54 protein-coding genes and 1 pseudogene (2 of these 55 running past the window's edge) are annotated in these 55,906 nt (G+C 64.3%); 35 read left to right on the top strand and 20 right to left on the bottom strand.

The window, feature by feature from the left end:
• From BGP02_RS06845 to groL, 4 genes are all read left to right on the top strand, one after another.
• On the top strand, window positions 1-1,229 hold the 3' portion of the coding sequence (locus BGP02_RS06845; protein ID WP_286798244.1) for an efflux RND transporter permease subunit. The gene continues 1,903 nt to the left of window position 1, outside the view; 1,229 of the gene's 3,132 nt are visible here — the last part of the coding sequence; its start codon lies off the left edge, out of view; the stop codon is at window positions 1,227-1,229.
• Between the two features lie 35 nt (window positions 1,230-1,264).
• Window positions 1,265-2,071, top strand: a complete 807-nt coding sequence (locus BGP02_RS06840) for an oxidoreductase (RefSeq protein ID WP_261938135.1) — start codon at window positions 1,265-1,267, stop codon at window positions 2,069-2,071.
• 649 nt (window positions 2,072-2,720) lie between these two features.
• Complete coding sequence (gene groES / locus BGP02_RS06835; RefSeq protein WP_017231613.1) at window positions 2,721-3,011, top strand: co-chaperone GroES; 291 nt, start codon at window positions 2,721-2,723, stop codon at window positions 3,009-3,011.
• 49 nt (window positions 3,012-3,060) lie between these two features.
• On the top strand, window positions 3,061-4,707 hold the full coding sequence (gene groL / locus BGP02_RS06830) for a chaperonin GroEL (protein ID WP_017231612.1): 1,647 nt from the start codon (window positions 3,061-3,063) through the stop codon (window positions 4,705-4,707).
• A 142-nt stretch (window positions 4,708-4,849) separates the two neighbouring features.
• On the opposite strand, the gene BGP02_RS06825 is transcribed toward groL, so the two are convergent.
• Window positions 4,850-5,815, bottom strand: coding sequence for a LysR substrate-binding domain-containing protein (locus tag BGP02_RS06825; RefSeq protein WP_286798243.1), 966 nt, complete (start codon window positions 5,813-5,815; stop codon window positions 4,850-4,852).
• Window positions 5,816-5,918: 103 nt separating this feature from the next.
• On the opposite strand from BGP02_RS06825, the gene BGP02_RS06820 reads away from it, so the two are divergent.
• Window positions 5,919-7,130, top strand: coding sequence for an MFS transporter (locus tag BGP02_RS06820; protein ID WP_286798242.1), 1,212 nt, complete (start codon window positions 5,919-5,921; stop codon window positions 7,128-7,130).
• Window positions 7,131-7,214: 84 nt separating this feature from the next.
• On the opposite strand, the gene moaC is transcribed toward BGP02_RS06820, so the two are convergent.
• A complete protein-coding gene (gene moaC / locus BGP02_RS06815) occupies window positions 7,215-7,694 on the bottom strand; it encodes a cyclic pyranopterin monophosphate synthase MoaC (protein WP_286798241.1) in 480 nt (159 codons plus the stop codon).
• A 470-nt stretch (window positions 7,695-8,164) separates the two neighbouring features.
• Between moaC and BGP02_RS06810 the strand changes: the two are divergent.
• From BGP02_RS06810 to BGP02_RS06800, 3 genes and pseudogenes are all read left to right on the top strand, one after another.
• A pseudogene (locus BGP02_RS06810) lies at window positions 8,165-9,595 on the top strand (M48 family metalloprotease); the annotation flags it as partial.
• A 321-nt stretch (window positions 9,596-9,916) separates the two neighbouring features.
• Window positions 9,917-10,279 carry a hypothetical protein gene (locus BGP02_RS06805; RefSeq protein WP_261938139.1) on the top strand — a complete coding sequence of 121 codons (363 nt, stop codon included), beginning with the start codon at window positions 9,917-9,919 and terminating at the stop codon, window positions 10,277-10,279.
• A 129-nt stretch (window positions 10,280-10,408) separates the two neighbouring features.
• The gene (locus BGP02_RS06800; protein ID WP_261938140.1) at window positions 10,409-11,632 is read left to right on the top strand and encodes an MFS transporter; all 1,224 of its coding nucleotides are present in this window, start codon (window positions 10,409-10,411) and stop codon (window positions 11,630-11,632) included.
• Between the two features lie 12 nt (window positions 11,633-11,644).
• Here the strand turns inward: BGP02_RS06800 and BGP02_RS06795 are convergent, their stop codons facing one another.
• The 5 genes from BGP02_RS06795 to BGP02_RS06775 form a co-directional block, all read right to left on the bottom strand.
• Window positions 11,645-12,310, bottom strand: coding sequence for a DUF2946 family protein (locus BGP02_RS06795; protein WP_261938141.1), 666 nt, complete (start codon window positions 12,308-12,310; stop codon window positions 11,645-11,647).
• Window positions 12,311-12,319: 9 nt separating this feature from the next.
• Window positions 12,320-13,351: a YheT family hydrolase gene (locus tag BGP02_RS06790; protein WP_261938142.1), complete on the bottom strand. Its 1,032-nt coding sequence runs from the start codon at window positions 13,349-13,351 to the stop codon at window positions 12,320-12,322.
• Window positions 13,352-13,367: 16 nt separating this feature from the next.
• Complete coding sequence (locus BGP02_RS06785) at window positions 13,368-13,823, bottom strand: nuclear transport factor 2 family protein (RefSeq protein WP_286798240.1); 456 nt, start codon at window positions 13,821-13,823, stop codon at window positions 13,368-13,370.
• A gap of 60 nt (window positions 13,824-13,883) precedes the next feature.
• Window positions 13,884-14,909: a lipopolysaccharide heptosyltransferase II gene (gene waaF / locus BGP02_RS06780; RefSeq protein WP_017231602.1), complete on the bottom strand. Its 1,026-nt coding sequence runs from the start codon at window positions 14,907-14,909 to the stop codon at window positions 13,884-13,886.
• Between the two features lie 107 nt (window positions 14,910-15,016).
• The gene (locus BGP02_RS06775) at window positions 15,017-15,214 is read right to left on the bottom strand and encodes a zinc-finger domain-containing protein (RefSeq protein ID WP_010808463.1); all 198 of its coding nucleotides are present in this window, start codon (window positions 15,212-15,214) and stop codon (window positions 15,017-15,019) included.
• 455 nt (window positions 15,215-15,669) lie between these two features.
• Here BGP02_RS06775 and BGP02_RS06770 point away from each other — a divergent pair, with 455 nt between their 5' ends.
• The 5 genes from BGP02_RS06770 (at window position 15,670) to fba (ending at window position 20,921) form a co-directional block, all read left to right on the top strand.
• Window positions 15,670-16,455, top strand: coding sequence for an AzlC family ABC transporter permease (locus BGP02_RS06770; protein ID WP_017231601.1), 786 nt, complete (start codon window positions 15,670-15,672; stop codon window positions 16,453-16,455).
• Window positions 16,452-16,775, top strand: coding sequence for an AzlD domain-containing protein (locus tag BGP02_RS06765; protein ID WP_017231600.1), 324 nt, complete (start codon window positions 16,452-16,454; stop codon window positions 16,773-16,775). Before BGP02_RS06770 ends, BGP02_RS06765 begins: the two co-directional genes overlap by 4 nt.
• A gap of 86 nt (window positions 16,776-16,861) precedes the next feature.
• Window positions 16,862-18,067 (top strand): phosphoglycerate kinase, encoded by a 1,206-nt coding sequence (locus BGP02_RS06760; RefSeq protein WP_017231599.1) that lies wholly within the window; start codon window positions 16,862-16,864, stop codon window positions 18,065-18,067.
• A gap of 233 nt (window positions 18,068-18,300) precedes the next feature.
• The gene (gene pyk, locus BGP02_RS06755; RefSeq protein ID WP_150563483.1) at window positions 18,301-19,734 is read left to right on the top strand and encodes a pyruvate kinase; all 1,434 of its coding nucleotides are present in this window, start codon (window positions 18,301-18,303) and stop codon (window positions 19,732-19,734) included.
• A gap of 122 nt (window positions 19,735-19,856) precedes the next feature.
• Window positions 19,857-20,921, top strand: a complete 1,065-nt coding sequence (fba, locus tag BGP02_RS06750; RefSeq protein WP_026131529.1) for a class II fructose-bisphosphate aldolase — start codon at window positions 19,857-19,859, stop codon at window positions 20,919-20,921.
• A gap of 101 nt (window positions 20,922-21,022) precedes the next feature.
• On the opposite strand, the gene BGP02_RS06745 is transcribed toward fba, so the two are convergent.
• Window positions 21,023-21,628, bottom strand: a complete 606-nt coding sequence (locus BGP02_RS06745; protein WP_286798239.1) for a hypothetical protein — start codon at window positions 21,626-21,628, stop codon at window positions 21,023-21,025.
• 304 nt (window positions 21,629-21,932) lie between these two features.
• Here BGP02_RS06745 and BGP02_RS06740 point away from each other — a divergent pair, with 304 nt between their 5' ends.
• The 5 genes from BGP02_RS06740 to BGP02_RS06720 all read left to right on the top strand — a co-directional run bounded on the left by BGP02_RS06740 (window position 21,933) and on the right by BGP02_RS06720 (window position 27,275).
• Window positions 21,933-23,402 carry a hypothetical protein gene (locus tag BGP02_RS06740; protein ID WP_286798238.1) on the top strand — a complete coding sequence of 490 codons (1,470 nt, stop codon included), beginning with the start codon at window positions 21,933-21,935 and terminating at the stop codon, window positions 23,400-23,402.
• A 144-nt stretch (window positions 23,403-23,546) separates the two neighbouring features.
• Window positions 23,547-24,452, top strand: coding sequence for a phosphoribosylaminoimidazolesuccinocarboxamide synthase (locus BGP02_RS06735; RefSeq protein ID WP_017231847.1), 906 nt, complete (start codon window positions 23,547-23,549; stop codon window positions 24,450-24,452).
• Between the two features lie 16 nt (window positions 24,453-24,468).
• Window positions 24,469-24,975, top strand: a complete 507-nt coding sequence (purE, locus tag BGP02_RS06730) for a 5-(carboxyamino)imidazole ribonucleotide mutase (RefSeq protein WP_026131577.1) — start codon at window positions 24,469-24,471, stop codon at window positions 24,973-24,975.
• 41 nt (window positions 24,976-25,016) lie between these two features.
• Window positions 25,017-26,210 (top strand): 5-(carboxyamino)imidazole ribonucleotide synthase, encoded by a 1,194-nt coding sequence (locus BGP02_RS06725; RefSeq protein WP_026131576.1) that lies wholly within the window; start codon window positions 25,017-25,019, stop codon window positions 26,208-26,210.
• Between the two features lie 3 nt (window positions 26,211-26,213).
• Window positions 26,214-27,275, top strand: coding sequence for an L-threonylcarbamoyladenylate synthase (locus tag BGP02_RS06720; protein ID WP_017231844.1), 1,062 nt, complete (start codon window positions 26,214-26,216; stop codon window positions 27,273-27,275).
• Between the two features lie 43 nt (window positions 27,276-27,318).
• On the opposite strand, the gene BGP02_RS06715 is transcribed toward BGP02_RS06720, so the two are convergent.
• Window positions 27,319-28,257, bottom strand: a complete 939-nt coding sequence (locus tag BGP02_RS06715) for a sterol desaturase family protein (RefSeq protein WP_268566743.1) — start codon at window positions 28,255-28,257, stop codon at window positions 27,319-27,321.
• 176 nt (window positions 28,258-28,433) lie between these two features.
• Entirely contained in the window at window positions 28,434-29,951 is a 1,518-nt protein-coding gene (gene dacB, locus BGP02_RS06710; RefSeq protein ID WP_261938146.1) for a D-alanyl-D-alanine carboxypeptidase/D-alanyl-D-alanine endopeptidase, read from the bottom strand.
• A gap of 394 nt (window positions 29,952-30,345) precedes the next feature.
• On the opposite strand from dacB, the gene BGP02_RS06705 reads away from it, so the two are divergent.
• Both BGP02_RS06705 and BGP02_RS06700 read left to right on the top strand, forming a co-directional pair.
• Complete coding sequence (locus BGP02_RS06705; RefSeq protein ID WP_017231841.1) at window positions 30,346-31,053, top strand: response regulator; 708 nt, start codon at window positions 30,346-30,348, stop codon at window positions 31,051-31,053.
• The gene (locus tag BGP02_RS06700) at window positions 31,053-32,462 is read left to right on the top strand and encodes an ATP-binding protein (RefSeq protein WP_017231840.1); all 1,410 of its coding nucleotides are present in this window, start codon (window positions 31,053-31,055) and stop codon (window positions 32,460-32,462) included. Before BGP02_RS06705 ends, BGP02_RS06700 begins: the two co-directional genes overlap by 1 nt.
• Before the next feature lie 30 nt (window positions 32,463-32,492).
• Here BGP02_RS06700 and BGP02_RS06695 read toward each other — a convergent pair whose 3' ends face one another.
• Window positions 32,493-32,894 carry a hypothetical protein gene (locus BGP02_RS06695; RefSeq protein ID WP_157211327.1) on the bottom strand — a complete coding sequence of 134 codons (402 nt, stop codon included), beginning with the start codon at window positions 32,892-32,894 and terminating at the stop codon, window positions 32,493-32,495.
• A gap of 250 nt (window positions 32,895-33,144) precedes the next feature.
• Here BGP02_RS06695 and BGP02_RS06690 point away from each other — a divergent pair, with 250 nt between their 5' ends.
• Both BGP02_RS06690 and BGP02_RS06685 read left to right on the top strand, forming a co-directional pair.
• Window positions 33,145-34,680, top strand: coding sequence for a DegQ family serine endoprotease (locus tag BGP02_RS06690; protein ID WP_017231838.1), 1,536 nt, complete (start codon window positions 33,145-33,147; stop codon window positions 34,678-34,680).
• Between the two features lie 128 nt (window positions 34,681-34,808).
• Window positions 34,809-35,252: a carboxypeptidase regulatory-like domain-containing protein gene (locus tag BGP02_RS06685; RefSeq protein ID WP_017231837.1), complete on the top strand. Its 444-nt coding sequence runs from the start codon at window positions 34,809-34,811 to the stop codon at window positions 35,250-35,252.
• Window positions 35,253-35,411: 159 nt separating this feature from the next.
• Here BGP02_RS06685 and BGP02_RS06680 read toward each other — a convergent pair whose 3' ends face one another.
• The gene (locus tag BGP02_RS06680; protein ID WP_150563473.1) at window positions 35,412-36,431 is read right to left on the bottom strand and encodes an XdhC family protein; all 1,020 of its coding nucleotides are present in this window, start codon (window positions 36,429-36,431) and stop codon (window positions 35,412-35,414) included.
• A gap of 302 nt (window positions 36,432-36,733) precedes the next feature.
• Here BGP02_RS06680 and BGP02_RS06675 point away from each other — a divergent pair, with 302 nt between their 5' ends.
• The 5 genes from BGP02_RS06675 (at window position 36,734) to BGP02_RS06655 (ending at window position 39,833) form a co-directional block, all read left to right on the top strand.
• Window positions 36,734-37,351, top strand: a complete 618-nt coding sequence (locus BGP02_RS06675; RefSeq protein ID WP_150563472.1) for an SRPBCC family protein — start codon at window positions 36,734-36,736, stop codon at window positions 37,349-37,351.
• A complete protein-coding gene (locus BGP02_RS22330) occupies window positions 37,341-37,865 on the top strand; it encodes a winged helix-turn-helix domain-containing protein (protein ID WP_353744094.1) in 525 nt (174 codons plus the stop codon). The genes BGP02_RS06675 and BGP02_RS22330 overlap by 11 nt, the downstream gene beginning before the upstream one ends.
• A gap of 109 nt (window positions 37,866-37,974) precedes the next feature.
• Complete coding sequence (locus BGP02_RS06665; protein WP_286798237.1) at window positions 37,975-38,610, top strand: cytochrome b/b6 domain-containing protein; 636 nt, start codon at window positions 37,975-37,977, stop codon at window positions 38,608-38,610.
• A gap of 29 nt (window positions 38,611-38,639) precedes the next feature.
• Complete coding sequence (locus BGP02_RS06660; RefSeq protein ID WP_017231647.1) at window positions 38,640-39,458, top strand: molybdopterin-dependent oxidoreductase; 819 nt, start codon at window positions 38,640-38,642, stop codon at window positions 39,456-39,458.
• 81 nt (window positions 39,459-39,539) lie between these two features.
• A complete protein-coding gene (locus BGP02_RS06655) occupies window positions 39,540-39,833 on the top strand; it encodes a hypothetical protein (protein WP_017231648.1) in 294 nt (97 codons plus the stop codon).
• A 113-nt stretch (window positions 39,834-39,946) separates the two neighbouring features.
• Here BGP02_RS06655 and modC read toward each other — a convergent pair whose 3' ends face one another.
• From modC to BGP02_RS06635, 4 genes are all read right to left on the bottom strand, one after another.
• The gene (gene modC, locus BGP02_RS06650; RefSeq protein WP_017231649.1) at window positions 39,947-41,053 is read right to left on the bottom strand and encodes a molybdenum ABC transporter ATP-binding protein; all 1,107 of its coding nucleotides are present in this window, start codon (window positions 41,051-41,053) and stop codon (window positions 39,947-39,949) included.
• Complete coding sequence (gene modB / locus BGP02_RS06645; RefSeq protein WP_017231650.1) at window positions 41,043-41,741, bottom strand: molybdate ABC transporter permease subunit; 699 nt, start codon at window positions 41,739-41,741, stop codon at window positions 41,043-41,045. The genes modC and modB overlap by 11 nt, the downstream gene beginning before the upstream one ends.
• A 19-nt stretch (window positions 41,742-41,760) precedes the next feature.
• Window positions 41,761-42,585 (bottom strand): molybdate ABC transporter substrate-binding protein, encoded by an 825-nt coding sequence (gene modA / locus BGP02_RS06640; RefSeq protein ID WP_232424484.1) that lies wholly within the window; start codon window positions 42,583-42,585, stop codon window positions 41,761-41,763.
• A gap of 318 nt (window positions 42,586-42,903) precedes the next feature.
• A complete protein-coding gene (locus tag BGP02_RS06635; protein ID WP_026131538.1) occupies window positions 42,904-43,566 on the bottom strand; it encodes a TetR family transcriptional regulator in 663 nt (220 codons plus the stop codon).
• Between the two features lie 484 nt (window positions 43,567-44,050).
• On the opposite strand from BGP02_RS06635, the gene BGP02_RS06630 reads away from it, so the two are divergent.
• The 7 genes from BGP02_RS06630 to BGP02_RS06600 all read left to right on the top strand — a co-directional run bounded on the left by BGP02_RS06630 (window position 44,051) and on the right by BGP02_RS06600 (window position 53,309).
• A complete protein-coding gene (locus tag BGP02_RS06630) occupies window positions 44,051-45,262 on the top strand; it encodes an efflux RND transporter periplasmic adaptor subunit (protein WP_026131539.1) in 1,212 nt (403 codons plus the stop codon).
• Between the two features lie 15 nt (window positions 45,263-45,277).
• Window positions 45,278-48,457, top strand: coding sequence for an efflux RND transporter permease subunit (locus BGP02_RS06625; RefSeq protein ID WP_017231654.1), 3,180 nt, complete (start codon window positions 45,278-45,280; stop codon window positions 48,455-48,457).
• A 3-nt stretch (window positions 48,458-48,460) separates the two neighbouring features.
• The gene (adeC, locus tag BGP02_RS06620; protein ID WP_017231655.1) at window positions 48,461-49,951 is read left to right on the top strand and encodes an AdeC/AdeK/OprM family multidrug efflux complex outer membrane factor; all 1,491 of its coding nucleotides are present in this window, start codon (window positions 48,461-48,463) and stop codon (window positions 49,949-49,951) included.
• Between the two features lie 315 nt (window positions 49,952-50,266).
• The gene (locus BGP02_RS06615; protein WP_017231656.1) at window positions 50,267-50,524 is read left to right on the top strand and encodes an acyl-CoA-binding protein; all 258 of its coding nucleotides are present in this window, start codon (window positions 50,267-50,269) and stop codon (window positions 50,522-50,524) included.
• Between the two features lie 682 nt (window positions 50,525-51,206).
• Window positions 51,207-52,160 (top strand): PilW family protein, encoded by a 954-nt coding sequence (locus tag BGP02_RS06610; RefSeq protein ID WP_286798236.1) that lies wholly within the window; start codon window positions 51,207-51,209, stop codon window positions 52,158-52,160.
• Window positions 52,139-52,792 carry a hypothetical protein gene (locus BGP02_RS06605; protein ID WP_286798235.1) on the top strand — a complete coding sequence of 218 codons (654 nt, stop codon included), beginning with the start codon at window positions 52,139-52,141 and terminating at the stop codon, window positions 52,790-52,792. The genes BGP02_RS06610 and BGP02_RS06605 overlap by 22 nt, the downstream gene beginning before the upstream one ends.
• A complete protein-coding gene (locus tag BGP02_RS06600; RefSeq protein WP_286798234.1) occupies window positions 52,782-53,309 on the top strand; it encodes a GspH/FimT family protein in 528 nt (175 codons plus the stop codon). The genes BGP02_RS06605 and BGP02_RS06600 overlap by 11 nt, the downstream gene beginning before the upstream one ends.
• Window positions 53,310-53,409: 100 nt before the next feature.
• Here the strand turns inward: BGP02_RS06600 and BGP02_RS06595 are convergent, their stop codons facing one another.
• The 3 genes from BGP02_RS06595 to BGP02_RS06585 form a co-directional block, all read right to left on the bottom strand.
• Window positions 53,410-53,928: a DUF3318 domain-containing protein gene (locus BGP02_RS06595; RefSeq protein ID WP_286798233.1), complete on the bottom strand. Its 519-nt coding sequence runs from the start codon at window positions 53,926-53,928 to the stop codon at window positions 53,410-53,412.
• A gap of 13 nt (window positions 53,929-53,941) precedes the next feature.
• On the bottom strand, window positions 53,942-54,325 hold the full coding sequence (locus BGP02_RS06590; RefSeq protein WP_017231662.1) for a phage holin family protein: 384 nt from the start codon (window positions 54,323-54,325) through the stop codon (window positions 53,942-53,944).
• Window positions 54,326-54,420: 95 nt separating this feature from the next.
• Window positions 54,421-54,729 carry an ElaB/YgaM/YqjD family protein gene (locus BGP02_RS06585; RefSeq protein ID WP_026131540.1) on the bottom strand — a complete coding sequence of 103 codons (309 nt, stop codon included), beginning with the start codon at window positions 54,727-54,729 and terminating at the stop codon, window positions 54,421-54,423.
• Between the two features lie 205 nt (window positions 54,730-54,934).
• Between BGP02_RS06585 and BGP02_RS06580 the strand changes: the two genes are divergently transcribed.
• A complete protein-coding gene (locus BGP02_RS06580) occupies window positions 54,935-55,573 on the top strand; it encodes a peroxiredoxin (RefSeq protein ID WP_017231664.1) in 639 nt (212 codons plus the stop codon).
• Between the two features lie 258 nt (window positions 55,574-55,831).
• On the opposite strand, the gene BGP02_RS06575 is transcribed toward BGP02_RS06580, so the two are convergent.
• A protein-coding gene (locus BGP02_RS06575) for an acyl-CoA dehydrogenase (RefSeq protein ID WP_268566736.1) crosses the window boundary here: on the bottom strand, window positions 55,832-55,906 show its end. Its footprint extends 1,119 nt past the window's final position; only the last 75 of its 1,194 coding nucleotides appear in the window; the start codon falls outside the window, past its right edge — the gene reads right to left on this strand; its stop codon occupies window positions 55,832-55,834.

The raw sequence follows: 55,906 nt of genomic DNA, 5'->3' as shown, positions 1-55,906 counted from the left end.
CATTGAAGCAGCGAATGCGTCAGGCCATCGCAGACGGTCTCGCCCCGGAAGCGCGCGTGCGGGTCACGCAACTTGTGTTCGGGCCCTATTCGCCGTTCCCAGTCGCCTACCGCGTCACCGGTCCGAATCCGGACAGGCTGCGCGGTATCGCAGCCGAGGTTCAGCGCGTGATGGAGGGTAGTCCGATGATGCGTACGGTCAATGCTGACTGGGGTACGCGCTCTCCGACTCTGCACTTCACGTTACAGCAGGACCGTCTGCAGGCAGTGGGGTTGACGTCCAGCGCTGTTGCTCAACAGTTGCAGTTCCTGCTTACCGGAGTGCCTGTCACCGCTGTGCGCGAGGATATCCGGACTGTGCCGATCATCGCGCGCTCGGCCGGCGATGTGCGGTTCGACCCCGCGCGGCTTGGTGACTTCACGCTAGCCGGAGCGAACGGGCAGCGCATCCCGCTGTCGCAGGTCGGCAAGGTCGAGGTGCGCATGGAGGAGCCAATCATGCGCTGGCGCGATCGCGTGCCGACGATCACGGTGCGCGGCGATTTCGCCGATGGCTTGCAACCGCCGGACGTCTCGAACGCGATCACGAAGCAGCTTCAGCCGATCATGGCGAAGCTTCCCAGCGGCTATCGAATCGAGGAAGCGGGCTCCATCGAAGAGTCGGGCAAGGCGACGACCGCAATGCTGCCGCTGTTCCCGATCATGCTGGCGATCACGCTGATCATCATCATCTTTCAGGTACGTTCGATCTCCGCGATGGTGATGGTGTTCATGACCAGTCCGTTGGGCCTGATCGGCGTGGTGCCGACGTTGATCCTGTTCCGGCAGCCGTTCGGCATCAACGCGCTGGTCGGCCTCATTGCACTGTCCGGGATTCTGATGCGTAACACACTGATCCTGATCGGGCAGATCCACCAGAACGAGCGGGCGGGACTTGAGCCGTTCCATGCGGTCGTCGAAGCCACAGTGCAGCGCGCACGTCCGGTGATCCTGACTGCGATGGCTGCGATCCTCGCGTTCATCCCGCTGACCCACTCGGTGTTCTGGGGCACGCTCGCCTACACGCTGATCGGTGGAACGTTCGCCGGGACGGTGCTGACGCTGGTGTTCCTGCCAGCGATGTATTCGATCTGGTTCAAGATTCGGCCCGGCAACCCGGCCGCTTCCCCCAAGGGCCGCCACGAGCACGCTTCTGCGCCCGAACCGACGTTGCACGACGCGCGCAGCTAATACGCAATCAATCTACTGTATGGAAGGAAATTGCTATGCCTAATTCCGAAGTGGTCGTTGTCACCGGCGTGTCGTCTGGTATCGGACGCGCGACCGCCGAGAAGTTCGCGAAGCGCGGGTGCCGCGTATTTGGCACCGTGCGCAGCATCGCGAAAGCGGTGCCATTGGCCGGCGTTGAGCTGGTGGAGATGGATGTGCGCGACGATGCTTCCGTTCGAACCGGGATTCATGCGATCGTCGATCGTGCCGGGCGTATCGACGTACTCGTCAACAATGCCGGCACGACGCTGATCGGCGCGGTTGAGGAAACGTCGGTTGCCGAAGCTGCGGCGCTGCTCGATACCAACGTATTCAGCATTCTGCGTACGACCCAGGCGGTGCTTCCCTATATGCGGGCGCAACGACGCGGACGGATTGTCAATATCAGTTCGGTACTTGGCTTTTTGCCGGCACCTTACATGGGACTCTATGCGGCGTCCAAGCATGCCGTCGAGGGGTTGACCGAGACACTGGATCACGAGGTGCGCCAGTTCGGCATCCGCGCAACGCTGATCGAGCCGTCCTTTACCCGAACCAATCTCGATGTCAACGCGCCTCAAGCGAGTTCGAATATCGCCGCCTATGACCGCGAGCGTGCGCTTGCATCGGGCGCCGTCGTCGACAGCGTCAAAGGTGCTCCCGCACCCGATGGCGTGGCAAACACAATCGTTGAAGCCGCGCTCGGCAGCTGGCGTATGCGTCGTACGCCCGCGGGTCAGGCGTCGCTCCTGAGAAAATTGCGGCGCTTCATGCCCTCCGGGCCGGTCGATGCCAGCTTGAGGAAAACTTTCGGGCTCGCGTGAACCCTTCCGTCGCCGCGAAGATGTTGTGCGTCGCATCAGCACGCCATGCGACCCTAACACCCGGTTCTCTTAGTGCCGAGTGCTACCGAAGTCGGGGGGACGTCGGGCCTCCGGCGTTACACAAGTCTTCACTCGAGCGGGTCTCGTACGCCCACCGGTGGGCGGGGCACACATGGCGGCTCAACTGGATGCGTATAGGCGCGTCTTTCGCCGCTTCCGTACGGCTTACCGTTGTTCGCGAGAGCCAGCAAAAGTCCACCCGACGTTAGGTTTCTTGTGGGAACACCGCCTGACGCCCATAGCGACCCACCGTACGAACCTCGTAGCGGTTCGTCGCATCGTCAGTAGCAAACGTTTACGCCCGGCAAGGGGGTGGGCTGCGATTGTCCCGTATGTCATTGATTTCATAGGGGTTGTCTCGGCTGTCGATCTGGCGAGTTCAACGTTGAGTGAACAACGTTCAAAATTCAGTGAATCTCGACAACAGACAATTCACCTCCGGGAAAACCCCGCGTCTTGAAATCGTCAAACCCCGTCCCTATAATTAGCACTCGTTGGCGCAGAGTGCTAACGCCATGAATTCACCAAATATGCAAATGTTTGCATATTTAGGTTTTGTCGATCTCACAGAGAGAAAGAGGAGCTTGTAATGAACCTTCGTCCCTTGCATGACCGCGTGATTGTCAAGCGCCTGGACAACGAAACGAAGACCGCATCGGGCATCGTGATCCCTGAAGCCGCCGCTGAAAAGCCGGATCAGGGCGAGATCCTGGCCGTCGGCCCGGGCAAGAAAGACGATCAAGGTAAGTCGATCGCACTCGATGTGAAGGTGGGCGACCGTGTTTTGTTCGGCAAGTACGCCGGCCAAAGCGTGAAGGTCGATGGCCAGGAACTGCTGGTCATGCGCGAAGAAGACATCATGGCCGTCGTGGCCGCCTAAGACTGTCTCCCCCCAGACATCTACGTAAAGTATTCAAGGAGTTAATGCAATGGCAGCTAAAGAAGTCGTTTTCGGCGATGCCGCTCGTGCCAAGATGGTCGAGGGCGTCAACATTCTCGCCAACGCCGTCAAGGTGACCCTGGGCCCGAAGGGCCGCAACGTCGTGCTCGAGCGCAGCTTCGGCGGCCCGACCGTGACCAAGGACGGTGTGTCGGTCGCCAAGGAAATCGAACTCAAGGACAAGCTCCAGAACATGGGCGCGCAAATGGTCAAGGAAGTGGCTTCCAAGACCAGCGACAACGCCGGTGACGGTACCACCACCGCCACGGTGCTGGCCCAGTCGATCGTGCGCGAAGGCATGAAGTACGTTGCCTCGGGCATGAACCCGATGGACCTGAAGCGCGGTATCGACAAGGCCGTTGCCGCCGCCATCGAAGAACTGCGCAAGATCAGCAAGCCCTGCACGACGAACAAGGAAATCGCTCAAGTCGGCTCGATCTCGGCCAACAGCGATACCTCGATCGGTGACTATATCGCCAAGGCGATGGACAAGGTCGGCAAGGAAGGCGTGATCACCGTCGAAGACGGCAAGTCGCTGCAAGACGAGCTGGACGTCGTCGAAGGTATGCAATTCGACCGCGGCTACCTCTCGCCGTACTTCATCAACACCCCGGAAAAGCAAGTCGCGATCCTGGAAAACCCGTTCGTCCTGCTGTTCGACAAGAAGGTCTCGAACATCCGTGACCTGCTGCCGGTGCTCGAGCAAGTCGCCAAGGCTGGCCGTCCGCTGCTGATCATCGCCGAAGACGTTGAGGGCGAAGCCCTGGCAACGCTGGTGGTCAACAACATCCGTGGCATCCTGAAGACCTGCGCCGTCAAGGCTCCGGGCTTCGGCGACCGCCGCAAGGCCATGCTGGAAGACATCGCCATCCTGACGGGCGGCCAGGTCATCGCCGAAGAAATCGGCCTGACGCTGGAAAAGGCCACGCTCAACGAACTGGGCCAAGCCAAGCGCATCGAAATCGGCAAGGAAAACACCATCATCATCGATGGTGCCGGCGAAGGCGTGAACATCGAAGCCCGCGTCAAGCAAATCCGTGCCCAGATCGAAGAAGCCACGAGCGACTACGACCGTGAAAAGCTGCAAGAGCGCGTGGCCAAGCTGGCCGGCGGTGTTGCCGTGATCAAGGTCGGCGCTGCGACCGAAGTCGAAATGAAGGAAAAGAAGGCACGCGTCGAAGACGCGCTGCACGCTACCCGCGCTGCCGTGGAAGAAGGCATCGTCCCGGGCGGTGGTGTTGCGCTGCTGCGTGCTCGCGTGGCCGTGGCCGACATCAAGGGTGCCAACCCTGACCAGGACGCCGGTATCAAGATCGTTCTGCGCGCCATGGAAGAACCGCTGCGCCAGATCGTCGCCAACGGCGGCGAAGAAGCCAGCGTCGTTGTGGCCAACGTGATTGCCGGCAAGGGCAACTACGGCTACAACGCTTCGAGCGGCGAGTACGGCGACCTGGTGGAAATGGGCGTTGTGGATCCGACGAAGGTCACCCGCACCGCACTGCAAAACGCCGCTTCGGTGTCGGGCCTGCTGCTCACGACCGATTGCGCTGTTGCCGAACTGCCGAAGGAAGATGCTCCGATGGCTGGCGGCATGGGTGACATGGGCGGTATGGGCGGCATGGGCATGGGCATGTAAGTCTCGAAAGAGACGGCATGACGGGGGCCGCAAGGCACCCCACCTGCCTCGGTCGCCGGACTTCGTCACGGAATCTTCGATTCGGTGGCGCAAGTCCGCACCGGAAACGGCAACGAATTCTTCGGAATTCGTTGCCGTTTTTTTATGCCTGGGCGATCGGCACGTCGCTGTTGCCGTCGCCGCGTCGCAGACTGGGTACGGCGAGCGGAGTCGTGGCCGCAATCTCATCCTGCATCCACTGCCAGAAGGCGTGAATCGCGCGCTCGCGCGGATGATTTTCCCGCCAGCTCACGTGATATTCGAGGCTCGGTGCAATGCGGACATCGCCAATCTGCACCAGCTCGCAGGATGCGAGCGCATCTCGCACGAGCAAGCTGCGTGTAGTGGCGACGCCTTGTCCGGCCATAGCGGCACGCAGGAGCAACCCGGAGTCGTCGAAAATCGGCCCGCGCGTCGGCTCATGTGGCGTCAGTCCGGCGGCGACCTGCCAATCGCGCCATGATCGATAGGCGAAGCGCAGCATCGGCAGTTTGTGCGTATCGGCCACCGTGAACCCGGGCACACGCGCGATCAGATCGGGGTGGCACACGGCGATCACATAGTCATCGAGCAGCTTGCGCGTGACGAACCCGGTCGCCTCGACCCGTTGATGCCAGATGCCGACGTCGACCGAATACGGATCGGGCGCGGCAATATCCGCGTGAATTCGCACCACCAGATCGATATGGGGCTGCTGTTCGCTAAAGCGGCCCAGCCGAGGAATCAGCCATTGGGCCGCCAAATCGGTCATGACGCTGATTTCCAGACGAACGACGGCGGGCGACACGCCCGACGCCGTGCCCGCCCGGGCTTCAGTCATCGCCTCAATGAGTTCCGACATCCCAACGCGTACTCGCTCGGCCAGACGCGCCCCGACACTGGTCGGGATCATGCGGGCCCCCACGCGACGAAACAGCGCCGTGCCGAGTTGCTGTTCGAGCGAGCGCATGTGATGACTCACGGCGCTGTGCGTCAAATTCAATTCGTCGGCCGCCCGCGTAAAACTACGGTGGCGGGCAGCAGCTTCAAGTGCACGCAGCGATTGGAGGGGAGGGAGGTGAGGAATCATGATGTCAAATTCTACTCACAATACGGGCGCAAAGGTTTCGTTGGCTTCAGGGCGCCGTTCCGCCGACAATCGATACCCGAGCAAATGACTAAGGTATGGCTTCATGTCGAAGGCACTTCGCATCTTCGTCCTGTTCGCCTGCGGATACTTCGTTTCCTACGTGTACCGCGGCGTGAATATTGGGTTTGCGCCGTATATGACGCGCGATCTCGGCCTCTCGTCGGCCGACCTCGGGTTGTTGACGAGCCTCTACTTCCTCGGCTTTGCCGGGGCGCAATTGCCCGCGGGCGTGCTGCTCGACAAGTTCGGCCCGCGCCGGGTGGCGTCGCTGGTGCTGCTGCTCGCGGCTGCGGGCGCCGCGCTGTTCGGACTGGCCCAAGGCGTCGGTGCGCTGATGGCGGGACGCTTGCTGATCGGCGTCGGCGTGTCGGTGTGTCTGGGCAGCGCCTTCAAGGCATTGGCGCAATGGTTTCCGGTAGCACGTCTGCCGCTGCTCAACGGCCTGGTGATGGCCGTGGGCGGCATGGGCGGCGTCGTGGTGGGAACACCGCTCAACTGGCTGCTCGGGCTGACCGACTGGCGCATCGTGTCGTTCGGACTGGCGGCGTTAACCATTTTCATGTCGGTCGCGCTGTGGTTCGGCGCGCCCGAGAAGCCGGGGTCGCACGCGCAAGGCGGGTTGTCCGAGGCGCTCAAGGGCGTGCGTCAGGTGCTGGGAAGCGGAATGTTCTGGAAAGTGACTTCGCTCTCGGGGATCACGCAGGGCGTGTTCTACGCAATGCAATCGCTATGGATGGCGCCGTTCATGCGCGACGTTGAAGGGCTGTCGGCGTCGCAGGCTGCCTCGCTGGTGTCGGTCGTGGGGCTTGCGATGATGGCCGGGAGCGTAGTGTTCGGTGCGGCCGCGCGCTCGCTCGAACGCCGTGGCGTGAGCGTGTTCGCATTTTCCGGCGCCGGGATGGTGCTGTTCGTCGTGGTGCAGTCGCTGTTGTTGATGCGTGCGCCGATTCCACCGGTCTGGCTTTGGGCCGCCTATGGCATCTTCGGTGGCACGGGCATCCTGTCGTACGCGGTGTTGGCGGAGCATTTCCACGGCACGTTGATCGGGCGCGTCAATACGTCGCTCACGCTCGTCATCTTTCTGTTGATCTTCTTGTGTCAGGTGGGCGTCGGGGCCGTGCTCGGCACTTACGCGGCGCACAGCGCGCAGGCGCATTTCTCCGCTTGGACGGGCCTGATCGCACTGCAAGCGCTGGGGGCAGTGTGGTACTTCTGGCCCCAACGTCAGGGCGCGGGCAAGGTCGCCGCGGCGTGACGCGGCGTGTGTCGACTGGATGGGGCGGTTCGCATAGCGAGCCCGCCATCTTTGGTGTCGGGTGTCGAGGACTCCGCCGCTGGCTTAGTCCTGCGCCACCCAATCGCCCGACTTCCCGCCGTGCTTCTCCAGCACGCGCACATCGGTGATCGTCATGCCGCGATCGACGGCCTTGCACATGTCATAGATCGTCAGCAAGCCGACTTGAACCGCGGTGAGCGCTTCCATCTCCACCCCCGTGCGACCGACGGTTTCGACCTGCGCGCGGCAGTGTACGGCGTTCGCGCCGTCGTCCACCAGAAACTCGACCGTCACACGCGTAAGCGCGAGCGGATGACACAGCGGAATCAGATCGGCGGTGCGCTTGGCGCCTTGGATGGCCGCAATGCGAGCAATACCCAGTACGTCACCCTTCTTGGCCGTGCCGGTGCGAATCAGCGCCAGCGTTTCCGGCTTCATCTGAATGGTGCCACGCGCCACGGCAATACGATGCGTGCTGTCCTTGCTGCCGACATCAACCATGTGGGCCTGTCCGTCGGTGTCGAAATGGGTGAGTTCTGCCATGAGTCGATGCTGAGAAGAGGTTGCGATAGTGTCGGGAGACGGTTCGCGAGCGCCTTTTGCGAGCGAAAGGATAGCGCCGTTTCGGATGAGTTATGCCTATATTGACGACGTTTTGGCGATGCTGCGGAACGTCTGCGTCTGGCTGCTATCATAGCAGCAGCCCTGAATGATCAGCGCCACGCGGCGCCCATTTCCATGACGCGTTCGTTCCGCTCGTTATGTTCGTTTCGCGCCGCCATCGGCATCTCCGGCCTGATTCCCATGTGTCGCGCGTTCTCATTGCCCGGTCCAGGGCGCCCATCTGGCGCATGGTGCGCATGACCTCCATGCCGAAGCCGTCGTCCCAGCCGCCTCACCCCGAGCGCCACGTCGCCCGGTGGCGGCGTTTCATGGCGTTGGCCATGCTGCCCGTAATGACGGCAATGACGTTCGCCGCCGTCGTCATCCCCACCCAGGCGGCCGCGCAGTCGCTCCCGTCCCTCGGCCAGAGTTCTGCCGCGGACTTGTCGCCAGCGATGGAGCGCAAGCTCGGCGAGCGCGTGATGCGGGAGATTCGCGCCGATCCCGATTACCTGTCGGATTTGCTGCTCTCCGATTACGTCAATGCCCTGGGTGGCAAGCTCGTGGCGGCCGCGCACACAGTGGGACTCGACGCCAGTCAGAGTTTCGAATTCTTCGTGGTGCGTGATTCGGACATCAACGCCTTCTCACTGCCGGGGGGCTTCATCGGCATCAACACGGGATTGATCGTCGCGACGCGCACCGAGTCGGAACTCGCTTCTGTGATCGGACACGAGACGGGGCACGTTCTGCAACATCACATCGCGCGCATGCTCGGCCAACAGTCGCAAAACTCGTGGATCGCCCTCGGCGGCATGTTGCTCGGTCTGCTCGCCGGCATCGGGGCACGGAGCCCGGATCTCGGCATGGGAATCGCGATGGGCGGGCAAGGCCTTGCCGTCGATCGGCAACTGCGTTTTTCGCGCGATGCGGAACGTGAGGCCGATCGCGTCGGCTTCCAGTTGCTCCAGGCGGCAGGCTTCGACACGTACGCGATGCCGACCTTCTTCGAGCGTCTGCAACGCGCGGATTCGATCAACGAAGCCGGCGTGCCGGAATATGTCCGGACTCACCCGCTGACGACGGATCGCATCGCCGACATGCTCAATCGCTCGCGCACTGCCGCTTATCGTCAGCCTGTGCAGTCGCCCGAATATGCGTTTGTGCGGGCGCGCTCGCTCGTCTTGCAGCAGAAGTCCGCGAGCGATTACGCGGCGATCGCCGACGCGCAACGCACAGCGATCCGCGCGCAGACCACATCGAATGTGGCGGCGGCATGGTATGCGGTGGCGCTGGCCGAGTTCAAGCAGCGTCGCTGGGTGCCGGCGCGCGAGGCGCTGGAGAAGTCGCGCGCGGCTTTCGGTGGCACGGGGCCGGGTACGCCGAGTCTGGCTGTGCTGGCGTCGGATATCGCGCGCTTGTCGGGCCAGCCGGACGAAGCCTTGCGCGTCGCCGCGCAGGCGCGTGCCGCGTTCCCACTCTCGCAGGCCGCCGATATGGCTTATGCCGATGCCTTGGTCGCCAGCCAGCGGATTCCCGACGCGACGAAGTTCCTTCAAGCGCAGGTCGAGCGCTATCGAAGCGAGCCCATCTGGTGGCGGGCGCTGGCAGGGGCATGGGCCGCGGCCGGCAAGCGGACGCGTCAGCACGCAGCATTGGCGGAACAATATGCGCTGCAAGGGCAATGGATGGCGGCCGTCAGCCAGTTGAAGCTCGCGCGTGAGGCCGGCGACGCCAGCTTTTACGAGATGTCGGTCATCGACGCGCGACTTCACGAGTTCCAGCGCCGCTACAAGGACGACAAGGAAGACGAGAAGGACTTCGGCAAACTGGCCGGATAAGGGGATAAGCGGCGCGTGCTGCGAAGTTGCGTACACTTATTCGCGTGCGAGTTGCGCCGTTGCTTTTAATCTATCGGAAAGCGCCCGCCATGTGAAACTGGCGAAGCGTGAATATCTTGGGGTTTTCGCTATTTTTCGAGTGTCGATCCCAAAAGATCACGGAGAAATTGGAACATCGGAGTTTTCCCATTTGGGTTTCTGACGCACTCCTATTGCATACAACACTTCGATTGGCGAGTATGGCGACACGGTACCGTGCTCGCTTCGCAGTGTGATTTCGCTGCGAACTTTTCGACCAATATTCACTGAATGAGGTGAAGTATGGAGAATTGCCAGTACGAAGTCGTGATAGACAACGAGCGACCCATTAACAAGCCGATTGTTGCTTTAACGAAATGCCGAATCAAGTTTGGCGACCGCGATAACCTGCGCCAATGTGTCGAAGAAATTCGTAAGTCTGATCTTCGGCTGAGCTTGCGGCCAGAGGAGGATGTCCAATACGATTGGCAAAATCCAGTCGGAATTCGGGGGAATACCTTGTGCTTTGGTGTGCGCTGGTTTGATGCCAAGTATTTTTCCGAGCATCGGGATGTCTATTTAAACAACATGCATACGCGATTGCTGAAGCAATTTGGTGTCGATTGGGTCGACGCCAATGTCGAGCATTTCGTAGCCGCCCGCTAACATTCGCCTAGTGGCTGCCACAGCCGACGTTCGGTCGTGGTTGCTCTTTGACCTCGCACCGTGTCCCCATTCCGCATTTACCTGTCGTTGGATTTTCTCCTTGCGACCTACCTAGGCATGTGGAACGCAATGGTTCCCATCGTATTGCTCGGCCGCTTCGGCACCGCGGGCGTCGTAGCGTACGAGATAGCGCTCGCCACAAGTGCCTTCATCGCGCTGCCGGTGGCGGCTTCATGGACTGAGGGGTTGTCCCGCAGTAAGGTCCTGCGCTGGGCATGTGTGATCATCGTGCTATGCGGCGTGTCGCGGGTGGTGATTGCAAGTGCAACGCATAGCGTCACTTTTTGGATGGTGAATGACATGGTGGCGGTCGCCGCCTTCGCCGTCTTACAACCGCTACTTAGCATCTACCCGGCGGAGCTTGTCGAGAAAGCGCGTGTGTTATCCGCGTTCCGCCTGAAGCGGGTTACGGTCAATCTCGGTCGTATTATCGGGCCGTTGTTCGCCGCCGCCGCCTTACTACTCAGCACTCACCAATACGCTTTGTGGTGTGTTGCATTGTTCGGGGGCGTTTTACTGCCCCTGCTGTCACGACTTCCAGTACTGCCTTCGATGTCCGGGATCGGGACGTCAGCACCTGCCCCCGCGAGAACATGGTTTCGTCGTGCGTTTGCTGGATTTACACTGAAAATCCGGTTGCCGGCGGAACGCTTCTTCACGCTCTGCGACATGTTGCTGGTTATCGCGACGGCAGGGATCGTTCCGATGCTGATTCCTCAACTCGTTCAACACGCGACACTACCGGACGCGCAGGTCGGTTGGTTGATTGCCGCATTCGTCGTCGGATCGATTGCAGGGGTTGTTGTTTTTCACCCTATCCTCTCCGGCGCACTGCAACACAGGCTGGGTTACATTGCGATTTGGGCGGCGCTGGCCGCTAGTCTTGCCGTGGCAACGGCTGTCGATTCCGTTGCCGCACTGGGTGGGTGCTTGATGTCGGCTGGCGTATTCGGTGCGTGTCTGTCCATGAACGGCATCGATCGGCGGGTGATTGCGATGCCATCTTCCGTGCGGGTTAGAGTCGCGAGCGCAACGCTGCTGGCGGGACAGATGGCGAGCATGCTGTCATTCACACTTTACGGTGCCGCGAACGCTTTGGGCAACATGAGTGGGGGATGGTGGTTGTACGGCGGGCTGGTCTGCATCGCCGGATTGGCGTCGTGTCTCGCGCGTGAACCGTGGAAATTGCTCAGCGAGAACGACGCTGGCGATGGCGTCGAGCGCTTCTATACGAGCCGATATCCCGATGCATTTGGCGAGTCCGCGCCAGTGCGACGAGATGTCGCGGCGTAAGGGCGCATTGACTCACGCCGATTGATCGTCGGCCCGCGGGGTGCGCTCGAACCCATACGTCTGCGGCAGGGTGCCCGCATGGGTCGTCGCGAACGGGAGTGAATCGCCGTTGCGCCAATGCAGCCGCACCGCGCCCTTGGCGTCGGCGGTATCGTCCGACGTTTGCGCAATCTCGAAGGCTTGCGCCAGATCGGACACCTGCGTGAGCAGATCGATGTCGTGATCGTGCAGCAACGCGAGCGGCGCGTTCGGCGTCGATCTCCCATTCTCCTCGCCGCCAGACACCGCCCCCACGAACGCGACGTTGCCGTCCTCGTCGAGCAGACACGCCTGCGGCACGAAAGCATGGCCCAGTTGGTCCGTCAACACCGGTGCGCCGCGACCGTCGTTCGCCGCGGCATCCCACGTCAGCCGGACCACAAACGGGGCGTACGCAAGCGCCACATACACACGTTGCGGCCCATTCTGGAAGTACCACCGCCCGGCGTCGTCGCTGGCGTAATTGCGCGCGATGAACGCGACGAGCGCTGCATGACGAATCGGATCGCCAGCCGTGCCCGCCGCCTGCGCCGCGTCGTCGCGCATGCGCCACTGACCGCGACGGTCGAGCGCGAGCCAGCCGTAACAATGCGGCACGTTGGGCCACTTGGCCATCGCCTGTCGAACGATTTCATCCATAAGGCACCTTCAGGCCGGAGTCGGCAAAAATTGACGGAAGTAATCGATGACCGTGTGCGGCATCCATGTCATGCCGCCCGGAAACGGCCCACTCATGAAGCCGACGTGTCCGCCGTGCGCCGGCTGCAGGAGCCGCACGTGGCGACCGACGTCGTCTTCGCCCGGCAACACATTGGCCGGCTGGAACGGGTCGTTGCGGGCATTGATGACCAGCGTCGGCACTTCGATGGCCGGCAGAATCGGCTTGCTCGACGCGCGCGTGTAATAGTCGAAGGCACTGTGATAACCATGCAAGGGAGCCGTCACCACATGATCGAATTCGCCGAGATCGCGCGCGGCCATCATCCGATCGCGGTCGTACAGCCCGGGGTATTGGTCGAGCTTCGCGAGCGCCTTCTTCTTGAGCGTGCCCAGAAAATTGCGCGTGTACACCATATTGAAACCGTGCGAGAGCGCCAGTCCGCCCGCGCGTAAATCGAGCGGCGCCGAAATCGCGCACGCGGCACTCACCACTTGCGCCGCATGCCCCTCGCGCTCGCCGAGCCAGCGCAGCAATACATTGCCGCCCAGCGACACGCCCGCCGCAAAGATCGGGCCGGACGCGTTCGCACGCAAGCGCCGCAATATCCAGTCGACCTCGGTACTGTCGCCGGAGTGATAAAAGCGCGGCGCGCGGTTCATGCGGCCGCTGCAACTGCGGAAGTGGGGAATCACGCCGCGCCACCCCTGCGCTTCGACTTCGCGCATCAGGGTGCGGGCGTAGTGGCTGCCGGACCCGCCCTCCAGTCCATGGAAGAGCACGACGAGCGGTGTCTCCACCAGCCCTTCGGGCGCGGGCGGGGCTTTTTGCGCCGCAGGGGGAGCGACCAGCCAGTCGACATCGACGAAGTCGCCGTCGGGCGTGTCCCACGTTTCGCGACGGAATTCGACGCACGGGCGTCGACCCAGCAGCGCCGGGTAGATCGTCTGGCTGTGCCCGTCGGGCAGCCACCGGGGTGCCCGGTAATCCAGGGGAAGAAACGTCGCGGGGCGCGCCGTCATGGTCGTACCGTACAGATCAGTGCAGCCCGTCCGGACGCGCGTGCATCATCAGGCTGAACTGCTCGACAGCATGCGGCGGCAACGGGCTGGAGTGGATATGGGCGAAGCGCCAGTCGCCCTGCTCGTGCACCAGCACGTATGTCGTGTGGATGAGCTGGGCGGTCGTCTGGCCGGCGTCTTCCTTGCCGACGCGCATTGCTTCGGTCGCCGTGTGCACGACCGTGCCAACGGTGTCGTACTCGGTCGTATCCAGCGAGTCGACGAGCACCACGCTTTGCGTGAACTGGGCGACCAGACCGTTGCGGATCTGTTCCAGACCGTCCCATCGGGTGCCGTCGGCGCGAATATAGCTGACGAAATCCTCGTTCGCCCACAGCGACATGGCGCGATCCGTCTGCCCACGGCGCAGCGCATCGTAAAAGGCCGTGATGGTTTCACTGGCGGCATCGAACAGACGGACAAAACGTGGCATGTGGATTTACCGTTGAGTGTTACCGGAATCGAGCTAAGCGCGCCGCCGTCATGGACCACATCAGCGCTGCGTGAGCAGGATGTTGCGCAAATTCGCGAATACGTGCTCGGGCATCAGCTCATTGAGGCAGCGGGTGTGGCCCAACGGGCATTCGCGGGCAAAACACGGGCTGCACTCCAATTGTAGCCACAGGATATGCGCCTGGTCGGACAGCGGCGGTGTGTGGCGCGGATCGGACGATCCGAACAGGGCAATCTGCGGGCGGCGCAATGCGGCCGTCACATGCATCAGGCCCGAGTCGTTGCTCACCACCGCATTGGCGCGGGCCAGCAGCGCGCACGCCTCGGCCAGCGACGTCTGTCCACACAGGTTGCGCACGAACGGCGCATCGGCGGCGATTTGCTGCGCGAGCGCACCGTCCTTGCCCGAGCCGAGCGCAATGATTTGCGCATACGGGAACGAGCGGCGAACCAACTGAGCTAACTGCGCGAAATGGCCCGGCGGCCAGCGCTTGGCCGGTCCGAACTCTGCACCCGGGCAGAACACCACGAGCGGTACGCGCAGATCAAGGCCGAAGCGCGCGAAGACACGCGCCGACTCGTTCAGGTCGGCGTCGATGCGCGGCGTGGGCAGCGCATCGGGCAACTTGGCCCCGGGCGCGAACGCGAGCGCAGCGTAGTGCCGCACCATGGGCGGCCGCTCGTCTTTGCGCGGATTGGCGTGGCGCACGTTGAGCAGACCGTAGCGGTGCTCGCCCTTGTAGCCAATGCGCAACGGAATGCGCGCCAGCCACGGAATCAGCGACGACTTCAGCGAGTTCGGCAGCACATAGGCGGCGTCGTACCCCTCGTCGGCGAGCACGCTCGCGAGCCGGTAGCGCTCCAGCGGCTGCAACTTGCCGTGCGCGAGGTCGGTGGCGACGACGCGCGAAATCTCCGGCATGCGTTCCAGCACCGGGGCGACCCAGCTGGGCGCGATCGCGTCGATGGTCAGACGCGGATGCAGGCGCTTGAGCAGGGTGAACAACGGCTGCGCCATCAGCGCGTCCCCAATCCAGTTGGGGGCGATCACCAAGGCTTTATGCATCGTGGCGGAGACTCTAAACGTTAAGCGTTGCGAAGATACGGACAGTCAACCGGGCGGTACAGGGCAACCGCAGTCGGCTGCGCCCGGTTGGAGCAACGGCAGCCGGCTCAGTGGTGACCCTTGAGCACGACCCCGGCCTTCACGCGATAACGCGTGCCGCAGTACGGACAGGCCGCTTCGCCATGCGTCACATCGATGAACACGCGCGGATGGGCGCTCCAGGCTTCCATCTTCGGATTCGGGCAATGGACCGGCAGATCTTCGGCGCCGACTTCGACGACCGGCATTTGTTTGACTTCGCTCATGGGGTTCGGACCGTGATGGGTATTCGGACGATTGGGGATTGCATGGCCGGTGCAAAGGACGAAGCCGTCGCCCGCACGCTTACCAAAAGTCGCTATTGTAAAGCAGCCACGGCCCTTTGCGGATGGCTCGCAGCGCCCGCAGCCGCGACGCTTGCCAGTTCCTGTCACCGTCGAAGTCCCGCGTGGCGCGTACGCGACACCTCGTCCGTTGCCCTCGCAAAAACGCCCGGATATGCGCTTTCGACGTGGTAAGTGAATATTTACCCTGGCTATAATGACCGGACGCTCGCCGCCAACGATGACGATATTCAGGAGACACTCCGGCAACCCTGGCGGGCGCTGTGACCGCCAGCGGTCATCATGGGCGTGCCGGGCGCCGTCGGGACCGCTTTGCCCCGCAATGCCAGACACTGCGCCGAACGGCTCGGTGCTCGCCCCCCAAGCCGACCATGCCAATGCTTCGTCTGCCAGCCGCTGAACGTGACGGGTTCAGGGCCGGTTTCCGCATTATTTCGCCGCTGTTGCCAGCCATCTTCTCGTGGGGACTCGTGACCGGGGTCGCCATGGGCAAATCGATACTGACGGTGCCCCAGGCCATCGGCATGAGCCTGATGCTCTATGCCGGATCGGCCCAGTTGGCCTCGTTGCCGCTGTTCGCCGCCGGCATGCCCTTGTGGACGATTCTGCTCACGGTCGGCATCGTCAATCTGCGCTTTGTGATCTTCAGCGCCGCGCTCCAGCCGCATTTCTCTTATTTGTCGCTGCCGCGGCGCATCGTGCTCGGCTATGTCAATGGCGACCTCGGATTCGTGATGTTCATGAACCAGAAGTTCGCGAGCGGCTATGTCCCGGGCAAGGAGGGGACCTACTACGGCATCACGCTCAGCAATTGGGCGGTCTGGCACGTGTCGTCGATTCTCGGCATCCTGCTCGGCGCGCTCGTGCCGGATAGCTGGGGCCTCGCCTTCGCGGGCACGCTCGCCCTCATTCCGATGATGGTTCACACGATCACCAGTCGCTCGACGATGCTGGCGGTCACGCTGGCATCGGTCCTCGGCCTGCTCGCCTTCGATTTGCCGTATCGGCTCAATCTCGTGCTCGGGGTGGTCGGCGCGCTCGCCGCCGGCATGGTTTGCGACGAACTTTCGGCGCGTCAGGCGAAGCGGCTCGCGTTGGCGAATCCCCCCGCGGCCGCGCGCGACGGCGCCCAGCCCAGTCGTTCGGGAGAGCGTCGCTCATGAGTACGGTCGAAATCTGGCTCTCCTTCGTGGCGATGACGGCCATTACCATCGTCACGCGCACGTTCTTCCTGCTCGCGGGAGACCGCGTGACGCTGCCGCAGCGCTTGCAACGCGCGCTGCGCTACGCCCCGGCGGCGGCGCTCGCCGTCATCGTGGTGCCCGAGGTGCTGCTGCTCGATCACCAGTTCTCGCTGCATCTGCACAATCCCAAGCTGGCCGCGGCCGTGGCCGCCACCGGCTGGTTCGTCTGGCGACGCAACATGATCGAGATGATTGTCGTCGGCATGGCCGTCTACACGCTCTGCCGTCTGTTCCTGTAGGCGGAACCCTCGTCGGCCAAAATGGGCATCTGGACGGGCGGATCAGTTAAAATGCATGTTTTTTCCACCATTTATTCCGGATTCTCATGGCTTCCGTCGTACGTCTTTCCGATTTGATCGCCCAGGGTCGCCTGGCAGGCAAACGTGTCTTCATCCGCGCCGATATGAACGTGCCGCAAGACGATGCGGGCCGCATCACGGAAGACACGCGTATCCGCGCCTCGGTGCCGGCCATCCAGATGGCGCTCGACGCCGGTGCGGCCGTCATGGTCACGTCGCATCTGGGCCGTCCGACGGAAGGCGAATTCAAGCCCGCCGACTCACTGGCACCGGTTGCGCAACGCCTGTCCGAACTGCTGGGCCGCGAGGTGAAGCTGATCGCCAACTGGGTCGACGGCGGTTTTGAGGTGGCGCCGGGCACGGTCGTGCTGCTGGAGAACTGCCGCGTCAACAAGGGCGAGAAGAAGGACAACGACGAACTGGCGCGAAAGATGGCCGCGCTGTGCGACGTGTACGTGAACGACGCGTTCGGCACCGCCCACCGCGCCGAAGCCACGACGCACGGCATCGCCAAGTATGCGCCGGTCGCCTGTGCTGGCCCGCTGCTCGCCGCCGAACTCGAAGCGCTCGGCAAGGCGCTGAACGCCCCGGCTCGCCCGCTCGTGGCCATCGTAGCCGGCTCCAAGGTCTCGACCAAGCTCACCATTCTGCAGTCGCTCGCTGACAAGGTCGACCATCTGATCGTGGGCGGCGGCATTGCCAACACGTTCATGCTGGCCGCCGGCCTGCCGATCGGCAAGTCGCTCGCCGAAGCCGATCTGGTCGGGCAGGCCCGTTCGATCATCGACGCGATGGCCGCGCGTGGGGCCTCGGTGCCGATCCCGACGGACGTCGTATGCGCCAAGGAATTCAGCGCGACGGCTGAGGCGACGGTGAAGGCCGCCAGCGATGTGGCCGCCGACGACATGATTCTCGACATCGGTCCGCAAACGGCTGCCAAGCTGGCCGAGCAACTGGCGGGCGCGGGCACGATCGTGTGGAACGGCCCGGTGGGCGTGTTCGAATTCGATCAGTTCGGGCACGGCACCGAGACGCTGGCGCGCGCGATTGCGGCCGCCAAGGGCTTCTCGATCGCCGGGGGCGGCGATACGCTCGCCGCCATCGCCAAGTACGGTATTGCCGACCAGGTCAGCTATATTTCGACCGGTGGCGGCGCGTTCCTCGAATTCCTCGAAGGCAAGACACTGCCGGCCGTCGACGTGCTGCAACAACGCGCCAGCGAGCTCAACTGATCGCGCGGCGCCAGGTGGAGCGGGGCTCGCAGGCCGGTTTTCCGGTCGAAGGCGGGCACGAATGGGGCGGTTTCGATCGGTTTATTGCGAACATCTAAGATCGAATCAAACGATTTCGTACGGACAATACGAACTTTTTGGTTAACCTGTGGCGGCCTAAATGCGCTACAAATCGCTAAGCGCCAGACATGTCGAATGCGCTGTTACCCAAAGAGGATGAAGAGATGGATGTAATGAACCGCTCCACCAAGATCGTCGCCACCATCGGTCCGGCATCGAGCACGCCGGAAGTGCTCTCGCGCATGATCGCCGCCGGCGTCGATGTCGTTCGCCTGAATTTCTCGCACGGCAAGGCGCAGGACCACATCGAGCGCGCCGAGATGGTGCGCGCGGCCGCCAAGGCGGCTGGCCGCGAAGTGGCCATCATGGCCGACCTCCAGGGTCCGAAGATTCGCGTCGGCAAGTTCGAGAACGGCAAGGCCACGCTCGAGGCGGGCGCGAAGTTCATCCTGGACGCCGCCTGCGAAGTCGGTAACGAAGAGCGCGTCGGGCTCGACTACAAGGAACTGCCACGCGACGTGCGCACGGGCGACGTGCTGCTGCTCAACGACGGCCTGATCGTGCTGATCGTCGATCGCGTGCTCGGCAGCGAGATCCATACGACCGTGAAGGTCGGTGGCGATCTGTCGAACAACAAGGGTATCAACCGCCAGGGCGGTGGGCTGACGGCACCGGCGCTCACGGCCAAGGACATGGAAGACATCAAGACCGCGATGGCGCTGGGCGCCGATTATGTCGCGGTCTCCTTCCCGAAGAACGCCACCGACATGGAAATGGCGCGCCGTCTGGCCAACGTGGCCGGCGAGCCTTACGGCATCAAGCCGCTGATGATCGCCAAGATCGAGCGCGCAGAAGCCATTCCGGCGCTCGAAGAGATTCTGGCGGCGTCGGACTGCATCATGGTTGCACGGGGCGATCTGGCCATCGAAGTGGGCAACGCCGCGGTGCCGGGGCTGCAGAAGCGCATGATCAAGCTTGCGCGCGAGATGAACAAGACCACCATCACGGCCACGCAGATGATGGAGTCGATGATCCACAACCCGGTGCCGACCCGCGCCGAAGTCTCGGACGTCGCCAACGCCGTGCTCGATGGTACCGACGCCGTGATGCTCTCGGCCGAGAGCGCCGCGGGCAAGTATCCGGTCGAAACCATCGAGACGATGGCGGCGATCTGCGTCGAAGCCGAGCGCTCGGAGATGGTGGAACTCGATCGCGACTGGCTCGATCAGACTTTTACGCGCATCGACCAAACGATTGCGGCCGGCGCCTTGTTTACCGCGTATCATCTTGGCGCGAAAGCCATCGTGGCGCTCACCGAATCGGGCGCGACCGCGTTGTGGCTGTCTCGCCACAAGATCCATGTGCCGATTTTTGCGCTGACGTCACAGCTCGGCAGCCATCGCAAGCTGGCGCTGTACCGCAACGTCTACGCGATGCGTGCCGACGCCACGCTCGACCGCGATCACGCGCTCAAGCAGGCCGAGCAACTGCTGCTCTCGCGCGGCGTGGTCAAGCGCGGCGACACGATCGTGTTGACCGTGGGCGAGCCGATGGGACAACCCGGTGGTACCAATACGTTGAAAATCGTCCAGGTGGGCCAAGCATGACGAAGGGGGCCGCGCGAGTGCGGCAAGGCGCAAACGCCACGCCGCCCGCGAGCCGTCGTCATGAGGGGCACTTCTGGATCGAGGAAAGATTTGCTTAGTTTTGTGATTCCAAGGAGAACATCATGCCCCTAGTCTCTATGCGACAGCTGCTCGACCATGCCGCCGAAAACGGCTACGGTCTGCCGGCCTTCAACGTCAACAATCTGGAGCAGGTTTCCGCCATCATGGCCGCCGCCGACGAAGTCGGTGCGCCGGTCATCATGCAGGCCTCCGCCGGTGCTCGCAAGTACGCCGGCGAAGCGTTCCTGCGTCACCTGATCTCGGCCGCCGTGGAAGCGTATCCGCACATCCCGGTGGTGATGCACCAGGATCACGGCCAGTCGCCGGCCGTGTGTATGGCCGCGATCAAGAGCGGCTTCTCGAGCGTGATGATGGACGGCTCGCTCGAAGCCGACGGCAAATCGGTTGCCAGCTACGAGTACAACGTCGAAGTGTCGAAGAAGGTGGTCGAGTTCTCGCACTACATCGGCGTGACGGTGGAAGCCGAGCTGGGCGTGCTGGGTTCGCTCGAAACGATGAAGGGCGACAAGGAAGACGGCCACGGCGCCGACGGCACGATGACCCGCGAGCAACTGCTGACCGACCCCGATCAGGCCGCCGACTTCGTGAACCAGACGCAATGCGACGCGTTGGCCATCGCCATCGGCACCTCGCACGGCGCCTACAAGTTCAGTCGCAAGCCGACGGGCGACATTCTCGCCATCGACCGCATCAAGGAAATCCACCGCCGCATTCCGAACACCCACCTCGTGATGCACGGCTCGTCGTCGGTGCCGCAGGAACTGCTCGCCGAGATCCGTGAATTCGGCGGCGACATGAAGGAAACGTACGGCGTGCCGGTCGAAGAGATCGTCGAAGGCATCAAGCACGGTGTGCGCAAGATCAACATCGATACCGACATCCGTTTGGCGATGACCGGCGCGATCCGTCGCTATCTGTTCGAAAACCCGAGCAAGTTCGACCCGCGCGACTACCTCAAGCCGGCTCGCGAAGCCGCCAAGCTGGTGTGCAAGGCGCGCTATCTGTCGTTCGGTTGCGAAGGTCAGGCCGGCAAGATCAAGCCGGTCGCGCTCGAGAAGATGGCCGAGAAGTACAAGAGCGGCGATCTCTCGCAGATCGTGAAGTAAGCACCTGTATCACGGCCATGCCGGGGTTCTCCCGCATGGCTTGCTGCCCGGCCGGGGCGGCGTGGCGCCGACGAGGCAATCCGCTCGAAGGCACACGACGCTCAGGTCGCAGGCCCGGCTTTGGCCAGCACACGCTGGAACAGAAGCCGGGCTTTTTCTTTTGGCATCTGCAATTGAAACTTGCCGCCCAACTCCGAGCGGATCGTGGCGGTCAGCATTTCCACGCCGTCGACGATCAGCGTCATCGGTTCGTTCATATGCTGACGCGAGAAATCACGCATCCGTGCGGTGGCGCTGTCGCGCAGGCTCATCGTGACGACGACCTCGATATCGGCGGGGGCGACGCCGTCTTGCGCCGGGAACTGCAAACCCAACTGTTCGATATCGCGCGCGGCAAACAGGGCGAAACGCGCAATGCCGTCGTCGTTTTCCGGCGTGGCGATCGCCACCAGCCTGGGTAGCGTGGGCCGCTCGGTGGTGTCGGCGGTGGCCGTCGTGCTCGACGTTCCGGATGCCGCGCGCGCCCCACTGGCCCGATGGGCGGGCGCGTGCGCATGGGCCCCGGCAGACGGCGGCGCGGCCGCGTGCGGCGCCGCCGTCTGCGCCCGCACGGGCAGGCTCGCCAGCGCCAGCACGGCGGCGAGGGTTGCGACGCATTGCCCTGCACGGGTTGGCCAGACAACTCCGGGTGTCGATGTGATCGTCATGGCAGCGCCTTGGTTCAGGTGAACGCTTTCATTCTAGGCAACATCCGGCGCGCAGGCAGGCGGGGAAGGCGCCCGCATTGCGACGGTGCAAAACGACAGCGATACGCCGATTCCTGAAGTCCGGTGTGACATCGCGTGGCAGTCTCCGGTGCCCCCCGCCAATCCGCCCATGCCAATGATGGGCCAGCCGGAGATATCGATGCCATTGAATCGCCTTCCCAAGACCGTCGCCTGGTGCCTGGGGCTATCCAGTTCCGAGGAGGCGTCTCGGCCGCCGTCGCGGCGTTCGTCCATGGCGAGGACGATGACCTCCGCCGCGAATCGGGCAGCGTCCTCGCGCGCGCCGCAACGCGGCGCCGATGTGACCGGCGAGGTCCATGCCGCCACACCTGATCCGGTACCCGGGCCGTCGGTGCGCACGACATCCATGCGATCGATGGCCGCCGACTGGCAGGCTCGCCTGACGCCAACGGTTGACACGCCCGCGCCGATCGCGCTCTGGGAGGCGGATGACCCGGCGCCCGAGTGGGCGAGCGGGGAAGGGGCGGACCCGTGGGTCGAGGCCTATGGCGTGAATACGTCGACGCTCATCCGTGTGGACGGCAAATGTACGCGCTTCGGCCTGATCGAATTGGGCGGGCATCAATTCATCGTGGGTCCGACCGCGACGCCGGCAGAGGCCTCGGTGCTCACCCGCATGCTCAAGACCCATCCGCAGATCGGCGCGATCTTCTGCGTCGAGCCGGGCGCCATGCAGCTTCGTGACGCGCCGATCGACACGACGAGTGCCCCGGGTTACCACGAGCGCCCGATCGACGGATACATCCTGAGCGTGATGCACGGCGCGCGAGGCGCACGCGGGTCTGCTGCGCCGCAAGCGTCGCCCGTCGGCCTCGACGGCGGACTGTCGCATGTGCAGTTCATGGAGTTCACGGGCATGGAGCGATTCGACGCACAGATTCCCCGCGAGGTGCTATGGCGTGCCGGTCGGGGCGTGGCAACGTTCATGCGAGAGAACCCAGGCAAGATCGCGCTCGTGTGCTCGGAGCGTGGCATTGCGCGTCCAAGCGCCGTGGCGGCCAGCGCGGCGTTGCAACTCCGGTGCGGAGACGCGCACGTGCGTAACAATCTGGCCGCACAAGTGATCGCGCAGCGTTCGGAGGCGAGCGACCATCATATAAACGTCGCCTCGCGCAGCTTCGATCTCATGGCGGAATTTGCCCGATTGCTCGATATGCTGCGCAGCCCGGGGCGAGGGGAGCCGCGCTGGGAGCGCAAAGTGCATCTGCTTCGGCAGCGACTGCCGGAACTGACCGCCGCGCGCGGTGCGACCATCGACTGGCAGACCGACGCCGGGCGTCGCCGTGCAGCCGATATTCTGGAAGCGAACTTCGACCGCGTCGTCCCGCTGCTTGCCTCGGGCGGCTTGCCGGCCGGCACGGCGCTGCTCTGGCTGCGAGACGAAATCCATGCCCTGAGCGGTGTGCGATTCCTGAGCCCTAGCTATGTCGACGGGCACATCGACCGGATCTCTCAAGACGATATCGACCCGGACAGCCCGGACGCCGTGCGCCTGGTGTCGTTCGACGATTACGGGCTGACGTGCGACAACAAGTATTACGAAGCCTCGTCGGTGGCCGGCTGGTATCGGGCATGCCTGCGTCAAGACGGCTATTTGACGAACCCGATCTCGCGGGTGCCGGTGGTCGCGTTGCTGATCCATGAGGCGGAAAAAGCGCGGCTGGAACTTCGGTTCCGCCACCCGCAGGGGTAAGGAGGAGCGCGTCGGGGGGAGCCGGCGCGGGGCATTGAAGCGAGGGTGAAGGGGCCCGGCGCCACGCCGGACCCACATCTTCGTGAAACGCCGCCCGACGCGCGTATAATTACGCCTTTGCCCTTCCTGATATCGGGTCCCGCCGTGACTACCCCCGCTCCGAACGCCCTGTACGAATCCTCCCTCAAGAGCCTGCCGCTGCTCTCGCGCGGCAAAGTGCGCGACAACTACGCCGTCGGCGACGACAAGCTGCTGATCGTGACGACGGACCGCCTCTCGGCGTTCGACGTGATCATGGGCGAGCCGATTCCGGGCAAGGGCCGCGTGCTCAACCAGATGGCCAACTTCTGGTTCGACAAGCTCGCGCATGTCGTGCCGAATCACCTGACGGGCGTGGCGCCGGAGTCGGTCGTTTCAAGCGACGAAGCCGCTCAGGTCGCCGGCCGTGCGGTCGTGGTCAAGCGCCTCAAGCCGATCCTCGTGGAAGCGGTGGTGCGCGGCTATCTGGCCGGCAGTGGCTGGAAGGACTATCAGGCAACGGGCGCAGTGTGCGGCGTAACGCTGCCCGCCGGTCTGCAAAATGCGCAGCAACTGCCCGAGCCGATCTTCACCCCGGCGGCCAAGGCCGAGCTGGGCGAGCACGACGAGAACATCAGCTTCGACGAGATGGTGAGTCGTATCGGTCGTGAACTGGCCGAGCAGATTCGCGAGATCTCGATTCGTCTGTACAAGGAAGCGGCGGCCTATGCGGCCACGCGCGGCATCATCATCGCCGACACGAAGTTCGAATTCGGTCTGGACGACGAGGGCAAGCTGCACTTGATGGACGAAGCGCTGACGGCCGATTCGTCGCGCTTCTGGCCGGCCGATTCCTACGTCGTGGGCAGCAACCCGCCGTCGTTCGACAAGCAATTCGTGCGCGACTGGCTCGAGACGCAGACGTGGGGCAAGACCCCGCCCGCCCCGAAGCTGCCCGACGAAGTGGTCGAGAAAACGGCCGCCAAATACCGCGAGGCGCTCGAGCGCCTGACCGGCCAGCAACTGGCCTGAGCGGGACGTTGACGACATGAGCGAGAAACAAACCGTGGCCCCGCGCGTTGGCGTGGTAATGGGGTCCAACTCGGACTGGGAAGTGATGAAGAACGCGGCCGCCGTGCTGGCCGAGTTCGGTGTGCCCTATGAGGCACAGGTCGTCTCCGCGCACCGTATGCCGGACGACATGTTCCGCTACGCCGAAGCCGCGCGCGAGCGCGGACTCGTCGCGATCATCGCGGGCGCGGGCGGTGCCGCGCATCTTCCGGGCATGATCGCTGCCAAGACGTCCGTGCCGGTGCTGGGTGTGCCGGTGCCGAGCAAGTATCTGCGCGGCGAAGATTCGCTGCTCTCGATCGTGCAGATGCCCAAGGGCGTGCCCGTCGCCACGTTCGCCATTGGTGAGGCGGGCGCGGCCAACGCGGCATTGTTTGCGGTTGCGATGTTGGCGGCCGACGACAAGACGCTCGCCGGCAAGCTCGACGCGTTCCGTGCGAAGCAGACCGAAGTGGCGCGCGGCATGACCCTGCCCGCGCTGTAAAAGAACAACACGTCCCTGCGACTGTCAGCGCCTCAACCAAGATGAATTCTGCCTCTGCTGCGCCCGTTCTTCCCGGCCAATGGCTGGGTATGCTGGGCGGTGGCCAACTCGGCCGCATGTTCTGTTTTGCCGCCCAGTCGATGGGCTACAAGGTCTGCGTGCTGGACCCGGACCCGCGCTGTCCCGCCGGTGCCGTGGCCGATCGCCTGATCGTGGCCGATTATCGCGATGAGACGGCGCTCGCCGAACTGGCGTCGCTGTGCCCGGCCGTGTCGACCGAGTTCGAAAACGTGCCGGCGCAGTCGCTCGACTTCCTCGCCGCGTCCACGACCGTGAGCCCCGCCGGGCGCTGTGTCGCGATCGCGCAGGACCGGGTGGCGGAAAAGCGCTTCATCGAAAGCTGCGGCGTGCCCGTGGCCCCGCATCTGGTCATCGAATCGAACGAGGCGCTCGCGGCCATCGGCGATGCGGCCATCGAACGTGTGCTGCCGGGCATTTTGAAGACGGCGCGTCTGGGCTATGACGGCAAGGGCCAGGTGCGCGTGAGTACGGTTGCCGAGGCCCGCGACGCTTATACGGCGCTCGGCGGCGTGCCCTGCGTGCTGGAGAAGCGACTCGCGCTGGCCTTCGAGGTGTCGGTGCTAAGCGCCCGTGGTGCGGACGGCGCGGTCGCGACCTATCCGCTCGCCCAGAACGTGCACATCGACGGCATTCTCGCGACCACGACGGTGCCTGCGCCCGACGCCGCGCCGGCGCTGGCCGATGCCGCACGCGCCGCGGCCGCCAGGATCGCGGCGCAAATGGATTACGTCGGCGTGCTGTGCGTCGAGTTCTTCATTCTCAAGGACGGCTCGCTCGTCGCCAACGAAATGGCGCCGCGTCCGCACAACAGCGGTCATTACACAATCGACGCCTGTGCGGCCAGCCAGTTCGAGCAGCAGGTGCGTGCGATGGCCGGGCTGCCGCTCGGCGAGACGCGTCAGCACTCGCCCGCAGTGATGCTCAACGTGCTTGGCGACGTCTGGTTCGAAGGCGAGGCCAAGGATCGGCCGCGCCCGCCCGCGTGGGCGGACGTGGTGGCGCTGCCCTCGGCACGCCTGCATCTGTATGGCAAGGAAGACGCCCGTGTCGGTCGCAAGATGGGCCACATCACGTTTGCCGGCGCGTCGCTGGACGAAGCGCGCAAAGCGTGCGTGACGGCGGCGGCAAGCCTCGACATCCCGCTGGAAGACTGAGCGATGACGTCGCCTCAAGCGCCGCACATCGTCATGCCACCCGCAGACGCGATCACGAAGGCCGCCGAGCAACTGGCGGCCGGTGAGCTGGTCGCGTTCCCAACGGAAACGGTCTACGGTCTTGGCGGCGACGCGGAGAACCCGACGGCCATCGCGGCCATCTATGCCGCGAAAGGCCGCCCGGCGAATCATCCGGTCATCGTGCACATCGCCCCAGAGGGGGACCCCGGCTACTGGAGCGACGATGTCACGCCGGCCGCCCGCAAGCTGATGGATGCCTTCTGGCCCGGCCCGCTCACATTGATTCTCAAGCGCGCGCCGCATATCCCCGATGCCGTCTCCGGCGGGCAGGATTCGGTGGGGCTGCGTTGCCCGTCGCATCCCGTGGCGCAGGCACTGCTGCGCGAGTTTGCCCGGATCAAGGGCGGAAGCGGGGGACAAGGCGGTGTGGCTGCCCCTTCGGCCAATCGTTTCGGACAAGTCAGTCCGACGGCGGCGCAGCACGTGCGCGATGAGTTCGCCGGACTGCCGGGCGTGACCATCCACGTGCTCGACGGCGGCGAGGCCGCCGTGGGGATCGAGTCGACGATCGTGGATCTGTCGCGCGGCTTCCCCGCGTTGCTGCGCCCCGGACATATCACGCCCGAGCAGATTGCCGAGGTGCTCGGCGAGATGCCGCGTCTGCCAGGGCAGGACACCGACGCGCCGCGGGCCTCGGGCACGCTCAAGGCGCATTACGCACCGCGCACACCGTTGTACCTGTGCGATGCCGATCAATTCGCGCCCGCGCTGGCGATGCGTCCCGGGGGCGAGCGCGTGGCGGTGGCGGCCTTCGCATCAACGCTTGCCAAGCTGCCCGCCGACGCGTCGGCGTCGGCCGATATCGTGAAGGTCGTGCTACCGGCCACGCCCGCCGCGCTCGCGACCGACCTTTACGCGATGCTGCGCCGGCTCGACCGCGCCAATGTCACGCATATCCTGTTCGAGCGTCTGCCGGACACCCCGGCATGGGCGGCGGTCGGTGACCGCCTGGGCCGCGCAGCAGCGGCATTCGAGCGCGCATAACGCGCAGTGGCGGGCTGGCGAGGCGATCGCGCCTCGTCAACGATCAAGGCGTGTGGCGCGACGCCCCAACGTCCCCAACATTTCCCATATTTCCCGATAATCCGCCGGCCGATGGCGTGACCGTCTGTCCTGCCGCGACTTGTGCCGCCTGCCACGCGCGTCGCCACTCGGGCGGCCCGAACAGCGCCATTGCCTTGTTGCGCCAACCCGGCATCGTGAGCGCGTCGCGCGCCATCGCCTGCCATTCGTGAAATGTCAGCGTGATCGGATTGTGCGTGCGGATCGGATCGACGATGCCGAATTCGCACGGCTCGGCCTCGCTTTCTTCCACGTAAGACCCGAACATCCGATCCCAGACGACCAGTACCCCGGCATAGTTGCGATCGATATAGCGCGGATTGCGCGCGTGATGGGCACGGTGAATCGACGGCGTATTCAGCACGTATTCCAGCCAGCCCAGTTTCGGAATCGCCTGGGTGTGTACGAAGAACTGGAACGCGAGGTTGAGCAGGACCACGCCGACGATCTGTATCGGTGTGAAGCCGATAAGCGCCATCGGCGTCCAGAACAGCCACATGCCCGCGACCGGATACATCAGGCTTTGCCGAAAGGCCGTCGACAGGTTGAGCCGCTCCGACGAGTGGTGCACGACATGTGCCGCCCACAGCCAGCGGATTCGGTGACTGGCGCGATGAAACACGTAGTAGAGAAAGTCCTGCACGACGAAGAGCAGCGCGAAGCCGAGCCATCCGCCCGGCATCGTATAGAGGCGGTGATGGTCGTAGAGCCACGCGTAAAACGGCACGATGAGCAGCCAGGCCAGTTTGTCCGCGCCCTGGTGCATGAGCGCGAGCGTGGCGTTGCTGACCGTGTCCTTCAGGCTGTACATGCCGGGGCGGCGGCGCCGCCAGTACCAGGCTTCGATGCCGATGCACAGCACGAACACCGGCGCGAGCGCCAGCAGGATCAACTCGACGTTCATGACCTCGCGTCTCCTCACGATGGGGTCATCGGAACCGGTGCCCCGGCGTCTTGGCGACGGTGGCACCGATGGAACGTCTATTCTGACGCGAATGGCACGCGACAGCGCGGCGGTTAGAGGGAAACGTCAAATGTGCTCAGGCGAGTCGCCTTTTCAGACGGTGCGCCGCTTCCCCATCAAGGCGCGTTCTCATACACCCACGAAATGAGCGCGTCGTTGAACCCGCGGGCCTGGCTCGCCCGCGGATCGTTCACGAGCGAGACCACCACGTAGATGTTGCCGGAGCGCGAGCCGACATAGCCGGCCACGGCCCCCACATCGTCGAGCGTGCCGGTCTTGATGTGCGCGTTGCCGGCGACGTCGCGATTCATCAGCCGATTGCGCATGGTGCCGTCGACGCCGACCGTCGGCATCGATTCGATGAGCACCTGGGCGGTCGGACTGTTGATGCCGTGTTGCAGCAGACTGGCCAACTCGGTCGCGCTGATACGTTCGATGCGCGACAGACCCGAGCCGTTCTCCACCACGAGCCCCGGCATGGCGAGATCATTTTTGTCGAGCCAGCGGTTCAATACGTCGCGCGAGCGCGTCAGGCTGGCCGGCGTGCGGTTGTTGTCGGCGGCGAGACCCAGCGTCAGAAACAGTTGCCGGGCCATCACGTTATTGCTGAACTTGTTCATGTCGTGCACGACTTCGGCGAGCGTTTGGCCGCGATGCGTGACGAGCAGGTGAGCGCCCGGCGGCACGACGCCCGTACGCACATTGCCGTTGAACTGTCCGCCCGAGGCTTGCCACAGCGCGCGGAAGCCTCCCAGGAAGAATTGATCGCGATCGGGGGCGGCCACGTTCCAGCCCTTGTCCTCGCACGAGGCCGGATACGTGCCCGAGAAGTGCGCGACGTAACTGCCGTCGGCCATCGCGTTCAGCGTGGGGTGAATGCGGGCGAGCCAGTCGCCGCAGTGGCCGGAGCCGGTCGACGACAGGTTGTTTGCCACTTGCAGGTTCGCCAGCGGCGGCAGCACGCCGACCTCGACGGTGCCGTTCGGATTGCCGGTGAAGCTGAACGAAACCGCCTTGAACGAGTACAGCAGGGGATCCGGTGCGACGTTGTACGGCCGGTCGTCACCGCCATCGATGGCACCGGTGTCGCCGATGTCTGCGCTGTAGGCGGAGCGGTCGAGCACGATGTCGCCGTTGATGTTCGTCACCCCGGCGTGGTGCAACTCGGCGACGAACTTCTCCATCTCCTCGGGCACGAGCTTCGGGTCGCCCGAGCCCTTGAAATACAGATTGCCGTTGAGCGTGCGGCCGTCGGATGTGCCGTCGGTGAAGGCTTGCGTGCGCCAGCGATAGTCGGGGCCGAGCGTGTCGAGCGCCGCAATCGTCGTGACGAGCTTCATCGTCGAGGCCGGGTTGCGCGGCACGTTGGCATTGACGGCAAGCAGCGGCGGCCCGATGCGGCCCCGCGTTTGCAGCGGGTTGTCGACCTTCGCGACGATCACGCTCACATGGGCGGCGGGGACCTTGCTGGCTGCGAGCGCGCGCGCCAATTCGGGCGGCAGCGGCGTGGCGCGCGCGGCGCTTGCCGGTACCCTGGGCATCTTCGCGTGCTTGAGCGGCTTCGCCTCGACCGGGCTGCTCACGACCATCGCGAGTGCCAGCGCCGCGCAACACGCGCGAGCGACGTTGCTCATGACGCGGCCCGATGGCGGCGAGTGAAGGGGGCTGCGCAGTGAGCCCGAAAGGTCGGGGGAGCGAGAGGCGCTGCGAAGCAGGCGAGGAACGCGCATGACGGGCGAGGGTCTCCAGTGTTGCGCGCAGCGAAACCGTACGGCCTGAATGCACGACGGGCACAGGCAAGGCGATGCGGACGCGGCGGCGAAGCGATAAGCGGGTTGCGGGGCCGCGACGTGCGTCTGCCATGCGCGGCCCATGCGTGCCATTGTAAGGCGGTCATGCAACGAACTGTCGCTACAATGGGTCGAATTCCGGCGAGTGTCACGTCAAGGCAACATCAAGCAAGCGCAAACAACGTTGCGTCGGCCGCCAGTGACACGCCCGGAGAGGGTCTCAACCGGTGCTCAAGCCATGCGAATTTTGTTGGTGGAAGACGATGCGATGATTGCTACGGCCGTCATGAAAGGACTGCGCCAGGACGGCTGGACCGTCGATCATGTCGGCGACGGTCAGCGTGCGCTCGACGTGCTCTCGCTCGAGTCGTACGACGCGCTGCTGCTCGACCTGGGCTTGCCTCGCCGCGACGGTATCGACGTGCTGCGCACGTTGCGCGCGCGCGGCCAGACGTTGCCGGTGCTCATCGCCACGGCGCGCGATGCGGTGGCCGACCGAGTGAAAGGACTCGACGCCGGCGCCGACGATTACCTTGTCAAGCCGTTCGATCTCGACGAGCTGGCGGCGCGGTTGCGTGCGCTGGTGCGACGTCAGGCGGGGCGCAGCGAGCCGTTGCTGCGTCATGGCGGTATCGTGCTCGACCCCGCGACGCGTCAGGTCACGTGCGGCGGCGCGCCGGTGGGGCTCTCCGCACGAGAGTATGCAGTGCTCGAAGCGTTGCTCAATCGGCCGGGCGCGGTGCTGTCGAAGGCGCAACTGGAAGAGCGCATTTATGGCTGGGGAGAAGAAGTGGCGAGCAACGCGGTGGAAGTTCACATCCACGGGCTGCGCAAGAAGCTGGGCGCGGACGCCATTCGTACGGTGCGTGGCGTCGGTTACATGATGCCCGCGCAAACCGGTGAGACGCCGCCTGCCGCCGGCATGACGGCACCGGAGGCGAACTGATGCGCTCGATTCGCCGTCGTCTCCTTTTCGGATTGCTGATCACGCTCGCGGTGGCGCTGCTGCTCGCGGGCATCGCCATCTTCCGCCAGTCGCGCACGGAGGCCAACGCGCTGTTCGATTTCCAGTTGCAGCAAATGGCCCTGTCGCTGCCGGCCGAGCCGTTCTCGAGCGTGCCGGGCGCACACAACGAGTCAGGCGGACTCGTCATCCAGATTTGGAGCCGCAATGGCGTGGAGTTGTACTACTCGCACCCGAGCACGCCGTTGCCGCCGCGCGCGGAACTCGGTTTCACGACCGTGCAGACGCCCGAAGGCGACTGGCGCGTCTATGCGGCGCTCGTGGGCGACAACGTTGTGCAGCTCGCGCAGCCGATGGTCATTCGCGATTCGCTCGCGGTCTCGATGGCGGTGCGCACGCTGTTGCCGCTGGTGGTTGCGATGCCGGTGCTCGCCTTGCTCGTCTGGATCGTGGTGGGGCGCGGCTTGCAGCCGCTGCGTCGCGTGACGAAGGCGCTCGACACGCGTGCGCCGGGGGCGTTGGATGCCTTGCCCGAGGTCGGCTTGCCCGACGAGGTGCGTCCGCTCGTGCGCGCGCTCAATAGTCTGCTCGGCAGACTCGGCGCGTCGCTCGCACAGCAAAAGGCCTTCGTGGCCGACGCCGCGCACGAATTGCGCACGCCGCTCGCCGCGCTGCAACTGCAAGTTCAACTGCTTGACCGTGCCCACACCGACGCGGAGCGGGCCGAGGCGATGCGGGATCTGCGCGACGGCGTGCGACGCGCTTCGCACATGGTGGCCCAATTGCTCACGCTCGCGCGACAGGAGCCGGACGCCGCGCGTGCGGCCGCGGCATTCGTCGAGGTGCCGCTGGCTCCGTTGCTGAGTGAGGTGGTGGCACATCATGCGGCATTGGCGGTGGCGCGAGGGATCGATCTCGGGCTGGACGCTCCCGACGCACTGGCGGCCGTCAGTCGCGTGCACGGCGATGCGAACGCATTGCACACGCTCTTCGGCAATCTGGTCGACAACGCGCTGAAATACACGCCGCGCGGCGGTCATGTCGACGTGCGGCTGGTGGCGGCAACGCCGGCACCGGTCGTGGAAATCGAAGACACTGGGCCGGGCATTGCGCCCACCGAGCGCGAGCGCGTGTTCGACCGGTTCTTCCGCGGCGGTGCGGCATCGGTGGAGGGGGCCGCGCCCGCCCATTCGACGCCGGCGAGCGACGCGACGCAAGACGATGCCGATACCCCGCGTGCGCAGGGCAGCGGCTTGGGGCTGGCGATTGTGCGCAACATCGCGCAGGCGCATGGCGCGCGCGTCGAGTTGTTCGATGCCGCCAACGGCCAGGGGCTTCGCGTTCGCGTGAGCTTCGGCGGCGCGACATCGGCGCCGCCGCCTGCGCTTTGATACGTCTGTCGCACGCGATGTCTCTGGCCCTCACCCCCGTGTCACGCTCGTGACCTTGTCATTGTCGATCGTGAGCGTGCGGCGATCCGGGCGGTAGTCGCGCGTCGTCGGCATGGCTCTGCCATCCTGCGTGCCGATGCGCCACGGGCAACCCTGTAGCATCGATTTGGCTTCGCTGAGCGACTTGCCGACGATGGCCTGATCGGCTGGCGCGTCCGGTGTGCAGGCACTGTTTTGGCTCGGCAGCGGCATCGCGTTCGGCATGGAATCGGCCGGGCCTTGTGTTCCCATCCCATCGCCATGGCCGCCGGGCGCGGCGTGCACCGATGCCGCGAAGGCGAGGCACAACGTAGCTCCGGCGCATCCCATCCAGCGAGCGGCGCGGCCATGTACGGACCGGCGATCAAGCGGCGTGTCGATCGTAGACATCATGATTCTCCTGTAGTCGAAGACTCGCGGCGCGGGATCGCGCCACTTCGCCACCGTAGTCAGCGGAACGCATCATGCGCAAGGCGAACCACGCGAGTTGTCCCTCCAAACGCTTGCTGCCGTAACGCATAGCACTCAGTGCAATGCCCGTTGGCAGCCGATGGGTCACTTTTCAGATCGTCTTAAGGTTGCCTTAAGGGAGCCTCTCTACCATCACAGTCATGTCAAACGTGGTGTCAGTCAGGAGAGACTCATGCGGACCTCGAAGCTCACTCGTACGCTGGTTGCCAGCGCTGTGCTCGTCGCGTTGACGGGCGGCTATGTTGCCGGACGTCAGCACTGGCAGGCGCCGCTTGCCTCGGCGATGGTCGCCGACGCCAATGCGGCCAACCCGGCGACGCCAGCCGCCAATGCACCGAACACCCCGAATACCGCGCCACGCATGCTCGTGCCGGACTTCTCGCAACTGGCGGAACAATACGGACCGGCCGTAGTCAACATTAGTGTGACGCACGATGGGAAACCTTCGGCGGGGGGCGGCGCCACGGCGATGCCGATGCCGCCGGGCATGGATCAGAACGATCCGCTGTTCCAGTTCTTCCGTCACTTTTACGGCGCGCCGGGCAACGACGGTGGCGACGGCAGTGGCGATGGTGGCAGCGCACCGACGCGCAGTCTCGGTTCGGGCTTCATCGTGAGCGCGGACGGCTACATCCTGACCAACGCGCACGTCGTGGACGATGCGAGTCAGGTCACGGTGAAGCTCACCGACAAGCGTGAATTCAAGGCGAAGGTCGTGGGCAGCGACAAGGCGAGCGACGTGGCTTTGCTCAAGATTGCCGCCACGAATCTGCCGACGGTGAAAATCGGCGATCCGTCGAAATCGAAAGCCGGTGAGTGGGTGGTGGCCATCGGGTCGCCGTACGGCTTCGACAACACGGTGACGGCGGGCATCGTGTCGGCAAAGGCGCGTGCGTTGCCGGATGAGAACTACACGCCGTTCATTCAGACGGACGTGCCGGTCAACCCGGGTAACTCGGGCGGACCGCTGTTCAACCTGAACGGCGAAGTCATTGGCATCAACTCGATGATCTATTCGCGTACCGGCGGCTTCCAGGGGCTGTCGTTCGCGATTCCGATCGACATGGCGATGAAGGTCAAGGCGCAGCTCCAGCAGTTTGGCAAGGTGAGCCGTGGCCGCATCGGCGTAACGATTCAGGAAGTGAACCAGTCGCTGGCGAAGTCGTTCGGCTTGCCCAAGCCCGAGGGGGCGCTGGTGTCGTCCATCGACAAGAATGGTCCGGCCGCGAAGTCGGACCTGAAGCCGGGTGACGTGATTCTGGCGGTCAACGGCACGACCATCGAGGACTCGGTGCAGTTGCCGGAGAAGATCGCCGATATGCGTCCGGGCGAGAAGGCGACGCTGACCGTCTGGCGCAATGGTGCGAAGCAGGACGTAAGCGTGACGGTGGCGGCGCTGAACGAGAAGAAGGACGTCGCGAGCACGGACGACTCGGCCACGCATGGCCGGCTGGGACTCGCGGTACGCGACCTCTCGCCGGACGAGAAGCGCGCGGCACAGGTGACGCACGGTTTGCTGGTGGCCCGTGTCGGCGGACCGGCCGAGCAGGCGGGCGTGCAGGCGGGCGACATCATCCTGTCGCTCAACGGCACTCCGGTGACGAGTGCGTCGCAACTGAGCGATAAGCTCAAGAAAGCGGGCAATAATGTCGCGTTGCTCGTACAACGCGACGGGCAACAGATTTTCATCCCGGTCGATCTCGGCTAAGCGCCGGGCGAGGCACTCGCGGGATGCCACGCACTACCTTGTGTGCCGGTGCTCGGCAGCGATGGCTTCACGGCTGCCGCGCCACCGGTGCGATCCTGCATCGTGATGTCATGAACGGGAGGTCGAACATGGGGCAACAATGGCAACGCTGGTCGATGGCAGCCGCGACGGCTGCGGCATTGGTCGGAGGGCTTGGCATATCGGTGGCGCATGCGCAGGGCGGCATGCTGCCGCCGTCGATGCAGCAGGGCGACGTGACCTACGTCTCGGGCGGTATCGACAGCGATCAATCGGGGGCCTTCAAACGCGAAGCGTCTCACTGGCCGCTGTCCATCGAGATGGCGGCTCGCGGCGACGGCGCGAACGAGTACATCGCCGACGCCCAGGTGCAGATCATGCGCGGTAGCAAGACGGTACTCGATGCACGCGCGAAAGGGCCGTTCATGCTAGTGAAGCTGCCGCAAGGCAGTTACACCGTGAAGGCGACGTACGACGGCAAGCCGATGACTAAGAATGTGAAGGTGCCCGCGAAGGGGCATGCAGCGGTAACGTTTCTGTGGCCGCATGACTGATGTGCCGATCGGTCGTGTCGGGTAAAGCGTCACGGAAGACGAGGTAACCCAGGTAGTACTCCGTAGCAACGAGTGAGCGAGTTGCGCCGCCGAAAGGCGGCGTTTTTTTGTTCAATGGAGAGTGGAGGCGGGCGATCAGCGCGGGGCACGCGTCGACGGTCAAACCATGCCGCGGCACACCGAGGCGTTGTCGACGATGGGCTCGTCGGTCGCACGCACGGCGAACGTTTGTTTGACGGCGATGCCGTTTTTGATCGCTGTCATCTCGGCGAGAATGGCCACGGCGATCTCTGCCGGGGTGCGCGCACCCAGATGCATGCCGACCGGCCCGTGCAACCGTTCGATTTCCGCCGAACTCAGATCGAACAGCGACAGCCGTTCGCGGCGTCGCGCGTTGTTCACCCGCGAGCCGATGGCGCCGATGTAGAACGCCGGCGACTTGAGCGCTTCGAGCAACGCCATGTCGTCGAGCTTCGGGTCGTGCGTGAGCGTAAGAACAGCGCTGTGCGAGTCGAGTTGACGCTGCACGATGAGGTCGTCCGGCATCTCGCGAGAAAGTTCGGTGCCGGCCACGTGCCATTCGTCTGCGTATTCGCTGCGCGGGTCGCAAACGATCACGTGATAGTCGAGTGCGCACGCCATGCTCGCAACGTACTTCGAGAGTTGCCCGGCACCGATCACCACGAGCCGATGGCGCGGGCCGTGCGAGGTGATGAGGCGCACGCCGTCGAATTCGAGCGGCGGGGTATGGTGCCCGGGGGCGATGCGCACCGCACCGGAGGTCATGTCGAGTTCGCGCACGACGAGGCGGAATCGCGAGATGGCGTCGAGCAGTTCCGGAATGCGCGAGGCGTCGCGCACCGGCTCCAGCACCAGTTGCAAGGTGCCGCCGCAGGGCAGTCCGAAGCGATGCGCTTCCTCGGCCGTCACGCCGTAGCTGGTGAGTTGCGGGCGATCCTGAGGCCAGTCGCCATCGCGCAGCCGGGCGATCAGGTCGTCCTCGACGCAACCGCCCGACACGGAGCCGACCAAATGGCCATCCTCCCGAATCGCGAGCATCGAGCCCACCGGACGCGGGGCGGAGCCCCACGTGCGAACCACCGTGCCCAGCGTGACGAAAAAGCCCGCTCGGGTCCACTGTACGGCGGACTTCAGCACTTCCAGATCGACACTGTCCATCCCACGGTTCCTTGGTCAATACGCGAGCGGTAGCGCATCGGCCAAGGCATGGGCCGCCGTCATGTCACCGCTCGATGTGATGCGCCGAGTATAGCGCGCCTTGGCTTGCGCTGTATCCCACGGGATATTGCGCTTTGCCGTCCCTTTCCGTGACCTTGCGAAGCCTTCTGCAGTGCGCTGCGGACTGCGGGCGAGCGGTCGCGGCGGTGATCTGGCGCGGGGAACTCGTGTCACAATAGTTCGCAGGTCGAGATGACGTCGCGTGACCGACGAGCGACCGCATCACGTTTGGGGAGGGGGCAATGGAGCTACATGACAGACGGCAATTGCCGGTGGCGCGAGACCTCGCGTGGATCGCGCTGAACGACCCGGGCATCCTGCAAGGGTGCATCCCAGGCTGCGAGTCGATCGAGCGGCTCGACGACACGACGTGGACGATCGTCGTGAGCGTCGCGTCGGGTCCGTTGGGCGGTCGTTGGTCGGGCAGGATCACGGTGACGGACGTCACGGCGCCGACATCCTACACATTGAATGTCGACGCTCTGGGCTCGGCTGCCGGACACACACGAGGCAAGGCGACCATCACGTTGCAAGCGCAAGGACCGATGCACACATTACTGACGTATGACCTCACGACGCACCTGGGCGCCGAGTCCGCGCATCTGGACACGCCCCAGGCGCAGGTGGCCGCCCGCAAGCTCGTTGACGAATGCCTCGCGCGGCTGACGGCGGCCATTGCCCCGCATGCCGCAACGTATCCCCCGACTGCCGCCGACGGCGAAGTGGCCGCCGCACTCGCAACCGATGCCGCGCTGCGCGATATGCCGGCCACGCGCGGCAGGCTGGCACGCTGGTGGCCGTGGGCCGTGGCGGCGCTCATTCTGATCGTCGTCTTCCTGTGGGGCGGCCATGCCAGTTGAGCGTCGTCGAGGCAAGGGGGAAGTCGCGCCCGCCGGGGACTCGCCCGCGCGCAGGCGGCGGGCGACGGTTGCGGCGCTGGAGGCACTGGAAGCCGTGGGGAAAGTGCCGGCGCCGGCCGGCGAGGCGGGCTACGACGTGCGCGTGCGCGTGCGTGATGGCGATACGCCAGTGTTCGGGCCCGGGCGCCTGGCGTTGCTGCGGGCCATCGAAGCGACGGGGTCGATTTCCGCCGCCGCACGCCGCATGGGCATGTCGTACCGGCGTGCGTGGCTGCTCGTCGAAGCGATGAATCACGAATTCCGGGAGCCTCTCGTCACCCGACATATTGGCGGTGTGGCCGGGGGCGGCGCGCAGCTCACGCCGTTCGCGCAGAACCTCGCGGCGCACTACGACACGCTCATCAATGAGATCCGTCTGCTGCTCGACGCCCACGTGCCGACGTTCGACGCGTATCTCAGAAGCGGCACGGCGGATGACCCGGAGACCGAATCGGTACCGTCGCATCGCCCTTGATGCCCGGACTCGCCGAGTATCACGAAAACGTTATTTCTCCGTGAGGACTTCGTCACCGTCTTGAAGTGACACTGGCTCCATCGACGCAAACCCAGCGATGGAGGTCTCCATGTCACCCTTGACGAAATCCGTGCCGCCCGCCGCACTGCCCCCCGTGCGAACCGGTCCGGTCCAGCCGGGTTGGCTGCGCGTCACCCATTGGCTGAATGCGTTGGCCGTCCTCGCGATGGTCACGAGCGGCTGGCGGATCTACAACGCGTCGCCGATCTTCGGCTTTCGTTTTCCCAACGAACTCACGCTGGGCGGCTGGCTGGGCGGTGCGCTGCGGTGGCATTTTGCCGCGATGTGGCTGCTGGCGGCCAACGGGCTCGTCTATCTGCTCTTCAATGTGTCGAGCGGACGCCTGTCGCGTCGCTTCTTTCCGTTGACGTTGCGCGGTGTGGTGCGCGACGCGTTCGCCGCACTGCGTGGCCGACTCGCCCACGACGATCCCCATCAGTACAACCAGGTTCAACGTATCGCGTATCTGTTCGCGGTGCTCGACCTCGTGTTGCTCGTGGCGTCGGGACTCGCGATCTGGAAGCCTGTGCAGCTTGGCTGGCTCTGCGCGCTGTTTGGCGGATTCCAGGGGGCGCGCTGGGTGCATTTTCTCGCGATGGCGGGCCTGGTGGCATTCGTCGCGATTCATGTCGTGATGGTCGCGCTGGTGCCGCGCACGTTGCGCACGATGATTACCGGACGCTGAGTTCGCCGACGACAAGACACGGAGCTGCCATGACCCTCGATCGAAAGCCCAGCCACCTGCCTGCCGACGCACCGGTCGTGCGCGACGGCGAAGCGATTCTGCATGAGGCGCGTGCGCTGATGACGCGCCGCGTGGCCGAGCCCTCGCGCCGCGCGTTTCTGACGCGTACGCTGTCGCTCGGTGGCGTGGCGCTGCTCTCGGGCTGTTCGCTGGACGACAACGCGGGTGTCTCGTCGGCGCTCGACACGATCTCGCGATGGAACGATCGTGTGCAGGCCGCCTTGTTTCGTCAGAATGTATTGGCGCCAACGTTCCCGGCGTCGCGCATCACGCGACCGTTCCCATTCAACGCGTTCTATTCGATGGACGAAGCGCCCGTCGTCGAGGAAAGCGATTACCAACTGGAGTTGTCCGGTCTCATCGCGGACAAGGCCCCTTGGCCGCTTGACGCCTTGCGCCGTTTCGCCGCCCCGCGCGCGGCCGAACAAATCACGCGTCACGTGTGCGTGGAGGGCTGGAGCGCCATTGGCCGCTGGGGCGGGGTGACGTTCGCCGACTTTCTGCGTCGTATCGGTGCGGACACCACGGCACGCTACGTCGGCTTCAAATGCGCCGACGACTACTACACGAGCATCGATATGCCGACGGCGCTGCATCCGCAGACGCTGCTCGCGCTGACCTATGACGGCCAGACGCTACCCAGGGAATACGGATTTCCGATGAAGCTGCGGATTCCCACGAAGCTCGGCTACAAGAATCCCAAGCATATCCGCGCGATTTTCGTGACCAACACGTATCCGGGCGGGTATTGGGAGGACCAGGGCTACAACTGGTTCGGCGGCAGTTGACGCAACCGCTCGACTGCATGATTGACGGAGCACTTGCGTGACGCTCCGGCAAGGCTCACTCACTCTTTGAGGACTACGGCAATGAAAATGCGATATCTGGCGGTCATGACGATGGGATTGGCACTCGGCACCGGCGCCGCGTTCGCGCAGGACGCGATGAGCAAAGGCGATGCGATGTCCAAGGGCGGCGCGATGAGCAAAGGCGATGCGATGAGCAAAGGCGACGCCATGAGCAAGGACATGGACAAGAGCGGGAAGATGTCCAAGGGCGACGCGATGGGCAAGCACGACGCCATGTCGAAGGGCGGTGCGATGAGCAAATCCGATGCCATGGGGAAGAAGGAAAAAGGCGACGCGATGGGCAAGACCCAGTAAGCCAACTGGCGTAGCACGACAAGCCGACAAGGCGTCGCCCCGAATGTACGTGGCGACGCCTTGCGTCGTTTTGGCGCGACGATTGCGCCGCGTCATTGCCAAGCTTGGGCGCATCAGCGCGTCAGGGCGACTGATTTGATGAGCAGGTACACCTCGCGGCCCGGCGCCAGATGCAATTGGTCGGCAGAGAAGCGTGTGATGCGGGCGCGCAGCACGGTCCCGGCCTTGTCGCCGAGCAGTGTGGCACCGACTTCCACCGAATCGCCCAGGTCGCGCAGCGTCGCCACGCGTGCGGCCAGCACGTTCAGCACGCTGATGTCGAGCGGCGGCGACGTGGCGATGGCGACGTCGCGCTCGCGCACGAGAATCCGGCAGGCGTCGCCCGCCTCGCCGCTGGCGCGCGGAACACGCAGCCGAACCGTGTCGCTGCCGTTCACGGCCAGCTCGGTCAGGCCGTAGCGGGCATCATGCGCGACGATGCGTGTCTCCAGCACGGTACCCGGGGACTCCGCGGTGCTGTCGAGCGCGTCGCGATGCAGATTGAGCACGTCGGCCGGCGCCCCTTGAGAGATCGTGCGGCCGTCCTTGAACAACACGACCTGATCGGCCAGTCGCATCACTTCGTCGAGCGAATGGGTGACGTAGAGCACCGGCAGCGCCAACTCGTGACGGATGCGATTGAGGTAGTCGAGCACTTCGAGACGCCGCGCGTGGTCGAGCGAGGCGAGTGGCTCATCCATGAGCAGCAGGCGCGGGCACGACAACAGCGCACGGCCAATCCCCACACGCTGCTTCTCGCCACCGGAGAGCGCGCCCGGGCGACGGCCCAGCAAGTGCCCCAGATTCAGCACGTCGACCACGTGTGCAAGCGCAATCGCACCGGTACCGGCGGCGGCGATATCGCGGCGTCGCATCCAGCGGCCGAACAGCAGATTCTGACGCACGGTCAGATGCGGCAACAGGCGCGCGTCCTGAAACACGTAGCCGATGCGCCGGCGCCATGTCGGCAGCGCGACGTCTGCGCTGCTGTCGAACAAGATGTCGTTGCCGACGACGATGCGACCGGCATCGGGCTTGAGCAGGCCGGACACGGCATTGACGACCGTGCTCTTGCCGCTGCCCGATGGCCCGAACAGCGCCGTCACGCCCATGCCCGCGGCGAACTCGGCATCGAGCGAGAAATCGCCGAAGCGATGCTGGAGTCGCACTTCAACCGTCATGACCGAGCGCCTTGCGGTGGCCGAAGCGGATCAGCACCTCGGAGCCGATCAGTGTGGCGACCGCCAGCACGACCGAGATAGCGCACAGGCGCCAGACCATGGCGTCGCCGTCGGGCACCTGCGTGGCCGTGTAGATCGCCAGCGGCAGCGTCTGCGTTTGTCCGGGAATGTTCGAGACGAACGTGATCGTTGCGCCGAACTCGCCCAGTGCGCGCGCGAACGCGAGCACGAAGCCGTGCAATGCGCCGGTCGCGGTGAGCGGCAAGGTCACCGTCAGAAAGGTGAGCCAGGGGCCTGCGCCAAGCGTCTGTGCTGCCTGTTCGAGTTTTGTGTCGGCCGCGTCGAGCGCTTGTCGGATGGCGCGCACGAGCAGCGGGAATCCCATCACGCCCGCGGCCAGCGCCGCGCCTGTCCAGCGAAACGCGAAGGTGAAATGAAACCATTCGTGCAGCAGCTTGCCGATGGCGCCCTGTGTGCCGAACAGCACGAGCAGCGCGAAGCCGACGACCACCGGCGGCAGCACGAGCGGCAAATGCAGCAGGGCATCGAGCAGCGCTTTGCCGGGGAACTGCCGGCGTGCGAGCAGCCAGGCAGCCGCGTAGGCGAGGGGCAGGCTGCACAGCGTGCCCCACAGGCCGACGCGCAGGCTCAGTTCAACGATGCCCCATTCTTGCGGGGTGAGGTTCATGAAGGATGGGCGGGCGAATTCACGGGCGGGTGAAGCCGAAGCGCTGGAACGTGGCCTGGGCGGCCGGCGTTTGCAGGAATCGGTAGAACGGATCCGCGTCGGCGCGGTTGGCCTGCTTCGTCACCGCCACCGGGTAGACGATCGGGGCATGGCTGTCGGGCGGGAACGTGCCGGCGATGCGCACGCGCTTCTCGGCGTTGGCGTCGGTCTTGTAGACGATGCCGTAGGGCGCTTCGCCACGTGCGACCAGCAACAGCGCGTTACGCACGTTGTCGGCGGCCGCGACCTTGCCTTGCACCTTCGGCCAGAGCCCGAGCTTCTCGAGTGCAGCCTTGCCATAGAGACCCGCCGGTACGTGCGCGGGGTCGCCCATCGCGAGCTTGCCGCTGCCGAGCCTGGTGTCGAGGTCGGTGGCGCCCGGCGTCAGATCGACGTTGCCCGTGGTCGCGGCCGGGGCGATCAGCACGAGCGCGTTGCCGAGCAAGTTGTGACGCGTGCTCGTGTCGATCAGATCGTGCTTCTGCGCGTAGTCCATCCAGTCCTGGTCGGCCGAAATGAATACATCGGCAGGGGCGCCTTTCTCGATTTGACGAGCCAACGTCGAGCTGGCGCCGTAGACGAGCACCGGTGTCTTGCCGGTTTCCTTTGTGTAGGCAGCCGAGACATCGTCGAGCGCGTTTTTCATACTGGCGGCAGCATACACTTGCTGAGCCGCCGCGTGGCCGGCAAACAACAGGCTTGCGCCAACGATGGCGACGCCCAGTGCGCGGTGCAACATCGTGGCGGCTTTGTACGGAGCGTGGGACTTGCGGCGAGCGATTACGACAGTAACGACAGCTTTCACGAACGTGGTCTCCAGCTTAGGTTGGCTCGGCTGACTCGGTATTCGGCGAATGTCGCCGTGAGCCGGCTCATGAATGCAGTCCGGCAGCGAGGCCGGACCACTGGTCGCGCAAGGTGCGCAACGCGTTATGTAGGATTATATATAACGCTGCGACGCTGTACAGGTATACGCCGTATCACGGTGCTCAGATGACCCTCGTAGGGCGCGCGAGAGACCTTTGGGGCGGGCAAAAGGCACACATAGGCGCGCAAAGGCACGTATGGGGGGGTAAGGCAGCGTAAGGGCGTGTAAGCGCGCCTAGAGGTGCGTAGACGTTCGTCAGGCGGCGCTCGGCGGCGGCTCGCTGCCGGCGCGCAACATCGCGGGGCTCGTGCGCAGCATGTCGAAGAAGCCGTCGACCACGGCATCGCACTCCACGCCGAGGTCGTAGTCGGGCAGGAAGAGCCAGTCCGACATCATGCCGACCACGAGCGCGTGCAACATGATCGCTGCGCGGCGCGTGTCGAGCGCCTGGGGGAGTTGACCGCGCTCGATCGCGCGTTCCATATCTCGCATGATGCGCTGCTTGCCGTCGGCGCACGCTTCGCGCTGACGTTCGAGCACCGACAGCATCTCGTTGGTGTATTCGCACTTGTGAAACAGAATGTCGAGCACGCGACGGCGGCGCTCATTACGCGCCGTCTCCCTGAGCACGAGCTTGCAGATCTCGTGCATGCGCGCCATCGGGTCACCGTCCTGGGGCTCCGTGCATTCCTCGTCGATCATGCGTTCCATCGGCAGACGGATGCGATCCGTCATGGCGTTAAACAGGTCGATCTTGTTCTTGAAGTGCCAATAAATGGCGCCGCGGGTCAGGCCGGCGGCCTCGGCGATGTCGGCGAGCGACGTACGCGATACCCCTTTCTGTGCAAACACCGTCTCGGCGGTGTCTAGCAACAGATTACGGGTCTCGATCGCTTCCTCTTTGGTTCTGCGGGCCATCGTCGTGTCACAGGGGCGGCGGAAATTTGCGAAATGCAGTGGAATGAAACGTAACGAGCGCCGCACATTGATGCGACGCAATATGATTTACATACATTCATGAATGTATCTATAATAGCAGCCGCTTGCTCTATTGCACAGGGAACATTTAAGCTCCTTCGTCTAAGGGAAACACCTCACTGATCCCAGGGAGCGAATTGACCGGGGCGCGCCGCGCGGTTTAGGGCAGGATTCGCCTGCTCACCCGCCGGGGCCCCGGAGCCTGTTCGACGATCTCACATGAGTGCCAGCGCGCGCGGTTCGCCGCGCCGGGGACGTCTTCTTGGCCGCCTTCCGGGCCTGTCTCCGGGGGCCCGCATTCCGGGCCTCAGGCACTTCCGACCCGCCTCTGCGCGACGGGATTGCGGACGGGCCTTTGCCGCCGCAATCGTACGCAACGTACTTGTCATTTTGTTTGACCGCATTCCATTTATCGGGGGCGTATATGCACGTCAAGAGAAGTTCACTGGGGATGGTCACTGCCGTCGCACTCGCGGTGTTGGCCTTGGCAGCATGCGGCAAGAAGCCGCCGCCGCCGCAGGCCATGGTGCCGGAAGTCGGCGTCGTGACGCTGCAATCCCAGAACGTAACGCTGACGACCGACCTGCCCGGACGCACCTCGCCCTTCCGCGTGGCCGATGTTCGCGCGCGCGTCGACGGCATCGTGCTCAAGCGCGATTTCACCGAAGGCGGTGACGTCAAGGCGGGCCAGCGTCTGTACAAGATCGATCCGGCCACGTATCAGGCCGCGTATGAAAACGCCAAGGCAACGCTGGCGAAGGCCGTGGCGAATCAGGCGTCGACGAAACTGCTGGCCGATCGCTACAAGCAACTCGTGGCCGTCGAGGCGGTGTCCAAGCAGGATTACGACAACGCCGTTGCCGCATCGCTGCAAGCCGACGCCGAAGTGCAGGCCGGCAAGGCGGCCGTCGACACGGCGAAGATCAACCTCGGCTACACCGACGTGCCGGCGCCGATTTCGGGCCGCACAGGGTTGTCGCAGGTCACGGAAGGCGCCTACGTGCAGGCAGGGGCCGCCACGCTGATGACGACCGTTCAGCAGATCGATCCGATGTATGTGGACGTGACGCAATCGGCGGCGCAAGGGTTGCGCCTGCGTCGTGCGCTGGCCGAGGGCAAGCTGCAAAGCGCGGGCAAGAACGCCGCCAAGGTGGAACTGACCCTGGAAGACGGCACGACGTACCCGCTCGAAGGCAAGCTGCAGTTCTCCGACATTACCGTCGATCAGACGACCGGCTCGGTGACCGTGCGTGCCATCTTCCCGAACCCGAACCGCGAGTTGTTGCCCGGCATGTTCGTGCACGCGAAGCTGCAGGAAGGCGTGAAGGAGGGCGGTCTGCTCGTGCCGCAGCAGGGGGTCACGCGTGATCAGAAGGGCCAGCCGACGGCACTGATCGTGAACAAGGAAGGCAAGGTCGAGTTGCGTCAGCTTGTCACCGATCGCGCGATCGGCAACATGTGGCTGGTGAGTGCGGGTCTGGCCGCCGGCGATCAGGTGATCGTGTCGGGTCTTCAAAAGGTGCGCCCGGGCGCGCCGGCGAAGGCGGTTCCGGCGCAGTTGCCGGGGGCTGAGGCGCCTGCAGGTGCCAGTGCACCGGCAGCGGCCGCCCCCGCCTCGGGCGCCAAAGCTCAATAACGCGGAGCCTCTTTCATGGCAAAGTTTTTTATCGATCGCCCGATCTTTGCTTGGGTGATCGCGATCGTCATTATGCTTGCCGGTGCGCTTTCGATCCTGAAGCTGCCGGTTTCGCAGTACCCGCCGATCGCCCCGCCGTCCGTTCAGATCACTGCCGTTTATCCGGGCGCTTCCGCACAGACCGTGCAGGATACGGTCACGCAGGTGATCGAGCAGCAGATGAACGGTATCGACAACCTCGAGTACATGTCGTCGACCTCCGACGGCTCGGGTACCGCTCAGATCACGCTGACCTTCGCGCAAGGCACGAATCCGGACATCGCGCAGGTGCAGGTGCAGAACAAGCTGCAACTCGCCACGCCGCTGCTTCCGCAGCAGGTGCAGCAGCAGGGCATCAAGGTCGCCAAGGCGACCAAGAACTTCCTGCTGGTGATCGGCGCGTATTCCGACGACGGCAAACTGACCGACATCGACCTCGCGAACTATCTGGCCGCCAACGTGCAGGATCCGATCAGCCGTGTGAACGGCGTCGGTCAGGTCCAGCTCTTCGGTGCGCAGTACGCCATGCGTGTGTGGGTCGATCCGCAGAAGCTCAACGGCTACAACCTGACGATCCTCGACGTCTCGAGCGCCATCCAGGCGCAGAACGTGCAGGTCTCGGCGGGCGAGCTGGGGGGCGCGCCGGCGGTGAAGGGCCAGCAGCTCAACGCCACGGTGATGGCGCAGAGCCGCTTGCAGACGCCGGAGCAGTTCCGCCAGATCCTGCTCAAGGTCAACAAGGACGGCTCGCAAGTGCGTCTGGGCGATGTCGCTCGCGTGGAGCTGGGCGGTGAATCGTACCAGGTGGTCGCGCGCTATAACGGCAAGCCGGCGGCGGGTCTCGCGGTCACGCTGGCCACGGGCGCCAACGCGCTGCAAACGGCCACGGCGGTCAAGCAGAAGGTGGCGGACCTCGCACAGTACTTCCCGACGGGCATGAAGGCCGACTTCCCGTACGACACCACGCCGTTCGTGAAGATCTCGATCGAGGAAGTGATCAAGACCCTCATCGAAGGTATCGTGCTCGTGTTCCTCGTGATGTATCTGTTCCTGCAGAACCTGCGGGCGACGATCATTCCGACGATTGCCGTGCCGGTGGTGTTGCTCGGTACGTTCGGCATCATGGGCGCGGCGGGTTTCTCCATCAACACGCTGTCGATGTTCGGGCTGGTGCTCGCCATCGGTTTGTTGGTGGACGATGCGATCGTGGTGGTGGAAAACGTCGAGCGGGTGATGTCCGAAGAGGGGCTGAGTCCGAAGGAAGCGACGAAAAAGGCCATGAGCCAGATCGTCGGTGCGCTGGTGGGGGTGGCGCTCGTGCTCTCGGCGGTGTTCGTGCCGATGGCGTTCTTCGGCGGCTCGACCGGCGCCATCTATCGCCAGTTCTCGCTGACCATCGTGGCGGCCATGGCGCTGTCGGTGCTCGTGGCCATCGTGCTCACGCCGGCGATGTGCGCCACGATTCTCAAGCCCATCAAGAAGGGCGAAGTGCATGAGAAGCGCGGCTTCTTCGGCTGGTTCAACCGCACGTTCGACAACAGCTCGAAAAAGTACCAGAGCCAGGTGGAGCGCATTCTCAAGCGCAGCACGCCGTTCCTGATCGTCTACGTGGTGATCGTGGCCGTCGTGGGCTTCCTGTTCGTGCGTATGCCGACCGCGTTCTTGCCTGACGAAGACCAGGGCTACTTCTTCAACCTCGTGCAATTGCCGCCGGGCGCGACGCAGGAGCGTACGCTCGACGTGATGAAGCAGGTCGAGAAGCACTATCTGGAGAATGAAAAGGACGCCGTGCGTTCGATCTTCACGGTGACGGGCTTCGGCTTCAACGGCCGCGGTCAGAACGTGGGTCTCGCGTTCACGATGATGAAGCCGTGGGATGAGCGTCAGTCGGCCGATCTCAAGGTGCAGTCGGTCATCGCACGGGCGTACCGGGCGTTCGCCGGCATGAAGGACGCGATGGTCTTCGCGATCAACCCGCCGTCGGTGCCGGAACTCGGTAACGCAGGCGGTATCGACTTCGAGTTGCAGGATCGCGCGGGTCTCGGCCACGACGCGCTCATGGCCGCCCGTAATCAGTTGCTGGGCATGGCGGCGAAGAACCCGAACCTTGCGAACATGCGTCCGAACGGACTCGACGATACGCCGCAGTACAAGGTGGACGTCGACGAAGAAAAGGCCGCCGCGCTGGGGCTGTCGATTGCCGATGTGTACTCCACGCTCTCGGCGTCCTGGGGGTCGTCGTACGTGAACGACTTTATCGATCGCGGTCGCGTGAAGAAGGTGTACGTGATGGCGGAAGCGAAGGATCGCATGCTGCCGCAGGACATCAACAAACTTTACGTCCGTAATTCGAGCGGGGCCATGGTGCCGTTCTCGGCCTTCGCCACGGGGCAGTGGATTTATGGCTCGCCGCGTCTGGAGCGCTACAACGGGGTGCCTGCCGTGGAAATTCAGGGCATGCCGGCACCGGGCAAGTCGTCGGGCGACGCCATGAAGGCGATCGAGGAAATTGCGAAGCAACTCCCGACGGGTATCGGTCTGGAGTGGACGGGGCTGTCGTTCGAAGAGCGCATCTCCGGCTCGCAGGCGCCGGCGCTCTACGCCATTTCGATCCTGATCGTGTTCCTGTGTCTGGCGGCCTTGTACGAAAGCTGGTCGATCCCGTTCTCGGTGATTCTGGTGGTGCCCTTGGGGGTGTTGGGGGCGTTGCTCGCCGCGACCCTGCGTGGCTTGTCCAACGACGTATACTTCCAGGTGGGTCTGCTGACCACGGTGGGGCTGTCGGCGAAGAACGCGATTCTGATCGTGGAATTCGCCAAGGACCTCCAGGAGCAGGGCCGCACCCTGATGGAAGCGACGATGGAGGCGGTGCGCCTGCGTCTGCGACCGATTCTGATGACGTCAATGGCGTTCGTGCTCGGCGTGTTGCCGCTGGCGATCTCCAACGGCGCGGGCTCGGCTTCGCAGCACGCGATCGGGACGGGCGTGATCGGCGGTATGCTGGCGGCGACGTTCCTTGCGATCTACTACGTGCCCGTCTTCTTCGTGCTGGTGCGCAAGCGCTTCGCGCATGAAGACCTGGACACCGTGGAGCATCCGGAAGCGCGCAAGCCGAACCCGGACGCCACCGAAGGCCCCGCCAAGGAAGGAAACTGAGCTATGAAGCACAAAGCATTGTCGATTGCCTTGGCGGCAGCGTCCCTGGCAGGCTGTACCCTGGCGCCGCATTATGAGCGGCCCGAGGCGCCGGTCGCCACGACGTTCCCCACTGGTCCGGCCTACAAGACGCCTGGCGCGGCAAACCAGAACGGCACCGCGGGCAGCAGTAGCGTGGCGGCGGCCGATTTGGGCTGGCGCGATTTCTTTACCGATCCCCGCCTGCAGAAGTTGATTGAGATCGCGCTGCAGAACAACCGCGATCTGCGCGTCTCGATGCTCAACGTCGAAGCCGCGCGTGCGCAGTATCAGATCCAGCGTTCCGCGTTGCTGCCCTCGGTGGGGGTGGCAGGGCAGGGGTCGGTTCAGCGCACGCCGGGGGACCTGACGTCCTCCGGGCGGGCCAGCATCAGCCGCAGCTACCAGGTAGGCGTAGGCTTTACGTCATACGAACTCGATCTGTTCGGTCGTATCCAGAGCCTGAAGGATCAGGCATTGGAGACGTATCTGGCCAGCGAGGACACGGCCAAGACGGCCCACATCACGCTGATCTCGGAAGTGGCGACGGCCTACCTCACCTGGTTGGCCGATCAGGATCTGCTCAAACTGACGGCCGACACGCTCAAGAGCCAGGAGTCGTCGTATCAGCTGACCAAGCGTAGCTTCGACGTGGGGACGGCCTCGGGGCTCGATCTGCGACAGGCGCAAACGCCGGTCGATGCGGCGCGGGCGAATCTGGCGCAGTACACGCGCCAGGTCGCGCAGGACGAGAACGCGCTCGCGCTGCTCATCGGTCAGCCGTTACCGGCGGACTTACCGCCGGGACGTCCGCTCGACGGGCAAGGCCTGCTCACCGATCTCCCCGCCGGGCTGCCGTCCGATTTGCTGCTGCGTCGCCCTGACGTGACGGCGGCCGAGCACACGCTCAAGGGCGCCAACGCTAACATCGGCGCGGCGCGTGCCGCGTTCTTCCCGTCGATCTCGCTCACGGCGAGCGCGGGGACGGCGAGCGCGTCGCTGGGCAATCTGTTCAAGGGCGGGCAGGGCGCATGGTCGTTCGCACCGACCATCACGCTGCCGATTTTCGCGGGCGGGCAGAATCTGGCCAATCTCGATCTGGCCAAGGTGAAAAAGCGCATCGAGATCGCCAACTACGAGAAGGCGATTCAGACGGCGTTCCGCGAAGTGTCCGACGGGCTGGCCGCACGCGGCACGCTCGACGATCAAATCGCCGCGCAGGAGTCACTCGTCAAGGCGAGCGACGAGAGCTACAAGCTCTCGGACCTGCGGTATCGCAATGGCGTGGATAGTTACCTGAACGCGCTCGTCTCGCAACGCTCGCTGTATGCGGCGCAGCAGACACTGATCGCGACGCGTCTGTCGCGCTGGACCAACCTCGTTACGCTGTACAAGGCGCTCGGAGGCGGTTGGGAAGAGCACACCGCACCGGCCAGCGCGGGGGCGGCATCGGCACCGGCGGCACCCGCATCGTGATCGTGTCGCGAGGCAGGCGCGCGGCGTGATTGGCGCAAATGTCTCGCGACGGTGCAAGGTTTGACGATCGAGACGCCCGGCAATACGCCGGGCGTTTTACGTTCGGGCGTCGTGTTTCGCGGTAAACAAGCTCAGTTCCCGAGAGGTTTAGACGCTGGGTTCTACGCTCGCCCCTACCTGGCATACCGCTTCGTCGATATCCTAGTTCGCGTTGTATTCGCAACACCCCGAGCGTCGACGCGAGCGTTTGCATGACGTTGCCGACGCGACGCGCGGGGCACTTATAAGCTGACCGTTTTTCCAGGGAGAGACACCATGAGCGATCTTCAAACGCGCTTCGACGAGGCCGTAGCCCAATCCAAGGCGCTGCCCGAGCGCCCCGACAATTTCACGTTGCTGCGGATCTACGCGCTCTTCAAACAAGGCACGGAAGGCGACGTGTCCGGTGCGCGTCCCGGCATCACGGATTTTGTCGGGCGTGCCAAGTTCGACGCCTGGGAGATGCTCAAGGGCAAGTCGAAAGAAGAGGCACAGGAAGCGTATGTCGCACTTGTCGATGAGTTGAAGGGATAAGGTTGCCGGGGGCGGCAATGACGCGATGAAGCGGCGTAGAGTCCCCTCGGTACGACGCGCCAACAGACGGCGACTTCGGTCGCCGTTTTTTTATGGGCGTTTGCGTGATGGCGGGCATGCGTTGCGTATGAGCAGTGAGGTGGCGCATGACGGGGCGGGTTTTGCGGCGGTGTCCGATTGGCGTTTCGTCGACCGTGCGCGACGATGGACGCGTCATCAACGAGACGAGGTATCGAACCATGAGACAGGATCGCCGACACCCCATGCGCTTGACCGACCGGCATACGCTTCGCGATGCGTTGACCCATCGCGCCCGGACGCGCTCGCGGCGAGGTCACGGTATGCCGCCGTTCGACGCGGGCCGAAGCCGGCGGCGGGGAGCGCAGCCCTGGACACCGCCCGCCTCGGTGCCACCGAGGCAGGCGCCGATGAAGGGGCGGCCGCAGTGCGGTGTGCGGCGCAGGGCATTGGCACGGGGCGCGACACTGCTCGACGTCATGTTTGCCGTGCTGGCGCTGACGGCCGGTGCGCAGGGCTTTGCACGATGGCAGGCCGCCGGGGGAATGTCATCTGCCGAACTCGCATCGACGCCGAACGTGACGATGATGGCCTTGCCAGCCCCGGGGGCGGCACTGTCGCGACCCCCAGCGGCGGGCGATGCGTGGCTCGCTCTCGGTCAACCATGAGCGCGCCGCGCGGCGACTGGGGCGATGGCTGGCGCAAACGTCGCATGACTGGCTTCACGTTGCTCGAGGTGGTACTGGCGATGCCGCTGGGCTTGCTGGTCGTCATGGCGGCGACGGCGATCTATCTCGCGGGCATTCGCTTGTGGCGAGTGCAGGCCGAGCGATACGACGTCAACGAGCGTGCCATCTTCGCGCTGACACAGCTCACGCGTGCCGTTGGTATGGCCGGATATCGAAACTGGGACCCGATGGAAGGCGCGATCCGATTGCCCGGGCAAGGGGTGAGAGACTGGCCGTCGCTGCGTGTCGGCGCCGAGTGTGCGCTCACGGCCGACAACTGTTCGCGGTTCGGATGGCAGGGCAGTGCGCTGCTGGAGGTGCAATTTCACGGGGCGGGCTTTTTGCTGGGCAATGGGGCTGTGCACAATTGCGGCGGGTACCGCGTGAAAGCCACGGGACGGCTGGACGAACGTCAACTCAGCATCTTCTATGTGGACAAGGGAGAAGACGCGATTCCCTCGCTTTACTGCCGCTACGGTGAGCGTCAGGCGACGGCGACCGATCTGCGCCGCCCGGAAGTGCTGGTCATGGGGGTGGAGGCCATGTACATCCGATTGGGGTTGCGTGACCGAGGGGCCGGGGGCTTGCGTTGGGTCGCGCCGGGCACGCGGATGCGGAACCGACCCGCGCGCCCGCCGGCCGGCGAGCGGGGATGGGAGAACGTGGCGGCGGTCGCGTTTTCGTTGGTGATGCGCGGGGCGCCGCGTCGCGGTGGCAAGCCGCGGGCAGTGAGCGTGATCGAAGTGTTCGACGCGGCGACCGGCGGTCGTGAGTTCAAGCGACTGGGCAACGCTGGCGACGTCCATTTACATGTGTTCAATGCGGTGGCCTATCGTCGCAACGACGGTGGCGTGGGGGAGGAGGCCGAATGGTTGGCGTCTTCATTGTGATGTGGTTGGCCGCCCTGATGGCACTGGCCGCCTCCGGCATGCAGCATCGCCAATTGGCGAACCGTTTCGTCGCGTACACGAACGATCGTGTCGGGGCGTTTGCCGCAGCCGACAAGGCGCTTGCCGAGGCGCGCGACTGGCTTACCGACGGCGCACAGGCCGCGGAGATCGCGAGCATGTCGGCGTTCGACGCCGGGCCGAATGGGGTGCTGGCGGCGAGCCATCGGGGCGACGTCTGGTATCCAAAACGCGTGCCGCGATGGCGGACAGTCGAGTGGAGTGGCAGTGGAGCGGTCGTCAAACGGCATAAGGCAAGCTACTTCATCGAGCGAATCGCGTTGTCCGCCTATTGGACCGACGACGCAGCAAAGCGCGATGCGTCGGTGCGACGCTATCGGGTCAGTGCGATGGGATGTGGCGACTTGCCCGGGACGCGTGTCTACCTGCAGGCGATCTATGAGGTTCGTCGTCGCGAGCAGGAGGTTCGTCCCGGTGGGGGACGCGGATCGGATGCTTCGCGTTCGTCGTATTCGTCGCGCGCATTGAGTTGGCGCGAGGTGGTGACGTGGCACGACGATGCCGTGGGAAAGTCCACGCACGGCGCTCAGCGTGAGTCTTGCGATGCATCATGATCCGCGGGCGATGTCGGGCATCACGCCGCTGGAGTGTGTTGTCGCGGTGGCGGTGCTTGCCGTGGCGCTGCTGGCGGTCGCGCCTTCCATCGAGGCCGTTCGCCGCCGCGTGGGGGTCGATATCACGGCGCGCGCCTTCCTGGCGTCGATGCAGGCCGCGCGAGCGGAAGCCCTGGCGCGCCACCGGCGCGTGGCGATAGCACCGCACGATGGCGGGGCGCTGAGCGGCGGCTGGGTGACGTTCGTGGACGAAAATCGGAATCATCGCTTCGACGCGGGGGATCAATTGCTGGCGCGACATGCGCCGTTGCCACCGGGAGTACACATCGAAGCGGACTGGGCGCTGTACTACACGGAAGGGCTGGCGTTCGCGGAAAGCGGTTTCATACGAACCGAGCGCGACAAATGGCTCTCGGGGACGGTGCGGATCGAGGGGCACGAGCGTCGCATCTGCATCACGATCAATGCCTATGGCCGCGCCCGCATGTCACGTCGGTGCGCCGCCGCGCCGCGATGATGCCATGACCGCGCGCCGTCATGCAGTCATGCAGTCATGCGGGCGTGGCGTCGAGAAGTGGTGTTGCCGTCATGTCCTGAGGCATAAGGGGGCGTGCCCATTACATGACGGGGGGGATGCCGGCGTCGTTCGCGTTGGCGTGGGGGCTGTTTGTGGCGGACGCGGCAGTGGCGTGTGCCGCGTTGGGTTCATCGGCTTGCGGCGCTGACGGCTTCGTCGAGTCCTGCCAGAGCTTGATGCCTTGCCATGCGAGTACGCCGAGGCCGCCCCACTTGAGACCGCGACGAACAACGCGTCCGACGGGGGTATGCGACAAGCCGGTGAGCGCAAGCGAGGCCACCGAGCTGACCAGGGGGTAGCGCTCGAGCAGACCGCCGAGTTTGAGCCCGGAGTTCGCGAGGCCCCCAAGCCCGGCGAACTTCGCGAGGCCGCCCGGCAACAGGTAGCGCACCCAACGGAAATTGCGGAAACGCTCGCGCGTCACGTGCGCGGCCTGGATCAGTTCGGCGCGCTCGACGGCGATGCGCGTGAGCACCAGCTCCTTGCGAATGGCGAGGAGATCGTGGCGCGAGCGTCGTGACGGTCGCGGGCGGCGAGGGCGGTTCGGTTCGAGCGGCACGGGCAGATCTCCTTCAGTCCGGACGCAGCGCGTCGCGATCCTTTTCGAACTCGGCCAGCGTGGCCTCGAACGGCATCGGCGCATCACGCAGAATGTTGCGCGCACGCACGGCGCACCACCCCGCCAGCACCAGATACACGGCAAAGATGCCGGTCATGGCCTGAAGACGGTAGGTGTCCCAGAAAATCACGATCACCAGCGCGGTGAGCGACACCAGAGCGAGCACGCCGAAGAGCATCGCGGCCAGGCCGAGGAAAGCCACGCCCATCAGGCGCTCCTTCTCCTCGGTCAACTCGATGCCGATCAGTTCGATGCGCGACTGTACGATCTCGAGCAACGCACCGGCAAGGCGCCGCAGCGAAGGCCGCGGCGGGGTCGTGCGATCATTGTCGGTCATGGGGTGGGCTTGGCGGCCCACCTGACCCGTCGCGCCGGTCAGGTGGACTCCGCCTTGGGCAGAGTAGGCGAGGAAGTGACTTGCGTCGGCGTAACTTACTTACGGTTGAGCAGGAGGCCGATCACCACGCCGATGCCGGCGGCAATGCCCACGGCTTGCCACGGATGGTCGTGAACGTAGTCGTCGGTCACGCGCGCCGCCTGCTTGCTCTTCTCCACGACGACAACCTGCACGTCGGAGGCTTTTTCCTTGGCCTGCTTGAGCAGCGCCAGGGCCTTGTCGCTCAGTTCGGAGGCACGCTCACCGGTCGTGTTGGCGGCTTGCTTGAGCAGATCTTCGGCGTCGGCCAATACGGATTTGATATCGGTCATGAACTTCTCCTTGTTGGTAGGGACTTGCGACATGGTCGTTACCCGATTTTGGGAGGAAAATGCGAGAGGGATATGAGTCACATCGTAACGCGTTCAATGCGTCGTTGCCAGAAAACAACGTCCCAACCGCCTTATATTTCGAATAATTATTTGCACCAAATTTTTTATTCGTTCTGGCAAAGGTTAGCATCCTTTAGTCTTTACCCCACTGAGTTGACGGATCTCAAGGAGACTGTAAATGACATTGCGTTTGGGTGACATTGCCCCCGATTTCGAGCAAGACTCGTCGGTTGGCAAAATCAAGTTCCACGAATTTCTCGGCGACAGCTGGGGGGTGCTCTTCTCGCACCCGGCCGATTACACGCCGGTGTGCACGACCGAGCTCGGTCTGACCGCCAAACTCAAGGGTGAGTTCGAAAAGCGCAACGTAAAGGCCATCGCATTGTCGGTGGACGATGCCGAGTCGCACAAAGGCTGGATCAACGACATTAACGAAACGCAGCACACGACGGTCAACTTTCCGATCCTCGCCGACGGCGATCGCAAGGTGTCGCAGCTCTATGACATGATCCATCCGAACGCCAGCGAAACCGTGACCGTTCGCTCGCTGTTCGTGATCGATCCGAAGAAGAAGGTGCGCCTGACCATTACGTATCCGGCCAGCACGGGGCGCAACTTCGACGAAATCCTGCGCGTGATCGATTCGCTGCAACTGACCGATAACTACTCGGTGGCGACGCCGGGTAACTGGAAAGATGGCGAAGACGTCGTGATCGTACCGTCGATCAAGGACGAAGCCGTGCTGAAGGAGAAATTCCCGAAGGGCTACAAGGTCGTGCGTCCCTACCTGCGTCTCACGCCGCAGCCGAACAAGTAATCCGGCTTGCATGTCGGAACGCTGTCGACGAATGTCGACGTTGTTCGACGGACGCTGAAACGGAAAATGCCAGCGCGAGAGCGCTGGCATTGTTGTTTGGTACGCGCCGTCGCCCGGGGGATTGACGGCCCGCGACTTGCGGCCTGAGAAACGACGCGTACCAGACAAGTGCCCTACGCCGCGCGAGCGACGCGCGGTGTAGGGTATTGAACCCATCCAATCGATCGAATCGATCGATTGGATGTGATGCGACGACAATCAGAAGAACGCCTGGATGCCGGTCTGTGCGCGCCCGAGGATCAGGGCGTGAATGTCGTGTGTGCCTTCGTAGGT

The sequence above is a fragment of the Pandoraea sp. 64-18 genome, from assembly GCF_001899225.1.
GTDB lineage: Bacteria > Pseudomonadota > Gammaproteobacteria > Burkholderiales > Burkholderiaceae > Pandoraea > Pandoraea cepalis.
The sequence above is the reverse complement of the archived record's forward strand: the minus strand, read 5'-3'. Positions and strand labels throughout refer to the sequence as shown.

Coding starts and splice junctions, on each gene's coding strand:
- BGP02_RS06840 (WP_261938135.1), top strand. CDS start 1,265: ATGCCTAATTCCGAAGTGGTCGTTGTCACCGGCGTGTCGTCTGGTATC.
- groES (WP_017231613.1), top strand. CDS start 2,721: ATGAACCTTCGTCCCTTGCATGACCGCGTGATTGTCAAGCGCCTGGAC.
- groL (WP_017231612.1), top strand. CDS start 3,061: ATGGCAGCTAAAGAAGTCGTTTTCGGCGATGCCGCTCGTGCCAAGATG.
- BGP02_RS06825 (WP_286798243.1), bottom strand. CDS start 5,815: ATGATTCCTCACCTCCCTCCCCTCCAATCGCTGCGTGCACTTGAAGCT.
- BGP02_RS06820 (WP_286798242.1), top strand. CDS start 5,919: ATGTCGAAGGCACTTCGCATCTTCGTCCTGTTCGCCTGCGGATACTTC.
- moaC (WP_286798241.1), bottom strand. CDS start 7,694: ATGGCAGAACTCACCCATTTCGACACCGACGGACAGGCCCACATGGTT.
- BGP02_RS06805 (WP_261938139.1), top strand. CDS start 9,917: ATGGAGAATTGCCAGTACGAAGTCGTGATAGACAACGAGCGACCCATT.
- BGP02_RS06800 (WP_261938140.1), top strand. CDS start 10,409: ATGGTTCCCATCGTATTGCTCGGCCGCTTCGGCACCGCGGGCGTCGTA.
- BGP02_RS06795 (WP_261938141.1), bottom strand. CDS start 12,310: ATGGATGAAATCGTTCGACAGGCGATGGCCAAGTGGCCCAACGTGCCG.
- BGP02_RS06790 (WP_261938142.1), bottom strand. CDS start 13,351: ATGACGGCGCGCCCCGCGACGTTTCTTCCCCTGGATTACCGGGCACCC.
- BGP02_RS06785 (WP_286798240.1), bottom strand. CDS start 13,823: ATGCCACGTTTTGTCCGTCTGTTCGATGCCGCCAGTGAAACCATCACG.
- waaF (WP_017231602.1), bottom strand. CDS start 14,909: ATGCATAAAGCCTTGGTGATCGCCCCCAACTGGATTGGGGACGCGCTG.
- BGP02_RS06775 (WP_010808463.1), bottom strand. CDS start 15,214: ATGAGCGAAGTCAAACAAATGCCGGTCGTCGAAGTCGGCGCCGAAGAT.
- BGP02_RS06770 (WP_017231601.1), top strand. CDS start 15,670: ATGCTTCGTCTGCCAGCCGCTGAACGTGACGGGTTCAGGGCCGGTTTC.
- BGP02_RS06765 (WP_017231600.1), top strand. CDS start 16,452: ATGAGTACGGTCGAAATCTGGCTCTCCTTCGTGGCGATGACGGCCATT.
- BGP02_RS06760 (WP_017231599.1), top strand. CDS start 16,862: ATGGCTTCCGTCGTACGTCTTTCCGATTTGATCGCCCAGGGTCGCCTG.
- pyk (WP_150563483.1), top strand. CDS start 18,301: ATGAACCGCTCCACCAAGATCGTCGCCACCATCGGTCCGGCATCGAGC.
- fba (WP_026131529.1), top strand. CDS start 19,857: ATGCCCCTAGTCTCTATGCGACAGCTGCTCGACCATGCCGCCGAAAAC.
- BGP02_RS06745 (WP_286798239.1), bottom strand. CDS start 21,628: ATGACGATCACATCGACACCCGGAGTTGTCTGGCCAACCCGTGCAGGG.
- BGP02_RS06740 (WP_286798238.1), top strand. CDS start 21,933: ATGACCTCCGCCGCGAATCGGGCAGCGTCCTCGCGCGCGCCGCAACGC.
- purE (WP_026131577.1), top strand. CDS start 24,469: ATGAGCGAGAAACAAACCGTGGCCCCGCGCGTTGGCGTGGTAATGGGG.
- BGP02_RS06725 (WP_026131576.1), top strand. CDS start 25,017: ATGAATTCTGCCTCTGCTGCGCCCGTTCTTCCCGGCCAATGGCTGGGT.
- BGP02_RS06720 (WP_017231844.1), top strand. CDS start 26,214: ATGACGTCGCCTCAAGCGCCGCACATCGTCATGCCACCCGCAGACGCG.
- BGP02_RS06715 (WP_268566743.1), bottom strand. CDS start 28,257: ATGAACGTCGAGTTGATCCTGCTGGCGCTCGCGCCGGTGTTCGTGCTG.
- dacB (WP_261938146.1), bottom strand. CDS start 29,951: ATGAGCAACGTCGCTCGCGCGTGTTGCGCGGCGCTGGCACTCGCGATG.
- BGP02_RS06705 (WP_017231841.1), top strand. CDS start 30,346: ATGCGAATTTTGTTGGTGGAAGACGATGCGATGATTGCTACGGCCGTC.
- BGP02_RS06700 (WP_017231840.1), top strand. CDS start 31,053: ATGCGCTCGATTCGCCGTCGTCTCCTTTTCGGATTGCTGATCACGCTC.
- BGP02_RS06695 (WP_157211327.1), bottom strand. CDS start 32,894: ATGATGTCTACGATCGACACGCCGCTTGATCGCCGGTCCGTACATGGC.
- BGP02_RS06690 (WP_017231838.1), top strand. CDS start 33,145: ATGCGGACCTCGAAGCTCACTCGTACGCTGGTTGCCAGCGCTGTGCTC.
- BGP02_RS06685 (WP_017231837.1), top strand. CDS start 34,809: ATGGGGCAACAATGGCAACGCTGGTCGATGGCAGCCGCGACGGCTGCG.
- BGP02_RS06680 (WP_150563473.1), bottom strand. CDS start 36,431: ATGGACAGTGTCGATCTGGAAGTGCTGAAGTCCGCCGTACAGTGGACC.
- BGP02_RS06675 (WP_150563472.1), top strand. CDS start 36,734: ATGGAGCTACATGACAGACGGCAATTGCCGGTGGCGCGAGACCTCGCG.
- BGP02_RS22330 (WP_353744094.1), top strand. CDS start 37,341: ATGCCAGTTGAGCGTCGTCGAGGCAAGGGGGAAGTCGCGCCCGCCGGG.
- BGP02_RS06665 (WP_286798237.1), top strand. CDS start 37,975: ATGTCACCCTTGACGAAATCCGTGCCGCCCGCCGCACTGCCCCCCGTG.
- BGP02_RS06660 (WP_017231647.1), top strand. CDS start 38,640: ATGACCCTCGATCGAAAGCCCAGCCACCTGCCTGCCGACGCACCGGTC.
- BGP02_RS06655 (WP_017231648.1), top strand. CDS start 39,540: ATGAAAATGCGATATCTGGCGGTCATGACGATGGGATTGGCACTCGGC.
- modC (WP_017231649.1), bottom strand. CDS start 41,053: ATGACGGTTGAAGTGCGACTCCAGCATCGCTTCGGCGATTTCTCGCTC.
- modB (WP_017231650.1), bottom strand. CDS start 41,741: ATGAACCTCACCCCGCAAGAATGGGGCATCGTTGAACTGAGCCTGCGC.
- BGP02_RS06635 (WP_026131538.1), bottom strand. CDS start 43,566: ATGGCCCGCAGAACCAAAGAGGAAGCGATCGAGACCCGTAATCTGTTG.
- BGP02_RS06630 (WP_026131539.1), top strand. CDS start 44,051: ATGCACGTCAAGAGAAGTTCACTGGGGATGGTCACTGCCGTCGCACTC.
- BGP02_RS06625 (WP_017231654.1), top strand. CDS start 45,278: ATGGCAAAGTTTTTTATCGATCGCCCGATCTTTGCTTGGGTGATCGCG.
- adeC (WP_017231655.1), top strand. CDS start 48,461: ATGAAGCACAAAGCATTGTCGATTGCCTTGGCGGCAGCGTCCCTGGCA.
- BGP02_RS06615 (WP_017231656.1), top strand. CDS start 50,267: ATGAGCGATCTTCAAACGCGCTTCGACGAGGCCGTAGCCCAATCCAAG.
- BGP02_RS06610 (WP_286798236.1), top strand. CDS start 51,207: ATGAGCGCGCCGCGCGGCGACTGGGGCGATGGCTGGCGCAAACGTCGC.
- BGP02_RS06605 (WP_286798235.1), top strand. CDS start 52,139: ATGGTTGGCGTCTTCATTGTGATGTGGTTGGCCGCCCTGATGGCACTG.
- BGP02_RS06600 (WP_286798234.1), top strand. CDS start 52,782: ATGCATCATGATCCGCGGGCGATGTCGGGCATCACGCCGCTGGAGTGT.
- BGP02_RS06590 (WP_017231662.1), bottom strand. CDS start 54,325: ATGACCGACAATGATCGCACGACCCCGCCGCGGCCTTCGCTGCGGCGC.
- BGP02_RS06585 (WP_026131540.1), bottom strand. CDS start 54,729: ATGTCGCAAGTCCCTACCAACAAGGAGAAGTTCATGACCGATATCAAA.
- BGP02_RS06580 (WP_017231664.1), top strand. CDS start 54,935: ATGACATTGCGTTTGGGTGACATTGCCCCCGATTTCGAGCAAGACTCG.